The organism is Streptomyces sp. NPDC059452 (assembly GCF_042750035.1).
Classification (GTDB): Bacteria; Actinomycetota; Actinomycetes; order Streptomycetales; family Streptomycetaceae; genus Streptomyces.
In genome coordinates this window covers 173,866-229,721 of the sequence record NZ_JBHYVE010000002.1, presented here as the reverse complement: position 1 = coordinate 229,721, position 55,856 = coordinate 173,866, and the positions used below count along the sequence as shown (strand labels likewise).

The following is a 55,856-nucleotide window of genomic DNA, read 5'->3' as shown; positions in this document are numbered from 1 at the left end:
GGCAGCAGGACGCGGCGGCCGCGGCCGCCGCTGCCGCGATCCCGGCGCCGGCCGCCGCGCCGAACCCGGGCCCCGGACCGGCCGCCGTCGGCGCGGCGACCCGGCGGATCGCCCGGGGCATAGACCTGGACGAGATCGTCCTGGGGCTGTGCCGGGCCAGTGTGCCGACCTTCTCCGACGCGATCCTGGTCTACCTCCGCGATCCGCTGCCGGTCGGGGACGAGCGGCCGGTGAGCCCGTTCGTGCTGCGGCTGCGCCGCAGCGACCGGCTCCGGCTGACCGACGAGGACGGCGAGGCCGGTTCGGAGACGGAGCGGCTGCGGCCGCTCGTCGCCGACCCGACGGCCGACCTGATGCCCGCCGCCGAGCTGTGCGAGGTGCGGGCGGGCGGCGCGCTGGCCGAGGTGCTGCGCGGGGTGCGGCCGGTCTTCGGCGACTCGGCGGCGGCCCGGGCCGCGCTGCCCGAGCTGCTGGGCCCCGGGCGCCTGGTCCCCACCGGCCACCGCGCGATCCTCGCCCCGCTGCGCGGCAGGCGCCGGGTGATCGGCGCCGCCGTCTTCGTACGCTCCACGGAACGGCCCCCGTTCGAGGCCAGTGACCTGCTGGTGGCCGCCCAGTTGGCGACGCACACCGCGCTCGGCATCGACAAGGCCGTGCTGTACGGGCGCGAGGCCTATATCGCCGACGAGCTCCAGCGCACGATGCTCCCCGACTCGCTCCCCCAGCCCACCGGCGTACGCCTCGCCTCGCGCTACCTCCCGGCGGCCGAGACGGCCCGGGTCGGCGGCGACTGGTACGACGCGATCCCGCTGCCCGGCAGCCGGGTCGCGCTGGTCGTCGGCGATGTGATGGGCCACTCCATGACCTCGGCGGCGATCATGGGCCAGCTCCGGACGACGGCCCAGACCCTGGCCCAGCTCGACCTGCCGCCGCAGGAGGTGCTCCACCACCTGGACGAGCAGGCGCAGCGGCTCGGCAGCGACCGGATGGCGACCTGCCTGTACGCGGTCTACGACCCGGTCGCGCACCGGATCACCATCGCCAACGCCGGGCACCCGCCGCCCGTGCTGCTCCACCTGGGCGGCCGGGCCGAGGTGCTGCGGGTGCCGCCGGGTGCCCCGATCGGGGTGGGCGGGGTCGACTTCGAGGCCGTCGAGCTGGACGCCCCGGCCGGTGCCACGCTGCTCCTCTACACGGACGGGCTGGTCGAGTCGCGGCTGCGGGACGTGTGGACGGGCATCGAGCAGCTGCGGGAGCGCCTGGCGGCGACCGCGCAGCTCACCGGGGACGACCACTCGCCGCCCCTGGAAGCGCTCTGCGACGACGTGCTCGACATCCTGGGCCCGGGCGACCGGGACGACGACATCGCGCTGCTGGCCGCCCGCTTCGACGGGATCGCGCCGAGCGATGTGGCGTACTGGTATCTGGAGCCGGAGGACGCGGCCCCGGGCCGGGCCCGCAGGCTGGCCCGGCGGGCGCTCACCCGGTGGGGTCTGGACGAGCTGTCCGACGAGGTGGAGCTGCTGGTCAGCGAGGTCGTCACCAACGCGGTGCGCTATGCGGAGCGGCCGGTGACGCTGCGGCTGCTGCGGACCGACATCCTGCGCTGCGAGGTCGGCGACGACTCCCCGCAGCTGCCCCGGCAGCGCCGGGCGCGGGAGACGGACGAGGGCGGGCGCGGGCTGTTCCTGGTGAACCGGCTGGCCCGGCGGTGGGGAGCGACACGGCTGTCCACGGGCAAGGTGGTCTGGTTCGAGATGGCGACCCCGAGCCGGTAGCCCCGTACGCGCGAAGGGAGGGGCGGTGCCGACATCGGCACCGCCCCTCCCCTCATCCGCGCGGGGTCACTCCCCGGGTGCTCCCACGCCGGGCCGCTCGCCCGGCTGCCCGTCGCTCTCCCCGGGCGTCGGCGGCAGCTCCGGGGTCTGGGTCTTGGTGGGCGGGGTGACGGGCGGCGGGGAGCTGGTCGGCGGGAGCGAGGGCTCCGAGGGGGTCTCGGTGGGCTTCTCGCTCGGGGTGGGCTCGGACGGCGTCTCGGACGGGGTGGGCTCCTCGGTCGGGGTGGGCTCCTCCGAGGGGGTCTCCGACGGGGTGGGCGGTGCGGGGACCTCGCCGCGCTCCACGTCCTGGAGGTCGAACTTCGCGTCCGAGCCGCCGCCGAGGGCGCCGAGGGTGTAGTCCGCCCAGATCCGGGCCGGGAAGCCGCCGCCGTTGGCCCGGCCGGAGTTGGCCGTACCGGTCAGGGAGACCTGCCTGCGTCCGCCGTCGGCCTCGCCGAAGAGGGCGACGACCGTGGTCAGCTCGGGGGTGTACCCGGCGAACCAGGCCGACTTGTTCTCCTCGGATGTGCCCGTCTTGCCCGCCGCCTGGTAGGCGGGGGTACTGGCGGCGCGGCCGGAGCCGGACTGGACGACCCCGGTGAGCGCGGAGGTCACGGTGTCGGCCGACGCGCGGCTGATCACCTGCTGCTGCTTGGGCGCCTCCGGCTTCACCGTACGGGCGCGGTGCTCGGCGGACTGGAGGATGTGCGGGGTGACCTTGCGGCCGTGGTTGTCGAGGGTCGCGTAGACGCCCGCCATGTCCCAGGTCGAGGCGTTCATGGTGCCGAGGGTGACGGCGGGGCGCTCGGGGAAGTTCTTGTCCGGTACGCCGAGGGCGAGCGCGGTCTTCTTGGTGGCGGCGGGCGTCACGTCCACGATCATCTGCGCGAAGACGGAGTTGACCGAGCTGTTCATCGCCTTCTGGACGGAGATCGGGCCGTAGCTCCGGTCGTCCTCGTTCTGCGGGTTGAACGGGGTGTCGCTGCCGACGACGGGCCGCTTGCTGGTGCCGTCGTAGATCGTGTTCAGCCCGATCAGGCTGCCGTCCTGGGTCTTCGACTCGTTCTCCAGGGCGGCGGCGAGCACCAGCGGCTTGAAGGTGGAGGCCGGCTGGTAGTCCTGGCGGGTGGCGTTGCTGATGTAGTGCTTGACGTAGTCCTCGCCGCCGTACAGCGCGACGACCTTGCCGGTCTTCGGGTCGACCGAGGTCGCACCGGCCTGGACGGTGGCGTCGATCTTGTTGCCCTCGCGGTCGAGCTTGGACTCCAGCTCCTTGTCCACCGACTTCTCCAGCGCCTGCTGGCGCTTCTTGTCGATGGTGAGGGTGAACGTCCAGCCGCCCGCCTCACGGTCCTCGGCGGAGATGCCCTGCTTGTCCAGCTCCTTGTTGACCGCCTCGACCAGATAGCCGGTCTGGCCCTCCATGCCCTTGGCGGGCTTGGGCTTCTGCGGGTAGGGGAACTTCTGCTCGGCGCGCTCGGACTCCTCCAGCCACCCCATCTCGACCATGTTGCGCAGGGTGTAGGCCCAGCGCTCCTTGACCAGGGTCTTGCTGGTGGGGGTGGCGGTGGCCCAGTCGTACTGGCTGGGGGCCTGGAGGAGGGAGGCGAGGTAGGCGCCCTGGGAGACGTTCAGGTCCTTGGCGTCGATGCCGTAGTACGCCTGGGCGGCCGCCTGGATGCCGCTGGCGCCGCGACCGTAGTAGGCGGTGTTGATGTACCCGGCGAGGATCTGCTCCTTGGACTGCTTCTGGTCGACCTTGAGCGAGATCACCAGTTCCTGGACCTTGCGGCTGATGGTGGGGTCCTGGGTCAGGTAGTAGTTCTTCACGTACTGCTGGGTGATGGTCGAGCCACCCTGCTTGCCCTTGCCGCTGAGCGTGTTGAACAGAGCGCGGGTCGTGCCCTTGAGGTCGACGCCCTGGTCCTTGTAGAAGGTCTTGTTCTCCGCGGCGACGAAGGTCCGCTGCACCGGCTCGGGCACCTGGGACAGGTCCACGATCTGGCGGTTGACGCCGTTGTTGGACCGGGCGAGGACCGTGCCGTCGCTGTACTTGTAGACGTTGCTCTGCCGCTCCGCCATGACGTTGGGGGCGGGGACCGGGACGTAGAAGTAGAGCGCGAGGAAGGCGCCCATGCCCAGCAGGACGATCCCGAAGAACGTGCCCAGCATCTTCTTCCAGGTGAAGAATCTGCGTATGCCGCCCTTCTTCGCGGCCCGGCGCGATCCTCGCGCCTGAGCCCGTCGCTCATCCGCTCGACCCATTGCTGTGTTGCTCCCGCTTCTCTGCTCGACCGGCCCGCTCGGTTCACCCAGTCCACTCAGACCTGCCAGCTAACACCGTCGGCAGGGACAAAAGGCAAGCGATCCAGTCTTTTACGGACGTGACAATCAGCACCCGCTCCCCTGGGAACCGACTCATCAGGGGTGCGCAAGGTTGCGACATCCGATAATGTGGAATCACATTGCTAGCGCGGCACAGGCCGCACGGAACGGGGGATCCCATGACCGGACAGCACGACGACCACCGCCCGGACGCTCCGGCGGCGGAGCTCACCATCGACGCCCCCGACATGCCCGCCCCGCAGGTCAGGGAAGTCGCCGCGCACTCGATACCGGGCGGCATCGGGCTGCTCCTGACGGTGCTCGGGGTGCTCGCGGGGATCGGCCTGATCATCGGCGGCGCGGTGCTCAACGGGAGCGGCGCCACCGCCGTCGGCGTCACCTTCCTCATCCTCGGACCGCTCCTCACCCTCACCTCCTTCTTCTGCATGAGCGGTGTGAAGATGGTCGCTCCCGGTGAGGCCCGGGTGATCCAGCTCTTCGGGCGGTACGTCGGCACCATCCGCACCGACGGGCTGCGCTGGATCAACCCGCTGACCAGCAGCCAGAAGATCTCCACCCGGATCCGCAACCACGAGACCCCCGTCCTCAAGGTCAACGACGCCTACGGCAACCCGATCGAACTGGCCTGCATCGTCGTCTGGAAGGTCGAGGACACCGCCCAGGCCCTCTTCGAGGTCGACGACTTCCTGGAGTTCGTCGCCACCCAGACCGAGGCGGCCGTCCGGCACATCGCGATCGAGTACCCGTACGACGCCCACGAGGAGGACGGCCTCTCGCTGCGCGGCAACGCGGAGGAGATCACCGAGAAGCTGGCCGCCGAGCTGACCGCCCGGGTGCAGGCGGCGGGCGTCCTGATCATCGAGTCCCGTTTCAGCCACCTCGCGTACGCCCCCGAGATCGCCTCCGCCATGCTCCAGCGCCAGCAGGCCGGCGCGGTCGTCGCGGCCCGTCAGCTGATCGTGGAGGGCGCGGTGGGCATGGTCGAGATGGCCCTGGAGCGGATCGCCGAGCAGGACATCGTGGAGCTGGACTCCGAACGGAAGGCCGCCATGGTCAGCAATCTGATGGTGGTGCTGTGCGGTGACCGCGCGGCGCAGCCGGTCCTCAACACGGGCAGCCTCTACCAGTGACCGGCCAGACACCTCCCCGGCGGACGCCGGCGTCCGGGCCGCAGCAGCGCAAGCAGATGCTGCTGCGGCTGGACCCCGCGGTGCACGACGCGCTGGCCCGCTGGGCCTCCGACGAGCTGCGCAGCACCAACGCGCAGATCGAGTTCCTGCTGCGCCGGGCACTGAAGGAGACGGGGCGGCTGCCGGGCTCCGCGGCGCCGATCGCCCGCCGGGGGCGGCCACCGAAACGGCCGCCGGAGGGCCGCCTACCGGAGGAGCGCCCGCCGGAAGGCCGCCCACCGGAGCGTCGCCCGCCGGAGGAGCCCGAGGCTCCGCCGGGGCCCGGCGCGTAGAGAGCCCCCGGCCCCGCCACTGCCGATTCCATGGGCCGGGGGCGCCTTTCGGCCTCGTATACACACGAGGTATACACACCGTGTACAGTGTTTCTCATGTCTATCGGTCACACCCTCCTAGGGCTCCTGGAATCCGGCCCCCGCCACGGCTACGACCTCAAGCGGACCTTCGACGAGAAGTTCGGCCAGGACCGCCCGCTCCACTACGGCCAGGTCTACTCGACGATGTCCCGGCTCCTGAAGAACGGGCTCGTGGAGGTCGACGGCATAGAGAGCGAAGGGGGGCCCGAGCGCAAGCGGTACGCCATCACCGACGCCGGGATCACCGACGTCTCACGGTGGCTCATGCAGCCCGAGAAGCCGGAGCCGTACCTCCAGTCGACGCTCTACACCAAGGTCGTCCTCGCCCTCCTCACCGACCGCAGCGCGGCCGACCTGCTGGACTCCCAGCGCTCGGAGCACCTGCGGATGATGCGCATCCTCACCGACCGCAAGCGCAAGGGCGACCTCGCCGACCAGCTCATCTGCGATCACGCGCTCTTCCATCTGGAAGCCGATCTGCGCTGGCTGGAACTGACCGCCGCCCGTCTCGGCCAGCTCGCCAAGGTGGTGACCGCATGACCCCCGAAGGCTCCCTGCTCTCCGCACACGACCTGCGCAAGACCTACGGCTCGACGCCCGCCCTGGACGGCGCCTCGTTCTCCGTGCACCCCGGCGAGGTCGTCGCCGTGATGGGCCCCTCCGGCTCCGGCAAGTCGACCCTGCTGCACTGTCTGGCCGGGATCATCACCCCGGACTCCGGCACCATCACCTACGCGGGCCGCGAGCTGTCCGCGATGTCGGACGCCGAGCGCAGCGCCCTGCGCCGCAGCGAGTTCGGCTTCGTCTTCCAGTTCGGCCAGCTCGTGCCGGAGCTGACCTGCGTGGAGAACGTGGCCCTGCCGATGCGGCTGAACGGGGTGAAGCGCAAGGCCGCCGAGCGGACCGCCCGGGAGTGGATGGAGCGGCTGGAGGTCGACGACCTGGGCGCCAAGCGTCCCGGCGAGGTCTCCGGCGGGCAGGGCCAGCGCGTCGCCGTGGCGCGCGCCCTGGCGGCATCGCCCAGGGTCATCTTCGCCGACGAGCCGACCGGTGCCCTGGACTCCCTCAACGGTGAGCGGGTGATGGAGCTGCTCACCGAGGCCGCCCGCTCCTCCAACGTCGCGGTCGTCCTGGTCACCCACGAAGCCCGGGTCGCCGCCTACTCCGACCGTGACGTCACCGTGCGCGACGGCCGGGCCCGCGATCTGGAGCACTCCGTATGACGCTGCTCGACAAGAGCCGGGCCCCGGTGGCACAAGCCCCTCGCCCGGCCCCGCCCTCGCGCGGCTCGGCCACCCTCCGGGACCTCGGCCTCGGCATCCGGTTCGCCGCCGCCGGGGGCCGCGAGGGCTGGATCCGTACGCTGCTGACGGCGGTCGGCGTCGGCCTCGGGGTCGCGTTGCTGCTGCTCGCCTCCTCCGTACCGCACATGCTGGACGAACGCTCCACGCGCGACCAGGCCCGCAGCGAGGTGAAGGTCTCCGCCGAGAGCTCGACGAAGTCGGACACCTCGGTGCTGCGGCTCGACACGAGCACCGAGTACCACGACCGCAGCATCACCGGCCGCCTGCTGCGCGCCGACGGTCCGGCGCCCGTCCGCCCGCCGGGGGTCGCCCGCTTCCCCGGGCCGGACGAGATGGTGGTCTCCCCCGCGCTGAAGGAGCTGCTCGCGGCGCCCGGCAACGAACTGCTGCGCGAGCGGCTGCCGTACGAGATCACCGGCACGATCGGTGACGCCGGGCTGCGCTCGCCCAACGAGCTGTTCTACTACGCGGGCAGCGACACCCTGACGCCCGCCGTCGGCGCCGAGCGGGTCTCCGGATACGGGGCCCACCGCCCGGCCGACGAGCTCCCGCCGCTGCTGGTCGTGCTGACCGTCATGGTCTGTGTCGTGCTGCTGGTGCCGGTCGCCATCTTCATCGCCACCGCCGTGCGGTTCGGCGGCGACCGGCGCGACCGCAGGCTCGCCGCGCTGCGGCTGGTCGGCGCGGACATCCGTACCACCCGGCGCATCGCCGCCGGGGAAGCGCTGTTCGGCGCTGTGCTCGGGCTGCTGCTCGGGCTGGCCTTCTTCCTGGTGGGGCGGGGGTTCGTCGGCACGGTGGAGGTCTGGGACGTCAGCGCGTTCCCGGCCGACGTGGTGCCCGATCCGCTGCTGGCCCTGCTGATCACGGTCGCGGTGCCGCTGACCGCCGTGCTCGTCACGCTGGTCGCGATGCGCTCGGTGGTGATCGAGCCGCTCGGTGTCGTACGCCGGGGGAAGGACCGGGGCCGCCGGCTCTGGTGGCGGCTGCTCATGCCCCTCGCGGGTCTGGCGGTGCTCGGGATCACCGGCCGGATCGACGAGTACGCGTACGAGCCCGTGAAGCCGTTCCCGATCGCGGCCGGGGCCGTGCTGGTGCTGGTCGGTCTCGCCCTGCTGCTGCCCTGGCTGGTCGAGGCCTGCGTGAAGCGGCTGCGCGGCGGTCCGGTGCCCTGGCAACTGGCCGTGCGCAGGCTCCAGCTGAACAGCGGGGCCGCGTCCCGCGCGGTCAGCGGGGTCACGGTGGCGGTGGCGGGGGCGATCGCCCTTCAGATGCTGTTCGCGGCGATGAACGCCGACTTCAACCGGGTGACCGGCCAGGACCCCACCCGGGCCCAGTTCGCCGCGTATTCGGAGGACGTCACCGGCGAGGCGGCCACCTCGGCCATCGAGCAGTTCCGCGCCACCAAGGGCGTGGACGTGGTGATCGGCTCGGTGCAGGCGTACGCGTCCAAGCCCGGCGTCTACGCCGACGACGACATCCCGCCCACCACCTCGCTGATCATCGGCACCTGCGAGACCCTGCGCGAGCTGGCCCGGATCACCGCCTGCGAGGACGGCGACACCTTCGTCGTCCACCCGCCGGGCGACAAGGACATGTCCTCCTGGGTCGACCGGACGGCCCGCAAGGGCAAGGTGGTCGAGGTCGGCTCCGGGGAGGGGGAGCCGGTGCGGTGGACCCTGCCCGCCGACGCCCGCACCGTGCAGGGCCGCAAGGACCCGATGGGCAACACGCACTACGGGATCATGGCCACCACCGGCGCGGTCGACGCGAGTACGCTGCCCGGCGCGCAGATCACCGCCCAGATCCGGGTCGACCGGAGCGTGCCGGACGTCGCCGAGCACGTACGGAACACGGCGGCCCGCGTCGACCCCGGGATGCGCTTCGTCACCCTGGACTCGGTGGAGCGCGACCGGCAGTACGACAGCATCCAGACCGGGCTCAAGGTCGGGGCGAGTGTGGTGCTGCTGCTGATCGCCGCCTCGATGCTGGTCTCCCAGGTGGAGCAGTTGCGCGAGCGCAAGCGGCTGCTGTCGGTGCTGGTCGCCTTCGGCACCCGGCGTACGACGATGGGCTGGTCGGTGCTGTGGCAGACCGCCGTCCCGGTCCTCCTCGGCCTGGTGGTCGCGGTCGTGGGCGGGCTCGGGCTGGGCGCCACACTCGCCTGGATGATCGCGAAGTCCGTCTCCGACTGGTGGCTGTTCCTGCCGCTGACGGGGGTCGGCGCGGGGCTGATCCTGCTGGTGACGGCGGCGTCGATGCCCTCACTGTGGCGGCTGATGCGGCCGGACGGACTGCGGACGGAGTAGCGGGAGCAGGGACCACGCGGGGTGCGGCCGGAAGAAAGCACAAGCCCTTCCGGCCGCACCGCGCTGTCTCCACCCGGCTCCGGGCGGACGGAGTCCGGCCGCACCGGCCGCCCCCTCACCCTTCCGGCGCGTCCACCACCCGGACCGGAAGCGGCTCCATCGCCCCCCGCAGCGCGGCGGCGAACTCCTCGAACTCGCCGCCCCGCGCCGACCCGGCCCGCATCGCCAGCGCCACCCGCCGGGTGGGCGCCGGGTGGGCGAAGTACCCGGTGGCCAGGGCGTCGTTGCGCCCGGTCTCCACGGTCACCGCCGTACGCGGCAGCAGCGTCACCCCGAGCCCGCCCGCCACCAGTTGCACGAGGGTGGAGAGCCCGGCGGCGGTCGTGGTGACCGGCGCCCCCTCCGTACGCCCGGCCTCCCGGCAGATGTCCAGGGCCTGGTCGCGCAGGCAGTGGCCCTCGTCCAGCAGGAGCAGCGGCAGCTCCCGCAGCGCCTCGCGCGGGATGTCGGCCCGGCCGCCCAGCCAGTGGTCCTGCTCCATGACCAGCACGAAGTCCTCGTCGAACAGGGGCAGCTCGCTCACCCCCGGCACCCCGAGCGGCACGGCGAGGAGCAGCAGGTCCAGCCGTCCGGCGGCGAGCCCCTCCAGCAGGGAGGAGGTCTGCTCCTCGTGGACCTGGAGGTCGAGGTCCGGGTAGCGGTCATGGACCAGCCGGAGCACGGTGGGCAGCAGATACGGGGCGACAGTCGGGATCACCCCGAGCCGGAGCACCCCCGTGAACGGCGCCCGGGCCGCCTCCGCCTCCTCCATCAGCGCCGCGACGGCCTCCAGCACGACGCCGGTCCGCACCGCGAGCCGCTCCCCCGCGGGCGAGAGCAGCACCTTGCGCGTCGTACGCTCGATGAGCTGGACACCCAGTGCCTCCTCCAGGGCGGAGACGGCTCCGGAGAGTGCCGGCTGACTCATCCCGATTGCGGCCGCCGCGTCCCGGAAGTGCAGATGTTCCGCCACGGCCGCGAAGGCTCGCAACTGCGACAGGCTGGGCTGCTTGGCGGCCGACTTACCGGACTGCTTCGGGCGTATGCCCTGTTTTCCCTGCGCCACTGATAGGCACCTCCGATCATCACGACCGAGTGTAGCTATTTCCCTGATCAATGCACTCTGTGCCAAGGTGGATCTCGTCCAACCCTCAGGAACTCCCTCAAAAGGGGAGTTCCAGACGTTGCAAGGAGAGCGCGTGCTCACTGTCGGTGACAAGTTCCCCGAGTTCGACCTGACTGCTTGTGTTTCGCTGGAGAGCGGCAAGGAGTTCGAGCAGATCAACCACAAGACCTACGAGGGCAAGTGGAAGATCGTCTTCGCGTGGCCGAAGGACTTCACCTTCGTGTGCCCCACCGAGATCGCCGCCTTCGGCAAGCTGAACGAGGAGTTCGCCGACCGTGACGCCCAGATCCTCGGCTTCTCCGGTGACTCCGAGTTCGTGCACCACGCCTGGCGCAAGGACCACCCGGACCTGACCGACCTGCCCTTCCCGATGCTGGCCGACTCGAAGCACGAGCTCATGCGTGACCTCGGCATCGAGGGCGAGGACGGCTTCGCCCAGCGCGCCGTCTTCATCGTCGACCAGAACAACGAGATCCAGTTCACGATGGTGACCGCCGGTTCCGTGGGCCGTAACCCCAAGGAGGTCCTGCGGGTCCTGGACGCCCTGCAGACCGACGAGCTGTGCCCGTGCAACTGGACCAAGGGCGAGAACACCCTCGACCCGGTCGCGCTCCTCTCGGGCGAGTGATCCGATAACCATGGCTCTCGACGAACTCAAGTCCGCCGTACCGGACTTCGCCAAGGACCTGAAGCTGAACCTCGGCTCGGTCATCGGCAACAGCGACCTCCCCAAGCAGCAGCTGTGGGGCACCGTGCTGGCCTGCGCGATCGCCTCGCGCTCGCCGAAGGTGCTGCGCGAGCTGGAGCCCGAGGCGAAGGCCAACCTGTCGCCCGAGGCGTACACCGCGGCGAAGTCGGCGGCCGCCGTCATGGCGATGAACAACGTCTTCTACCGGACCCGGCACCTGCTGTCGGACCCGGAGTACGGCACGCTCCGCGCGGGCCTGCGGATGAACGTCATCGGCAACCCGGGCGTGGAGAAGGTCGACTTCGAGCTGTGGTCGCTCGCCGTCTCCGCGATCAACGGCTGCGGCCAGTGCCTGGACTCCCACGAGCAGGTGCTCCGCAAGGCCGGTGTGGACCGGGAGACGATCCAGGAAGCCGTCAAGGTCGCTTCGGTGATCCAGGCGGTCGGTGTGACCCTCGACGCCGAGGCCGTACTCGCCGAGCAGTGACACCGCACCACCCCTGATACTGAGGAAGAGCCCCGCGGACGACCGACCGTCCGCGGGGCTCTTCTTTTCCGTTCTCCCGTTCCGTACGCCTACTTCTCCGGCGGTTCCGGTGGTGCGGCCGGCGGTGGTGCGGGCTCGGCGCCCGGTTCGTCCGGGCCGCCCGGTCGTGCCGTGGCCGGTGCCGGTGATGACGTCGGGGCGCCCAGCGCGGTGGCCCCGTGCTGTCCGCCGACCGGGACGGAGGCACCGTACGACCGGAGATAGCCGACCACCGTATTGATCACGGCGACCAGCGGTACGGCGACCACCGCGCCGCCGATGCCCGCGACCAGGCCGCCCGTCGCCACCGCGAGGACCACGGCCAGCGGGTGGACCCGCACCGCCCGGCCGAGGATGAACGGCTGGAGGATATGGCCCTCGATCTGCTGCACCGCCAGGACCACCACCAGCGCCCACAGCGCGGTCCACACCCCTTCGGTGACGAGCGCGACGACCACCGCCAGCGCTCCGGAGACCACCGCACCGACCAGCGGGATGAAGGCGAACAGGAAGATGAAGACGGCCAGCGGCACCGCGAGCGGCACATTGAGGAAGTAGAGCCCGAGGCCGATGAAGATGGCGTCGATCAGGGCGACGAGCACCGTGCCCCGCACATAGGCGGTCAGGGTGCGCCAGGCGCGCGGACCGGCACCGGCGACTCCGGGGCGGGCGGCGGCGGGCACCAGCCTGAGCGACCACTCCCAGATCCGCCGGCCGTCGTAGAGCAGGAAGATCGTGGAGAACATCGCCAGCAGCAGGCCGGTGAGGAACTCCACCATGAAGGTGACGCCCTGGAGCCCGGCGGAGGTGATCTCCTCCGTGTTGGTGCCGATGGTGTCGTTGAGGTTCTTGGCGATGTCGTTGATCTGCGACTCGGTGACATGGAAGGGGCTGTCCAGCAGCCAGCGCTTCAACTCGTCGATGCCGTCGCGGACCCGGTCGGAGAGCGTGTCGAGGTTCTCCATCACCTGCCACACGACGAACCAGCCGACCAGGCCGATGATGACGAACCCGAGCACCCCGGTCACGGCGGTGGCGAGCCCGTGCGGCAGTCCGATCCGCTTGAGCCGCACCACGGTCGGCTGGAGCATCGCGGTGATGAGCAGCGCGGCGGAGAAGGCGAGCACCACGAGCTGGACGGCGGTGATCACCTGCATCAGCACCCAGAGGGTCCCCGCGAGGACGAGCAGCCGCCAGCCTGCCTCGGCCGCGACCCGCATCCCCCACGGAATCGCCGCGACCGGATCGGGCTTGGCGGCGACGGAGGGGGCGTACGAGGGCGGCGCGGGCACCTGCGCCTCCGGAACCACGGGGGGCACGACGTCCCCGAGGGGGTCGCTTTCCTCGACGGCGCGCGCCCGGCGCTCTTCCAGGCGTGCGCCCAGCTCCGTCAGTTCGGACCCGAAGCGGCCCAGCCAGCCCGGTAGTTTCGACATGTCTCTTTCCCTTCCCCCGTCTTCGCTCCCCAGCGCCGACATGGGTCGCCGGATGCGACCGTACACGCGTGAAGCCCCCCACCGCGTGCGCGGTGGGGGGCTTCACGGAGCCGGGGCGGGGTCCGTTTCCCGGACCCCGTCGGCCTTTAGTACCACTTATTGGCCTGCCAGAAGGACCAGGCGCCGCACGGGGAGCCGTAGCGGCTGTCCATGTAGCTGAGGCCCCACTTGATCTGGGTGGCCGGGTTGGTCTGCCAGTCGGCACCGGCGGAGGACATCTTGTGGCCCGGAAGGGCCTGCATCAGTCCGTACGCACCGGAGGACGGGTTGACCGCGCGGTAGTTCCAGGTCGACTCGTGGTTCACGATGTTGCTGAAGCACTGGAACTGGTCGGCGGGGACCATCTGACGGGCCATCGCCTGGACCTGGGCCACGGTGTACGAGCCCTGCGCGGCGAACGAGGAGGCGTCGCGGACGGAGGACCGGCTGGCGCGCTCGGCCTCTTCCTTCTCCTTCTTCTCCTTCGCCGCCTTCTCGGCGGCCAGGCGCTCGGCCTCGACCCGCTCCTCGGCCGCCTGCTTCTTGGACTTGGCGTCCTTGGCGGCCTGGATACGGGCGGACTCCTCGGCCGACTTCTTCGCGGCGGCGTCGGCGGCGGATGCCTGGGCATCGGCCTGCTGCGTCAGCGAAGCGATCTGCACCTGGGCCTGCTGGCCCGTGGGGATGTCTGCGAGCAGCGTGGTGTCGGCTGCGGCCGCCTCGAAGTTGTTGTCGTCGGCGGCAGGTGCGCCGCCCGCAGCAACGCCTACGACGGCGCCTACGGTGGTGACCGCGGTGGCAGATGCCACGGCGAACCCCCGGACCGAGATCCGGCTCACATGGTGTCCTTCCAGCATCGCCCGCTTAGGTGACCTCGCGGGCGCAATCGTGCCCCTGGCACTGGCCTCCCTACTGCATGGGTCACGGGAGGCACGGGCCCGTTGGGCAACCCCGCTGAGGAGGCTGCCGCGTGGTGCTCGCGGGCGGCATACGGGCGGTCTTGTGTGGAGTTGTGTGGTGCGTGGCGCCTCTGGAGGTGCCCAAGTGCCGTATGCGGGGCCTGACGGAAGCAAGACTCTGCCGGACGCGGCCGCCACAGGGCAATTCTGTGCCGAGTGGGAAAGGTCACACACCGTTTGGACCATTGGATCCGCGGAAATGACGGCGCAACACGATGCCGCCCGGCTAAGCTCCTTGGCTCGCCGGACGGCATCAACAGGACATGCGGGTCAGATGTGGCCTTCCTCCAGCATTTCGGTCACCAGTGCGGCGATCTGCGAACGCTCCGAACGCGTGAGCGTCACATGGGCGAAGAGCGGATGGCCCTTCAGCTTCTCGACCACGGCGACGACTCCGTCGTACCGGCCGACCCGGAGGTTGTCCCGCTGGGCCACGTCATGGGTGAGCACCACGCGTGAATTCGCCCCGATCCGGGACAACACGGTCAGCAGGACGTTCCGTTCGAGCGACTGCGCCTCGTCCACGATCACGAAGGCGTCGTGGAGCGAGCGGCCCCGGATGTGGGTGAGCGGCAGGACCTCCAGCATCCCGCGCCCGAGCACCTCCTCGATGACCTCGCGCCCGGCGACCGCCGAGAGCGTGTCGAAGACCGCCTGCGCCCAGGGGCTCATCTTCTCGGCCTCGCTGCCGGGGAGATAGCCGAGCTCCTGGCCGCCGACCGCGTACAGCGGCCGGAAGACCATCACCTTCTTGTGCTGCTGGCGCTCCAGCACCGCCTCCAGACCGGCGCAGAGGGCCAGCGCCGACTTTCCGGTGCCCGCCCGGCCGCCCAGCGAGACGATGCCGACGTCCGGGTCGAGGAGCAGATCGAGGGCGATCCGCTGCTCGGCGCTGCGGCCGTGGATGCCGAAGGCCTCCCGGTCGCCCCGCACGAGCCGCACATTGCCCTCGGCCGTGACCCGGCCGAGCGCCTTGCCGCGCTCGGACTGGAGGACCAGGCCGGTGTGGACGGGCAGCTCGGCGGCCTCGGGGACGTACAGCGTCTCCTCGGTGAAGAGGAGGTCGACCTGCTCCCCGGAGAGGGGCAGTTCGGTCATTCCGGTCCAGCCGGAATCGGTGATGGCCAGTTCGGCCCGGTACTCCTCGGCGAGGAGGCCGACCGAGGAGGCCTTGATCCGCAGGGGCAGGTCCTTGGAGACGACCGTGACGTCGTACCCCTCCGCCTGGAGGTTGCGGGCGACCGCGAGGATGCGCGAGTCGTTGTCCCCCAGCCGGTATCCGGCGGGCAGGACACCCGGGTCGGAGTGGTTGAGTTCGACCCGGAGCGTCCCGCCCAGATCCCCGAGCGGGATCGGGGCGTCCAGCCGGCCGTACCGGATGCGGAAGTCGTCCAGCAGGCGCAGGGCCTGCCGGGCGAAGTATCCGAGCTCCGGATGGTGCCGCTTGGCCTCCAGCTCCGTGACCACCACGATCGGCAGCACGACTTCGTGCTCGTCGAAGCGGGACATGGCACCGGGATCGGCCAGCAGGACGCTGGTGTCGAGAACGTATGTGCGCCTGTCGGGCATGCGGCGCTTGCTACTGGTCACCACGGAAGGACGTACCCCCTCGGACGAGGTCGGGGAGTGCGACAAAAACGGTCGCGGAGCTTCCCGAAGGGAGAGGACGGACCGGGATCGGGCCCTGTGCGCGGGCCGGACCACGGCCTCCGCGTCGGCCGCAGGCTGACTGCGTCTACGGTCCTTCGTGTGCAAAGGGCCTCCCGGGCGAGCGGACTGGGTGCCGCTCACTTGGATGCGACATCCGCCTGGTTGGTGACCGGATGTCGACCTGTCAGGGGTATTCCCTGTTCGGCCCGAAGCCATGCCGCTGCATATGACACGGTGTGGAGAAGTCCCGGTGGACGCGCGATGACTCCCCTGTGAGGAGGGGAGTCATCGGGGAACGCGGGTGAAGAAGGTGAAGAACCCGAGGAGACCGTGTCCGGCCGGGATCAGCCGGATCGAGGTGTCCGGCCGGAATCAGGCGGATCGAGCGGTGTCCGGTCCGGGTCAGCCGGATCGAGCGGTGTCCGGTCCGAGTCAGGCGCCGTAGCGTCGGTGGCGGGCGGCGTAGTCGCGCAGTGCCCGCAGGAAGTCGACCTTGCGGAAGGCCGGCCAGAAGACCTCGCAGAAGTAGTACTCCGAGTGGGCGCTCTGCCAGAGCATGAAGCCCGACAGGCGCTGCTCCCCGCTGGTACGGATCACGAGGTCGGGGTCGGGCTGCCCCCGGGTGTAGAGGTGCTCGGAGATCAGGTCGGTGGAGACGATCTCGGCCAGCTCCTCGAAGCTGGTGCCCTTCTCCGAGTGCTCCAGGAGGAGCGAGCGCACCGCGTCCGCGATCTCCTGGCGGCCGCCGTAGCCGACGGCGACATTGACGATTATCCCGTCGACGTGGGAGGTCGACTGCTCGGCCTCCTTGAGCACCGTCTGTGTCTCGGCGGGCAGCAGGTCGAGCGTGCCCACGTGGTGGACGCGCCACCGGCCGTCGGCGGCAAGGTTGCGGACGGTGTTCTCGATGATGCCGAGGAGCGGTTTCAGCTCGTGCTCGGGCCGGTCGAAGTTGTCCGTGGACAGCATCCAGAGGGTGACGACCTCGACATCCGTCTCGCTGCACCAGCCGAGCATCTCGGAGATCTTGTCCGCGCCCGCCTGGTGGCCCTGCACGGCCGAGCCGCCGGACGCCTTCGCCCACCGGCGGTTGCCGTCGAGGATGACCCCGATGTGCTTCGGCACCTGGTCGTGGTCCAGGCGGCCTTCCACCCGGCGCGCGTAGAGCCTGTACACCAGGTCGCGGAAGTTCACTGAGTTCACCCTCTCGGTTCCGTACGGGCCCGGGGCCCGTCCTCCCCGTCGCCGGGGGTCCGGGGTCCACCCCCGCGAGGGGAGCGCCGCACAGTGCGCACGGCCCGGTCCGGTCCATCCGCACAGGTCCGCGCGAGTCCGCGCAGGTCCAGGCGGGCATGAGCCGCGCCGCACATCGGCATTCCCCGAAGCCGCCACATTACTGCGATCGGGTCACGGGCACCCAACCCGGTCTGTCACAACTCCGTGATAAGGAGGGAAAGTGACTGATTACCTCTCCCCCGACCTCTCCTACCGTGCCGCCGACACGCGCTACGACTCCATGGAGTACCGCCGCACCGGACGCAGCGGCCTCAAGCTGCCCGCCCTCTCCCTGGGCCTGTGGCACAACTTCGGGGACGACCGGACGCTCGACTCCCAGCGGGCGATCCTGCGCCGCGCCTTCGATCTCGGGGTGACGCATTTCGACCTGGCCAACAACTACGGACCGCCGCCCGGATCGGCCGAGCTCAACTTCGGCAAACTCTTCGCGCAGGACTTCGCCCCATACCGGGACGAGCTGGTCATTTCCACCAAGGCCGGATATCTGATGCACTCCGGGCCCTACGGGGAGTGGGGCTCCCGTAAATACCTGCTGTCCTCGCTCGACGCATCCCTCAAGCGGATGGGCGTGGAGTACGTCGACATCTTCTACTCACACCGCTTCGACCCGCACACCCCGCTGGAGGAGACGATGGGCGCGCTGGCGTCCGCCGTGCGGCAGGGCAAGGCGCTGTACGCGGGCGTCTCCTCGTACAACGCGGAGCAGACCGCCGAGGCGGCCGGGCTGCTGCGGGAGATGGGCGTCCCCGCCCTGATCCACCAGCCGTCCTACTCCATGATCAACCGCTGGATCGAGGACGACGGCCTGCTCGACACCCTGGAGGCGGCCGGAATGGGCTGCATCTCCTTCGTACCGCTGGCCCAGGGCCTGCTCACCGGCAAGTACCTCCAGGGCATCCCGGAGGGCTCGCGCGCCACCCAGGGCAAGTCGCTGGACCCGGGGCTGCTCTCGGAGGAGGTCCTGCGTCGGCTGCGCGGCCTGGACGACATCGCGCGGGGCCGGGGCCAGTCGCTCGCCCAGCTGGCCATCGCGTGGGTGCTGCGGGACAGCCGTATGACGTCGGCGCTGATCGGCGCGTCGAGCGTGCGGCAGCTGGAGGAGAACGTGGCGGCACTGGCGGGGCCGCCGCTGACCGCCGGGGAGCTGGAGGAGATCGACACCTTCGCGGTGGACACCGAGGGGACGAACATCTGGGCCGGTCGCGGCTGACGGCCGCTCAGGAGGGCTTGCACAAAAAACGGGCCGGTCCGTGGGGGGGGGGATACGGACCGGCCCGAGGGGGGGTTTCCACCATAACCCTTCGTAAGTGATGTCGCGTGCCACGCCACTCCACCATCACTCTCCGAGTTCACCGGACTTCACGGAGAGCGGGTCCGACCATGGCCGACGCCCTGCGCACCGCGCTTCCGCGACCGGATTCGGCCCCGGGATCGAGGGGGTGGGGCACGGCGCCGCCTTGACGCCGCCGGGCGCGGCCGGGCACCGCCGCGCGGCGTAGAGGACAGTCCCTGTCCTCTACGGCTTCTAGATTCAAGACATGACGACCCGAGCCCGATCCCGATCCCGTGCGACTGCGACTGCGACTGCGACTGCGACCGTAACCGTGACCTGGCCCGAGGCGAACGCCCGGCGACTGGCCCGACAGCACCTGCACGGCCTTGCCTCCTCCGCCCCCTCCCCCGCCGAAGCGGTCGGCGCGATGCTCGGTGCGCATGCCCAGGTGCTGTCGGCGGCCGAGCTCTCGGTGGGGCTGCGCGGCGAGGGGCTGACGCGCACGGACGTGCGTACGGCGCTGTGGACCGACCGGACCCTGGTGAAGACGTTCGGGCCGCGCGGCACGGTCCATCTGCTGCCGGCGGCGGACCTGCCGCTGTGGACCGGCGCGCTCCGCACCGTACCGACGGGCCCGAATCCGTTCCCCAAGGACGCCCGGATGACCCCCGAGCAGGTGGAGGAGGTCGTGGCGGCGATCGGGGAGGCGCTGACGGGGGCGGAGCTCACGATCGACGAGCTCTCCGACGCGATCGTCGCCCGGACCGGGCCGTGGGCCGGGGACCTGGTGATGCCCGGGTTCCAGACGATGTGGCCGCGCTGGCGGCAGGTCCTGCACCTGGCGGGGCACCGGGGCGTCCTGGCCTACGCCCCGAACCGGGGCCGGAAGGCGGCGTACACCAACCCCGGGTACACCCCCCTGCCCGGCCCGGAGGCGACGGCGGCCCTGCTGGAGCGGTACCTGTACGCGTACGGCCCCGCCACCCCGGCCCATTTCGCCCAGTGGCTGGCGGCCCCGAAGCGGTGGGCGGCCGAGCTGTTCGCCTCGCTGGCGGACTCCGGCGCGATCGAGGAGGTGGCTTTCGAGGATGCCGGGCCCGCCTGGGTGGTGGCGGGCGACACGGACTTCCCGGCCGATCCCGTACGGGGAGTGCGCCTGCTCCCCTACTTCGACGCGTTCGCCATCGCCTCGCACCCCCGCGAGCGGCTCTTCCCCGGCCGGGCGTTCGAGCGGGCGCTCGGGGGCGGGCAGGCGGGGAACTACCCGATGCTGCTGGTGGACGGCACGGTGGCGGGCGTATGGCACCAGCGCCGCTCGGGGAAGCGGATCGCGGTGACGGTGGAGCCGCTGGAACCGCTGTCGGCGGCGCGGCTGCGGGCGCTGGAGGCGGAGGTGGAGCGGGTGGCGGCGATCATGGAGGGGTCGGCGGAGCTGACGGTGGGGCCGGTGTCGGTGGGACCGCACGCGTAGGGGTGGGGTTTGCGGTGGAGGGTCTCAGTGGTGGGGGCTCCGTGGGGGCTCCCGACGCGGCTCTGGTGCGGGCTCTCAGCGGGGGCTCCAGGTGCGGGCTCTCGACGCGGGCTGCCGTCGGAGACTCCCGGTTGCGGGGTCTCAGTGGGGATGGAAGCGGACCGCCATCGTGTCCCCCGCCGCCACCACGAAGTCCCCCTCCGCGCACCGGATCACGGCCTCGTGGACCTCGCCGTTGCCGTCCCGGCGCTCCAGCGTGCCGACGACCGTCCAGGCTCCCCCGTACGGCACCGGCGGCAGCTGGGTCAGCGGGGCGTGCTGCCACTGGTTCGCCGGTACGCACCAGTCGGGCAGCAGCGGCCAGGTGCCGGGGGTCACCCGCAGCGTCCAGTCGGAGGTACAGGTCAGCAGGACGGACTGGCCGTCGGCGAGCACGAACTCGACGGCCTCCGGTTCGCCCGCGCGCCCCTCGGGCCGGTAGAAGACCCCGCGGACGGCGGTGATCCGGGAACCCGTGAGCCAGTCGGAGTTGCCGTGCCGCGCGCGGCCGGCCGGCGCGTCGTACTCTTCCCGCTCCACCGTCATGACCGCTCCCCGTCTCCCTCGCCGTTTCCCTCGCTGTGTGTGCCCCTGCCGAGTAGGACGGTGGCTCCCGCGATCGCGTTGCCTGTGGGGCAAGGCTGAACTGGCGTCCGGGATAAGCGGGTTGACGCGAATCCCGGATACGTCACCGGGGCTTGCGGGCCTCGATCAGGAATCGCGTGGTGTGGGCGAGGAAGGGACCCTCCTCCTCGATCTGCCGGTGGAGAGAGGCCAGTTGGGGCCGGTACCGCTCCACGGTGAAGCCGGGCACCATCCAGATCACCTTGCGGAGGAAGTAGACGACCGCGCCGATGTCGAAGAACTCCGTACGCAGCCGCTCCAGACGCAGGTCGACGACCTCCAGCCCGGCGGCCCCGGCATCGGCGCGCGCGTCCTCGGGGTCCCGGCCACGCCGCACCTCGGGCGGCTGCGGGCCGAGGAAGTACTCGACGAGTTCGAAGACGCTGGCCGGTCCGACCTGCTGCGAGAAGTACGTACCGCCGGGGGCGAGGACCCGGGCGATCTCCTCCCACCAGGTGGTCACCGGATGCCTGCTGACCACCAGGTCGAAGGCCGCGTCCCCGAAGGGCAGCGGCGGCTCGTCCTCGTCCGCGACGACGACCGCCCCGAGGGGATGCAGGAGCGCGGTGGCGCGGGCGATGTTCGGCGGCCAGGACTCGGTGGCCACGGTCACCGGCGGGAGGACCGGCGCGGCGGCCAGCACCTCGCCGCCCCCGGTCTGGATGTCGAGCGCGGCACGGGCACCGCCGAGCCGGTCGGCCATGGCCCGGGCGTACCCCCAGGAGGGGCGCTGCTCGGTGGCCCGCCCGTCCAGCCAGGAGAAGTCCCAGCCGTCCACGGAGACGGCGTCCGCCTCGGCGACGAGCGCCTCGAACCGGTCGCGGGAGGCGGGGGACGCGAAGGGAGGAAGGGACTGTTCGGACATACGGGAATCGTGTCAGGCCGAGGGCGGGTCGCGCGACCGGATTCCGGGGCGGTCGGGTTCCGAAGGCGTACAGGCTGGTTCCGGAGGCGTACGGGCCGGGTTACGGGGGCATACGGGCTGGGTTACGGATCAGGCTGCCAGGGCCCCGAGGAGCACCCCGGTCAGCGCCCCCGCGATCATGAACGGGCCGAACGGGATGCCCGTCTTGCGCCCCGCCCGGCGGAGGACGACGAGCCCGAGCCCGTACACCGCGCCGAACAGGAACCCCGCGAACCCGCCCAGGAGCAGCACCGCCCAGCCGTACCAGCCGAGGGCGACGCCCAGGGTGAGGGCCAGCTTCACATCGCCGAAGCCCATGCCGTTCGGGTTGATGAGGAAGAGCAGGAGGTAGAAGCCGCCGAGCGCCGCCCCGCCGAGCAGCCCGGAGGTCCAGGATCCGGCGTGGCCGGGGAGCAGGGCCGCCCCGCCCAGCAGAAGGACGGCCCCGGCGGCCAGGGGCAGGGTGAGCGGGTCGGGCAGCCGGTGGACGCGGCGGTCGACGGTGGCGAGGAGGACGGCGACAGGCGCCAGCAGCAGCCACCCGGCCAGCTCGGGCCGGGCCCCCGTGGCGGCGGCGAGCGCGAGGCAGGCGAGGGCGGTGACCAGGGGCGCGAGGGCCCGGGGCGCGTACGGGACACCGCCACCGCCGGGGGGCGTGGCGGGGGTGCCGTCTTCGCCGCCGTACGGTACGGGGGCCGGCACCCGGGGCCCGCAGGCGGCGCAGCGGGCGGGGCCGAACCAGCCGCCGAACGGGCCGGTGAGCACGTGCCCGGCCGGGCAGGCGGTACGCCAGGGTTCCTCCGGCTCGACCGCGAACCGGTACGCGGCACGTGGGACCAGCAGTCCGGTGGCCCCACCCCAGACAGCGGCGACGGCGAGCAGCGCGATGTCCACGGGACGACCCTAATCGGCCTCACGCACAAGGGGCTTGGGCCCTGGGACCCACTCCGGACCGTTCAGGCCCTGCGGGCGGCCACCGGGGGCTACGGTCGGGGGCCATGAAGAGACCCGCGAGAAGGCCCGTACGGAAACCCGTGAGGAAGTGGCGTGACGGCGAGGGGACGCTCACGGTCGGAGCGAAGACCGAGAGCGGGGGCTCGGGTGGCCGGGGTCCAGGCGCCCCGGATCCAGGCGCCCCGGGCTCGTCGGGTGGCCAGGAGGTGCCGCTGCGGATCGCGGCCTCGTACCGGGCGCGTACCCGGGGGCTGCTCGGGCAGGACGGGATCGACGGGGCGCTGCTGCTCACACCGGCCGCGAGTGTGCACACCTTCCGCATGCGGTTCGCCATCGATGTGGCCTACCTGGACCGGCAGTTCACCGTACTGGCAGTCCGCACGATGAAGCCCGGCCGCCTGGGCCTGCCCCGGCCGCGGGCCCGTCATGTGGTGGAGGCGGAGGCGGGGGCGATGGAGCGGTGGGGGGTGCGGCCGGGCGTCCGGGTGGAGCTGCGGGCGCTGGGTACGTCCTGGGGAAAGCCCGCGCCCGGCACCCCGTAGGGCCTGCGGAGAGCCTACGGCGGGCCCGCGCCGAGCAGGGTCCAGGCTCCGTAGGCCGCCGACGCACAGGCGAGCACGGCGAGGACCGCCGCCGCGCCCGCCGTCCGCAACCGCACCAGCGCGAGGGCGGGCGGCAGGAGCAGCGGGAACGCGGGCATCATCAGGCGCGGCCGGGAGCCGAAGTACCCGGCGCCGATCAGCGAGATGACGACGATGGCGATGCCGTAGACGAGGAGGGGCAGCGGCTGCCGCTGCCGTACGCAGAGCACCACCAGCCACCCCAGCAGCCCGAGCGCCGCGCAGAGCCCGAGGGCGGCGGGCAGCGGGAGCCCGGCGATGAAGGCGGCGAGCGCGCGGCCGCCGTCGATGTTGTTGCCCCACTGCGCCTGGACGTCGAAGTACGCGACCGGGCTGCCTTCGCGCACGGCGACGAACACCACGTACGCCAGCCAGCCCAGCGGGGCGAGCGCCACTCCCGCGAGCATCCGGGCGTTGCGGCCGAGGACCGGCCCGATCCCGTGTCCGGCTCGGCACTCCCGTACGAGGGTGACGGCGGCGGTGATCGCCAGGGCCGCGATGAGGGCGGCGGCGGAGGGCCGGGTGAGCCCTGCCAGGACGCAGAGGGCGCCCGCCACGAGCCAGCGGGCCTTGAGGACGGCGTACAGCGCCCAGGCGGCCAGTGCGGTGAACAGCGTCTCCGTGTACGCCATCGACTGGACGAACGCCGTCGGGTACACGCCCCAGAGCGCGGCCAGCACCACCCCCGTACGCCGTCCGTGCAGATGCGCCCCCACGGCGAAGATGCCCCACGCGGCGAGCAGCCCGGCCGTCCAGGCGACGAGGAGGCCGGCGCCGCCGAGGGTGAGCGGGGTCACCTCGGAGAGGCCGCGCTCCAGGGCGGGGAGGAGGGGGAAGAAGGCCAGGTCGGAGTGGAGGGCGCCGTCGGGGAGGGTGACGGTGTAGCCGTACCCGTTCTCGGCGATGCGCTGGTACCAGACGGAGTCCCAGCGCCCGTTGAGCCGGGTCAGGGGGTCCTTGCCCGAGCTGTGGGCGACGAGCCGGAGAACCAGGAGCCCCAGGGCCCGGACGGCGGCGTAGACCGCGAGCGCGGGCGCGGCGGCCCGGAGTGCGGCGGCCGCGCGGGGCCCGGGGCCACGGGGGTGCGGGGCCGGGGCGCCGGGTCTCCGGGCGCGGAGCTGTGGGTCGGACATACGGCCGATTATGTCCTCCGGCCCGGCGGGCCCAAGCACACACAGACGACTCACATGCTGAGCACAGCGCTCCCGAACACCCTCCACGGCGAGATCGCGACCGAGTCCGTCACCGCCAGCTGTGGATGCCGGGCCGCGGTCTCCTCCCGGACGGCGACGGCGTCCGGCCAGGCGTCGAGGTGCGCGCCGCCGTCGATGACGACACCGTCCCAGTCGGTGGCGGCCGTCGCCCCGCTCCGGTCGACGACGAAACCGATACAGAGCACGGACGCCCTCCCGACGGTCCGCCGGATCGCACCCACCGCCCGCTCCCGCTCCTCCCCCGACAGCTCGCCCACGGAGAACTCGACGGCGACGACGCCGCTACGGGCTCTCCGTATGCGCACCAGGAAGTCGGAACATTGGCCCACCCATAACCGGAAGCCGACCTCCTGAAGCCTTTGCAGACCGGCAAGGGAGAGAAGCTGCTCGCGCGTGACGGGCGAACGAGCCCCGGAGGAGGGGAAGTCGAGGCTGACGAGCACGGTATGCCCGGTCACGGGGTGCGTTGGGCGAAGCCCTTCCGCCTCCAGGTCCCCCAGCAGGGTGGCGGCATCCAGCCCGGTCCAGCCCAGGTGGTACGAGTAGAAGAATCCGGCACTCATCGACGCCCCACCCCATCACAGCATGAACCCAGCAATTCGCGTGCGCAAACAAGAGAGTAGGGGCCACAACCTTCCCGAACAAGCGCTCACCGAGATCGATTTGCACACGGACACATGATGGACAGAGAGAAGACAGCCGAGACGGAGGCGGAGTCAGAGGGGGGAGCTCGAACGGCACGGTGTCGTGGTCGGCGACCACCGGCACATCCGAGCCTACCGAGCGACCCCGGGCACGGCGTGGGCCCACGGACCCACGGACGGCCCAAAGAGCGGAGCCGACACCCCCTCCCCGTCAAAGCGGCGCGCCGGGATGCCCGGCCGAATCCACACCAACAGGACTACATCTCAACGGACTTGGGCCCACATTTAGGGCCGGGGACCCGGGCCGGACAGGACACCCCCTCCGTACGCTCACGATCAACAGGCGAGACACGCCCGGTTCGGGGAGAGGGGGCACCGTGAGCGGTGACGGAGGAGGCCAAGGCCGGAGCGCGAACCACCACATACCGCCGCCGGACCACCGAGGCACGGAGGACTACGGCACCGGAAACCCCAACACCAGGGGCTCCAACACCGGGAACCCCGGCACCGGGAGCTCCGACACCAGGGACTTCGACACCGGGAGCTCCAACATCTGGGGCTCCGTCGAACCGCACGGCAGAAAGCCGGGCGGCGGTGGCGCTGAACGGGACGGCCACCTCTCCGCGTTGACCCGCAGTTGGGTGACGGGCGCGCTGGTCTATCTGGCCGCCGGATTCCTGATGAGCCGGTTACTGCTCGAACTCCTCGGCAGCCAGGCCCGGTTGGAGACGTTCGGCGGCCGGCTCTCGCTCCTGCACATCCCCGCGCTCGCGGTCACGCTGCTCACCGTCCTGGCCGCCGCCCGCACGCTCCCCGACGAGTACCGGAAGTCCCGCACCCTCTACCTGCTCGCCGTGCTGACCGTACCGCTGGCCGGTCTGGCGTACGGCTTCGCGGTCCCGTCGGAGGCGGTGGGGATCGAGGCCGTCCTCATGCCGGTGGTGTCGCTGGCCACGGGCGCGACGTCCGGGGTGGCCGTCGACCGGCTCCTGGAGGAGCGCGCCACACGGCCCCCGCCGCCACCGACGTACTCGTACAACTGGCGTGACAGGGGCGCCACCTCGACGGTCTACCCAGGCCTCGTGGTCCTCGTACTCCTCGTGGTCCTCATCGCCCTGACGCTGATCGGCGCGCTGGCGATGGCAGGGCGAGCTGTATCGTGACGCTGTCCCTGCGCCCACGTCCCTGCGCCCGCCCCGACCGGAGGTCATCGCGGTGTTCCCCGCACGGGTACTCGTCGGTATCTCGTCCACTCTGGCGATCCTCGCCCTCTCCGGCTGTTCCATCCTCTGGCACTGCTCCGACACGACGGCGGAGCGCGGTGAGGCCGGAGTCAGGGTGCAGGTCGAGGACACGTCCGGGCAGTCTCTCGGTGTCACCGCCGAGGTCGTCGGCTGGCGTCTGGAGCCCCACCCGCAGGTACCCTCCGAAGGTGACAAGGTCCGCTTCCACTACCGCTTCGACGGCGCCACCGGTAGATCCGGCCCCGCGCTGGAGGCCTGCGCGGTCGACAAGGAGCGCGTGGCGTTGGTCCGAGGCGTGGGCCACGCCGGACGGTGCCGTCACGGGCGACACCTGGATGACCGTCGAGCACCCCGAGCAGGTGGCCGAAGTGCTGTTGATCCCGAACGACCAGTCGTACGACCGACGAACCTGCGAGCAGGACATGAAGGACGGCGGTGGGACGCATCCTCCGGAACCAGTCGGCCTGGGCGACCAGTTGTAAGAGGGTCAAAGCGGTTGAACGCGGGACACGCCCCTGACCAGGCGTATCGCTCCACCCGAACTGCTTGGACCGGCGGGCTCGTTGGCCCGGTAGGGTCCGGGGCATGAGTGCCGCGACGGATGAGCAGCACGGGGCGGGGCGCGAACCAGCGCGTGGCCGGCACGGCGACCAAGGCAACCACGGCAGCCACCCCGGCCACCCCGCCCGCCCGGCCTCGTCGGCGTTCGGTACGACGGCGGCACGTTCACGTTGAGCGAGGGGAAAGCCCATGGATAGCACGGAGATAGACGCCAGCAGCCCGCACTCGGCGCGGGTGTGGAACTTCTGGCTCGGCGGGAAGGACCACTACCCGGTCGATGAGGCGCTGGGCCGCCAGGTGGCCGAGACGTATCCGGCCGCCCAGGAACTGGCTCTGGCTTCACGGGCGTTCCAGAAGCGGGCGGTGGCCCACCTCGCCCGTACGGGGATCGACCAGTTCCTCGACCTGGGGACCGGGCTGCCGGTCCACGACTCGACCCACGAGGTCGCGCAGTCGGTGAACCCCGAGGCCCGGATCGTGTACGTCGACAACGACCCCCTGGTCCTCGCCCACGCGCGGGCGCTGCTGCGGGGTGTGCGGGAGAGCCAGACCGCGTACGTGGACGAGGACCTGCGCAACGCCCGCGAGGTTCTCACCAAGGCGGTGTCGACGGGGGCACTGGACCCGGGACGCCCGGTCGCGGTGATGATCCTCTCCACCCTGGGCCACCTGGAGGCGAAGGCCGGGGCCGAGCTGATGGCGGAGTACCTGAAGCCGCTGGTGGCGGGCAGCGCGCTGGTGGTCTGCGACACGGTGAAGACCCCGGAGACGCTGGCCGCGCAGGAGGCGTACGCCTCGGGCGACACACCCCCGTACTGGGTCCGCGAACCGGAGGAGATCCTGGCCGTGGCGGAGGGCCTCGAAGTCCTGGAGCCGGGACTGGTCCCGGTATCCCACTGGCGCCCGGAGGGCCCGACACCCCGCCCGGTGGACCAGTGGGGACTGGTGGCCCTCAAGCGATAGAGGGCGCGGGCGACTGCCCGGTCGTCCCGTACGGAGGTGCCAACGAGGGCCCGGCACCCGCCGCGATGCGATCGCGGGTGCCGGGCCCTCTGCCGTGCGCGGAGGGGCAGCGGGAACGGTCAGGAACCCTCGCCGCGGGAAGGAGACCTCCACGCGGCGGTTCTTCTTCCGGCCCTCTTCGCTGTTCCCCGCCCTCGTCACCTTCACGACCACCGACAGAGAGACAAGCTGAGGCATGCTGCAGAATCACTTCGCATCATTGAAGGTAGATTTCGCCTGTCTCAGCAGCTCCTGCACCCGCTCCCCGTCCTGCCGCACCCTCAACTGTGCCGTACGGGCTCGCAGCATTCCTTCCAGCCGCGGCCACCCATACCTCTTCGCATCAACATCAAGACCATCGCTCACTGACACCGGAGCACGGGTCCCATACAGAGACCCCATCACATATCCGGCCTCCTGGGCTGTTCCAAGTGCTCTGTCAGGCGCAGCAGCCGGCGTCCGTGTAAGGTCTTCGCGAGTGAGTGAATTAATGAAATCCGCAACCTGAGCCGCCTGCGAGTCGTAGACGATGTCGAACGCCTCACGATCCTTCGCTACAGACTCAATGAATCCCAGCATCTGCCTGTATGACACGTTGACATCGTTAGGCTCAGTCGAGAACTCCGCAACCGAGTAGTCGACATTTTTGCCAAGAATATCGTTGAGGTCTCTGGGGTAATGCGTCAGCGCACGCCCCAGATTGCGGCGAATCTCGCCAGGCATGGCAACCCCATCGGCCCCCGCGTACGCAGAGACAACCCTCTCCAGTGCTCTCACCTGTTCAGGACGATGACGTACGCCAGGCGATACGGGTTGCCCCGGGGCCCGGCCTGTAATCTCCCGCTCCAAGGCGGCACCGCACTCGTCCAGCGACCGGGAAGCGCCCTGTTCGGGTGACTGCACAAGGCTCCAGCAGTGGTCACTCCCTTGAGATGAGCCGTCCCCTCTCAGCGCGATCACAACGCCACCCGCAATGAGAGCAACGGCCGTAGCTGTCGCCACAACGATAAGCGGGAAGCGTCGACGCACCTCGGCAGGGTGCCTTCCAGGCCGAACCATCAACCTCGCTCTCCCGTCGCCCCGTCAACTCCGTTGAGGCCATCACCATAGGAACTCCGGGCCTCCTTATGCACTTGGGACATACGGCTCCCCTTTTCCAAAATCTCGCCCGATGTCACCCCGACAGATTTCGCTTGCTCATTCAGCATATTTTGCAAGCGCGGATAGCCATCTTTCTGGTACTTATCGATCAGATCCTCTCTCGTGCTGTTTTCAACAACGCCATTCAGCGCCTCCGCCTCTTTTCCGGTTCCAAGATCGATCATGCGCTGCAGCGTGTCACCGAAGAACGGCAGACCTGTCACCGGCGCACCGTACACATGATACTTGTATGCCTTCGCCCAGTTATTATCCGAAATCTGGGCATCTCGCTGATCAATCAGAACATCAGCACGTACCTGATCAAGAGCTCCGATGACATATCCAGCCTCTTGCACGGTCCCTTTTGCCTTATCTGGCGAACCACCTTCGGGGTTTCGCGAAAGATCACCATGGCTGAGTTCTTCAATCTCCCGGGCCGCAAAAGCCATTTGCGAGCCATGAACGGTCTTAAACGCCCCTCCATCTTCGGACACCTCTCGAATAAATCGCACCATGGCACCGCTGTCTACGTCCACGCCATTGGGGTGTGTCGAGAATCCAGGTCCACTGAAGTCCACATTTTTACTAAGAATCTGATACACGTCACCAGGGTAGTAGGCAATTACGTTTCCAAAATTTTCACGCATATTCTCTGGAACAGCGGAACCCTGGCCGGACTTTCCTGCCTCCGAATAATGATTCACCATCCCTTCGAAAATCCTAATCTGCGCATCGGAGTGATTTATATAGTCTCTTGTCACATCTGTTGTGCCCGGTACATAACCTGTTGCCGCTGCTTCAAGCGCCTTGCCGAAGCCGACACGGCTGTCCGTGTCCTCAGAAACGGGGACTTGGAACGAAACGTCATCCTTAAAGCTCCGCGTCTGATCGCCGATGATTTCCCAGTCCCGCCCGGTCTGCAGGTACGCCAGGCGATCCTTGCCAGGTTGCGTGACGGCTCCGGCACCGGACTCTGCTTCATTGTCGAACTGGTATGCCTTGGAGTCAAAGTAGGCAGTGGCAGTGTCGGGATCATTACTCATAATGCCGAGCAGACCGTCAAGTGGGTCGTTTGCAAACCAGCCACCACCTTTGCCCTGGTGCCCACTGTCGTATTTGACACCTAGGTCCCAGATATTGGAGTCCCCCTTCTGGCCAGGATCTTCAGCGCGACGGATATCGTCTGCCAGATCGTGCAGAAAATACCCGCTATAATCTCCGCCTGTCTGCATCAAGGTAACTAGGCTCTGGTATCCACGGGCCTTGTCGTCGGACCGCGCAAGCGGCGTCAATTCGTCGACTACCTTGGTGTCGTACTCCCTGGCACCAACCTTCCGCAGGCCATCAAGCCAGTTGTTGTAGAAATCCGCATCCTTGGTCGACCTCCAATTCTGGACAGCCTCAGCATAGCCTTTCGTCCCCAGCGCAAGCGGCTTCTCTTTCGAACCAGCAGGGAGCGGATTCCCACCCTTTCCGAAGTCAGGCACCCTGGTCGCCGTAGCCAGAACATCGGACAAACCACCTTGAATTCTCAGATATGCAGCCTTGTCTTTCTTGTCATCGAAGTACGCCAGGTCATTAAGTTTGTTGGTGAACTGGATCGTTTGGTCAGCCCCCCAACTGTTGAGCAGCGTTTGACTGTAGAACTTGTTGCCAGAGTTGTCGCGCAGTGACCTCTCCGCATCCTTGAGATCCTGAGCAGTCGCCGTTCCTGAGTTGATCCGGCTAGCAATCTCCATCATCTGATCGAGTTCGTATTTTTCGATGTCACCCTCGGCGTTCGCGTTAAATCCGTTCGTGGTCCCGTCGAGCAAGTCGGTGTCGACAACAACGGCGTTAAGTGCGATCCTCACACCGTCGTCAGCGTCTGCGACTGCTTTGACCGCTCGATCAATTACCTGCGCCCATTTGTTCGCCTCGACCCGGCCGGACTCCTGGTAGCTCGGATCGTGATGGTAAGCAATTCGGTTACTCGGGCTCAGCCTCTCGGTATCGAAAAAAACCGCGCCTTGGTCCGAGACCTTCATGCCCGCCTCGATGGCGTCAGCCCGGGCAGCCTGGACTTTACCTCGAAGATTCACGAACTGGGTATACGCATCGCGCAACAGTGAGCCGATAGCCTTCGCTTCCTTCTGGGCTGCTTGGATTTCCCTGAGTGTCACGTCGAAGCGTTCCTTGGCTGCTCTCGCACTGAGGCCCGCCCATGAGCCGACCACGGTGACTCCGTGGATATCCCGCTTGTACTGATCTTCAAGCTTCTTGAACTCACCTGCCATTGCCTCCCACTTACCGGCAGCGGCAGTAAGCTTCGACAAGTCAGTTTGCATCACTTCATAATAAGTCGGCACAGCTTCCCCCAAAGAAACAGTCAAAGAGCGTCAATATTGGACTTCGGTCGCAAACTTGCGCCGATACCAAAATCTGTCCTCCGCAGATCAATTGCTGTGTTCAATAGCCCGTTCTGCTCAAACACCAGACGATCGATCAGGGCCTTGACCTGCTTCTCCCACGTCGCATGTGCCTTTTTCAGGGCAGCAGCGGTGTCCCAGCCGTCGCCGTCCCTGGCACCAAACTCCTTCACCGCTGTTGCTGTGCTGTCTTCAGCGTCATTACCATGATCCTTCACTCCAGGCACCAAATAATCCCGGAGTTCGTGGCCCGCTGCTCTCTTGCGAGCAGGGCTTGACTCCAGGTCCGGTGTAGCGCCCGCTCCACCAACAGGGGCAAGCTGGTTCAGCTGCACAGACGCGGTCTCGCGCTCACGCGCTCCGGCCTTGATCTCCTGCCACTCTTGGTCCCAAGTCATCCTCATGCCTTCCCGTTGTAGTTGCGGTCTGTGCTGTGTGGCCTCCTGGCTTCGAAGCTCAGAAGGCGCGGCGACTTTCCGCCTTGCGATACCGGTCGCAGCAACGTGGCGGAGGCGGGTACTCGGTGGCGGCAGTTGCGGACTGCTCCCGTGGGGACGCCCCCGAGTCAGCCTCGGAGCACTCCGGGGACGGAGGCTTCGCGGTCTCGTAAGTGAAACCGAAGATCCGGTACTTTCCCTGAATAACCAGGCCTTTTGGCTCTTCGGGAGAAAGCGGGCACAACTCCATCCTCCAAAACACGTCATCTCGCCTGCCTCCGTCGGGTTGCAGTCGGCGAAACCCGTCTGCATACGCATAAGCCGACCATCTCCCATCCTATGAGACGCCTCCTCAGAGCTATCGAGCTCGAACAGCGGTCGCAACCAATCTTCTTGAAGGTCTTCATCCTGTCGACCTTGATGACCAAGGCCATCTACGGTTTCACCCTGTACAACCCGCCGGACATCGTCCTTGTGCCCTGCAGCCTTGCCTCACCTGCTGCAACAGATCGGAGGACTTGGCCGCGGAGAAGGGCGGGGGGATGCTCCGCGACCGAGTCGACCGCGTGTGCGGCGGACGCCCCGCTCGCCGGGCAGATGGCCCTGGGGGCCGCCGCGTCGTTCCCTGCCATCCATCAGCCGACAAATGTTCGATCATCGCAAGCGCAGGAGGCCAGGCGTACCGGGGGAGCCCGTGAGTACGCAGCGCTGTTGCAGGCAAGCTTCGCCCGACCACCGTGCTGTGCGGGTTGCCGAGCAGGGGCACGCTCAGCACGAGCCCGCGCGCGGAGGCTATGAACGGTGGGATGTAGTGGGACGCCCCCTCGGCGATGACGGGGCAGAGTACGGCGCGTGAAAACAGAGGTATGACGACTGCCCTTGGTGAGACTGCATGCTGGAGGGAAGGGCCCTATTTTGCGTCGAAGCGTACAGAGGCTTCACGAAGATGCACGTCACGGCCGGCCTCTCCTCCGGAACGGATGAGGTCGGCGCACTCCGCGCAGATTCCGGGGCCCTCCGGACCAGCAACCACGCCCTGGGCATCTGCCGCGCCATGGTCCGCCCCCGCCCGAGCACGAGGTGTCCTTCGCCTCGCCCACCACATCGAGCGTCAGCAGGTACTACAGGGCATGACATCTCAGGAGTACGTCGGAGACATCTATGAGACAGCCAGGCATATTCAGTTCGGCGGCCGTCAAATAGCTCACAGATAGCTACAAAACCTGCTCGCTATGCCTGAGCACCGCCACATCACGTTGCGGGTCATTCTCATTCGAAGCACGCGCATGTCCCGGAGCAGGTCAGGCGGTCAACTACGCCATTGCACGCGACCTCTGAGGGAAGACTCCATGCCGGACGCCACAGGGGAAGAGCCATTCTGCGGCGAAGGCGCCAGCTGCTCACCGCATGGGCACGGACGACCGGGACAAAGCAGGGCCAAGGACAGTTGTTCCTCACGGACGCTTGGGAAACACTGCAGCATATGATCTGCGGTACCACGTCCGGCAAGGCGGACCAGCTGCTGTGATGACGAGGGTCCGGCACCGCGATGCGATCGCGGGTGCCGGACTCTCTCTGCTGTGCGCGGAGGGGCAGCGGGAACGGTCAGGAACCCTCGCCGCGCGGGAAGGAGACCTCCACGCGGCGGTTCTTCTTCCGGCCCTCTTCGTTGCTGTTGCTGGCGATCGGGTACTGCTCGCCGTAGCCCCGGATCTCGTACGTGATCGTGGGGCCGAGCTGCTTCGACAGGACCCCGTGCACGGCGTCGGCGCGCTTCTTGGAAAGCACGTCGCCGTGGGCGGAGGAGCCGAGGTTGTCGGTGAAGCCGAAGATACGGACCGTGGTCGTGTTCTGCTTCTTGATCTCCTCGGCGATGGCGGCGATACGGGCGTTGGCCGCCGAGCCCAGCTTCGCGCTGTCCTTGCCGAAGAGGACTTCCGCCTGGAGGGCGAACTTGATGTCGGCGTTGCTGTCCTCGCGGCGCTCTTCACCGCCCAGGTCTTCGACTACCTGGACGATGTCGAGGACCTTGGCAGGCCCCAGCGTGCCGCCCTCGGACATCTTGAGATCCGGGTCGTTGGGGTCGACCTCCACAGGAGGCACCGACTGGGCCTCGGTGCCGGGTGGAACGCTGGGGCCGTCGTCGGCCAGCGCGGGCTCTGCCCCGAACAGCGTGAGACTCGCAACGACCAGGAGTGACAGGGCCGACAGGCTCGTTGGCCTGATTCGGGTGCGCGTCTGCGTCATGTCGGCCGTCACCCGGAGATCTTGAGGGAGGTCGTCCCGAAAGTCGGGAGGTTGAAGTCGACCTCCGTTGTCGTACGGGGCGGCGACGGGAACTGCATGAACACCGGCGTGGACCTACCCCCGACGAGGGGGGGAATGTCGGTGGTGCACAGGCAGCGGCTCTCGGTGTCCCGCAGAATGTAGTAGCGCTTCTTCCCCTCCTTGTCGACCAGTGTGGCACCCGCGACCGAGTTCGGATTCTGTGCTGCCAGCAAACTTTCGGACCCCACCCAGCCACTGGAGTTACGCGTCTCTTCGCTGTCGTTGGTGATGGTGCCCTGGACGGTGACGAACCCTCCGGAATCCCGCTTGGCCTGATGGATGACGAGCGTCAGGCCTTCACCACGGGCCTCGGCCAGCTTCACGTTCGGGTCCACGCTCTCACCCGCCGCAGTGCCCTCCTGTTGCGGTTCGCCCTTGTCCTCCGCTGCCGAAGGGGTGGTGGCGGGGCCGGACGGTGCGACGGATCCCTCACTGCGGGGCTGCTCGCCTCCGTCATCGCCACAACTGGCAAGAGCGAGAGTCAGGGCAGCCGTCACCGTGACAGCCGCCATTGCCCTTCTGGTCGACGTGGTCCGCCGAATGCTCATGGTCCGATTCCTCTACTCGTCGTTCGCTGTCACTGGTCGACCAACCGCACATCGAAGAGAATCTTGCTCACCCGGGGCCAGTCGGCCAGGTCACCCGGAACGACTTCTGCCACCCCTGCCTTGCCACACGCGAACGTGTACAGGCCCTCGGCGCCGTCGCTGTCGCCGTCGCCGTCGCTGTCGCTGTCGCTGTCGCCGTCGCTGTCGAGGCCCTCGGCGACCCACGTGCAACGGAATTCGATGAGCGCCGTTGCCTCAGCCTTGGCGAAGGTGCTCTCCGTACCGGGGATCACCGGTGAGTCCACGGACTGACGCCCCTCGACTTCTACCGTGATCTTGTCGCGGTCCCAGCTGGTCCCGGACGTGCCACAGGAACGGATATCGGCCCCATTGGCGGACGCCAGCCTCTGGGCCTCCGCACACGGCGTGAGAGTCGGGAAGGCGGCATTGAGGAACTGGTCCAGTTGGTCGCCGGGAAGCGACTCATGGAATCCTGCGGCGAACTGCTCGCGGGCACTCTGAGCGGCAGCCAGGGCCGCCGCGTCCGCAGCTCCCTGGGACCCGTTCCGCAGGGCAGACGCCTTACCGACAGCGAAGAAGGCGAACGCAAGGAAGAGCAGGCCCGCCACCATCACTACGTAGATGGGGAAGGCCTGCCCTGCATCGCCGCGGCGGCGACGGCTCATCACTGCGTCGTGATGGACGTCACCAGGCGGTTGATGCGCGTCGAGATCGCGGTGCCGATGCCCGTCGCCACGATCGCGCCGATGATCGCCACGACCACCAGAATGATGCCCAGGTACTCGAACGCCGTCTGCCCCCGGTCCTTCGCCGCGTAACGCTTCTGGATCGCGCTGACGGCGGTGCCGGCCCAGCCGTGGACGCGGACGCTGGCCTTCAGGGTGAAGTTCGACATGGGGTTCCCCTCCTGGTTCGGCCGACCGGGGGCCGGCCGACTCGGGCGTTTCTGCGGTGCCGTCCTCGGTACCGGCTTCCTCCTGGCCGGTGCCGGAGATGACGCGAGAAACATAGGAGGGGACAGGCGCGCCGTCAGAGGGCCCGTGGGCCCATTTCCGGGCCCAAAAGGTATTCCGGGCACCATGGTTCGGGCTTCGGTCGGTCATGGCTGCCGCCCGGGGGGCCGGGGCGCCGTGCCCAGCCAGCGGGCTATGGCCTCGCTGCGGCTGACGCTGTGGAGCTTGGTGAAGATGCGGTTGATGTGGTTCTTGACGGTCTTCTCACTGATGAAGCAGGTGGCGGCGATCTGCTGATTACTCATTCCGGACGCAATCAGCTCCATGACCTCCGCCTCTCGCGAACTCAGCTTGTACTGCTGCCTGTTGGGGGAAAAAGTCGGCCCCCCGGTCACAGAAGACTGTCCCACAAGAGGTTGCAGTTGCGAAAGGCCTTCCGAAGGTTCGGGCTGTCGTGGGGACGCCTGGGCGGGGAGTTCCGTGAGTGCCGCGCCCAGCCCGTCCGGTAACGGCCCCCGGGGCGAGGACGTGTCCTGGCGCATGTGGGCCAGCAGGGCGTCGGCGGCCGTGACCGTGAAGTTGGCGCGGCCGTTCCTCGTGTCCCGTACCGCTTGCACCAGTTGGTCCGCCGTGAACTCACCGTGCACCAGGTAACCGCCCGCGCCCAGGCGCAGGGCCTCGTGCACGATCTCGCTCTCGCGGCTGTACGTCAGCATCAGCACCGGGGCGATCCCGACCAGGTGCGGCAGCGCCGAGATGCCGTCCACGCCCGGCATGCGTACGTCCAGGAGCACCACGTCCGGTCGGTGCTGGAGCGTCTTCTCGTACGCCTCCCGGCCGTCCGCCGCCTCCGCGACCACCCGGATGTCCGCCCGGCCCGAGAGCAGGACGCCCAGGCCTGCCCGTACGACGGGATTGTCGTCGGCCACCACCACCCGGAGCCGGGCCGCGGGGGGTGGTGGTGAGGGCAGGGCTGGGGGGTCGATCGCAGAGCGCGGGGGGCCCGGGTCTCCGGCGGGGGCAGGGACCGGGCCGGGCTGGATGTGCGACGCGGTGTGCTCGGGGGTGGTGTGGCGGTGGGCCGCCGTCGCTCCGTGGCGGCGGCCCGGCGCGGGGGAGACATCGTCCGGCATGCTGCGACCTCCTCTCTGGGTGGGGACGTGGGGAATTCGTTACGGGTGGGGGCTGGGGGCGAAAGTGAAGGGGAGGGGCAGGGGGACGGGGAGGGGGAAGGCTGGGGTGGCGGGGCCGATAGCGGTGACGGTGGCGGGGGCCGGGGCAGGGGCGGTGGCCGGGGCAGGGGCGGGGGCGAACTGGGGTAGCGACCGGGGGGATGCCCCGGGCCGGGACAGGGGCTGTGGCTGTGGCTGGGAGGGAGACCGGGACTGGGACGGAGACGAGGACTGAGGCTGCGGCTGGAGCTGGGGCTGTGGCTGTGGCTCCGGTGAAGGGTCTGCCTCCGCCTTGCGCCCCAGGGCCGCCAGTGGGAGTTCCAGGCGCACCTCCGTCCCCCGTTCCGCCTCCCCCCTCCCGATCCGGATCCGGGCTCCGATCGAGGCCGCCCGTTCCACCATGCCGACCAGGCCGAAGTGGCCCGACCGGCGCAGGGCCTCCAAGGTCGTGCCGGCGGGGAGGCCGCGGCCGTCGTCGTACACGCTCAGGCGGAGCACGTCGGCCTGTACGCCTGCGAGGACGACCAGGTACGTGGGGGCCGCGTGGCGGTTCGCGTTCTCCAGGGCCTCCGAGGCGACCGTGAGGAGTTGGCGGGCCACCGCGTGCGGGACCGGGGGGACCGGGGTCTCCTCGGCCAGGCGGCGGAACGTGGCCCTGATGGGGTGTCGGGTCGTGAAGTCCGCTGCCAGAGCGGTCAGTTCGGGGATGATGTCCACGCCGCCCTCCAGGCCCTGTTCCCGGCGCAGGTCCGTGAGCAGTTCCCTCGACTCCGCCGCGGCCCGGCGGGCGGCCCGGGCCACCAGCTCCGCCTGGAGCCTCACCGCCGACGGGTCCATACGGTCGGCCGAGGACGCCAGGCCGTCGGCGGCCAGGGCCAGGCCGTGCAGGGTCTTGGCCACCGAGTCGTGCATCTCCCGTGCCAGGCGGGTGCGTTCGCCCTCCACCGCCTCGTTCACCGCCAGCCGCGCCCGGGTCTCGGTGAGCGCCTGGGTGGCTGTCCCGAACCGCAGGAGCAGGTTGCGCAGGGTCACCCCCACCGCCCCGGCGATCACGCAGAAGCCGGGCAGGAGGAGTGCCGTGGCCCCGCCCGCCTCCAGCTTCGGGACGCTCGCGTACACGCCGAAGACGATCACCAGCTGGAGCGAGGCGAACACCGCCGCACCGCGCCAGCCGTGGACCAGGCCCGCCAGCAGCGGGGTGCAGACCGTGACGTACGCGAGGGTCGACTCGGGGGTCGCCGTGATCAGCAGCAGCGCGCCGAAGAGCATGTCGACGGCGAGCAGCCAGGGGTGGCGCAGGAGGACCGGGCCGAAGCGCTCCCAGTCGCGGAACAGGACGTACGAGCCCATGAAGGTGACCAGGACCGCCGCGCCGACGAACCAGGTGGGCAGGCCAGGGGCGGTATGGCTGATCGCGTACGGGGTCGCTATCGCGATCATCGCAAGGCGGAAGCCGAAGACCTGCCGGCACATCGCCTGGAGCGCGTTGACCTGGATGGCCAGGGCCGGGCGCGCCGGGGTGCCGCTGTGGGCCCGGGTCAGGTCCGTGGTCAGGCCGGGCCGGGAGCCGCTCAGTTGGTAGGCCATGTGCCGGTCACCTCCCTCTCGTTCCCCGTAAGTCCGTGCGGTCCTTGTCCTTCTCCTTGTCCTTCTCCTCGTCCTTCCTCTCGCCCTTCCCCCCGTCCTTTCTCGCTTCCTTCCCCTCGTCCCTCTCGTTCCCCTCGTCCCCATCCCCTCCGCCGTTCATGTCAGCCGCCCGTCAGGAACGAGAAGTCGACGTCGGCTCCGTACACGAATCCGACCGTGAGGAGAACGAGCGTGCCCGGCAGGAGGAACGACGTCACCGCGAACGTCGCCTTCGGGACCGCCTTGGCGGCCTTGCGGCGGGCGTTCTGGGCGTCGGTGCGGCGCATGTCGTTGGCGATCTGGATGAGCGTCTCGACGATGGGCGCGCCCAGTTCCTCGCCCTGCTGGAGTGTGGTGACGAACATCGCGACCTGCTCCGAGTCGTTGCGTCTGCGCAGCTCCTCGAAGGCCTGGCGGCGGCTGACGCCCATGTCCATCTGGCGCAGGGTGATGCGCAGTTCGTCGGACCAGGGGCCCTCGTACTTCTCCGCCACCCGGTCCAGCGCCTGCCGGAAGCCGAGTCCGGCGGAGACGACGACGGCGAGGACGTCGAGGAAGTCGGGGAGGGTGCGTTCGATGTGCTCACGGCGGACGCGGATGGCCGACCAGATCCCCACCTCCACCCAGAACAGGCCGAACGCGATCATGAGGAGGGCGAGGAAGATCTGCCCCTGGAGGAGCATGGAGAAGGCGCCCAGGGTGCCGAGGGCCCCGTAGACCGCGCGGCGCGCCGCGTAGCGGTCGATGGTCAGGCCGCCCGGGTTTCCGGCCAGGTCGATCTGGCGGCGCTTCCTGTTGACCGCCTTGGGGCCCATCATCCGCAGCACCATCGGGGCCCAGCGGATGCCGAGCCGGTCGATGCCGGAGCCCACCGCACTGGTGCGCGAGGAGCCGGATTCGAGGGCGATGGCCAGGTCGCCGGGGAGTTTCGCGTCGGCCCGGTACATCCGGATGCCGTGGATGGCCCCGTAGACGGCGAGTCCGACGAGCAGGGCGAGCAGCAGGTCCATGGGTGCGTCCCCTTCCTTCCGGGCGTCAGACGTCGATACGGGAGAGGCGGCGGATGACCACGAAGCCGACCGCGTACAGGGCGATGGCCACCACCACCGCCACCTGGCCGATGAAGGCACCCGTCATCCGGTCCAGCGCGCCCGGCATGACCGCGTTCATCAGGAGCATCGCGCCGATGCCGAAGGCCGGTACGGCGTAGGCGGTGACGGTGACCTGGGAGAGCTGGGTCTTGACCTCGCGGCGGGTCTCCTTGCGCTCCTCCAGCGTCTCGGTGAGGTTGCGCAGGGAGCTCACGACCGTACCGCCGGCCCGGTTGGAGAGGACCAACGTCGTGACGAGGACGACCAGTTCGCGGGAGGGGAGTCTGTCGGTCAGTTCGCTCAGGGCGTCGTCCAGGGATTCGCCGACGGCCAACCTCCGTGCCACCCTGGCCAGTTCCTCGCCCGCCGGGTCCTCCATCTCCTCCGCCGCCATGGAGAGCGCGGTGCGCAGGGCCAGGCCCGCCTGGGTGGCGTTGGCCAGGATCCGGGAGAGTTCGGGGAGTTGGTTGATGAAGCGTTCGGTGCGCTTGGTCCGCTGCCAGTTCAGGAAGGCGTTGGTGCTCCAGAGGCCGATGAGGGCGGCGACGGGGCCGAAGAAGGCTGCCAGCAGGGAGGAGGCGATCATCCACAGTCCGGCCATCACGACGAGGGCGTAGACGACGAACTCGCCGGGCGTGAGCTCCATGCCGGTCGCCGCGAGCTTCAGCTCAAGTTTCCGGCCGAGTGCGGTGGAGCGCAGTCGGCGGTCCAGGCCCTTGAACCGGCGTCGGCGGCCCGTCTCGGGGAGTTGGCCGACGTGGGAGAGCCGCTCGACCAGCGCGTCGCGGTCGGCCTTGCCGCCGGAGTAGGCGTACAGGCCCATCACGCCGAGCACACAGGCGACCAGCGTCACGCCTACGGTGACCAGGGGCAGATTGACGTTGTCCATGGCGCGGTACCTAGTTGGCCTCTCGGGTGGCGAGCTGTCCGGCGCTCTCGGCGATGCCGAACGCCTGCGGGATGGGCTGGCTCGCCATGTAGAGGCGGTCGGCGATCCTGCGGGGCAGCGGCAGATACTGGAAGCGGCCGTGGATCCGGCCGTCGGGGGCCATCGGCTGGGCGTTGAACCGGGCCACGGTCACGATCCGGTACGGGTCGCGGCCGTGCGAGTCGAGCACCGCGATCTCGGTGATCTTCCTGGTGCCGTCGGCGTGCCGGGTGAGCTGGACGATCACGTCGACGGCGCTGTTGATCTGGTCGTGCAGGGCCTCGAAGGGGATCTCGACCTCCGACATGGAGGCGAGGGTCTGGAGGCGCATCAGCGCGTCCTCGGCGCTGTTCGCGTGGACGGTGGCGAGCGAGCCGTCGTGGCCGGTGGACATCGCCTGGAGCATGTCGAGGGACTCGCCGCCGCGGACCTCACCGACGATGATGCGGTCGGGGCGCATCCGCAGGGAGTTGCGGACCAGGTCGCGGATGGTGATCCGGCCCTTGCCCTCGACGTTGGCCGGGCGGGCCTCCAGCCGGATCACATGGCCCTGCTGGAGCTGGAGTTCGGCGGAGTCCTCGATGGTGACGATGCGCTCGTTGTTCGGGATCAGCCCCGAGAGCGCGTTGAGGAGCGTCGTCTTGCCGGTGCCGGTGGCGCCCGAGACGATGATGTTGAGCCTGGCCTGGACGAGACCGGCGAGCAGGACCAGCATCTGCTCGTCCAGCGAGCCGAAGCCGATCATCTCCTGGAGGGTGAAGGAGCGCGGGAAGCGGCGGATGGTGAGGGTCGCGCCGGTCAGGGAGAGCGGCGGGATGATCACGTTGACGCGTTCGCCGCTGGGCAGCCGTGCGTCAACCATCGGGTTCGACTCGTCGACGCGGCGGTTGACGGTCGCCACGATGCGTTCGATGGTCTGCATCAGCTGCTCGTGGGAGCCGAAGCGCAGGGGCAGTTGTTCGACCTTGCCGCCGCGCTCGACGAAGATCTGGTCGGGGCCGTTCACCATGATCTCGGTGATGGACGCGTCCTCCAGGAGCGGTTCCAGGATGCCGAGGCCGAGGGCTTCGTCCACGACACGCCGGATCAGCTGCGAGCGCTCCACGGTGGAGAGGACCGGGCCCTCGCGGCTGATGATGTGGCCGAGTACGCGCTCCAGCCGGGCCCGCCGGTCGGCGGCGGCCAGCGAGGACATCTCCGCGAGGTCGATCTCCTCCAGCAGCTTGGCCCGGTAGGAGGCCACCATGTGGCCGTCCTCCCCTGCGCCGCCGTGCTCGTCGGGGGCGCTCATGCGTGCCCGCAGGCTCATCTGCCCAACTCTCCTCGGTGTCACGGGTGTAGCGGGTGTAGCGGTTCCAGCGGGTGCGGCGGGTGCAGCGCGTGCCACGGTGTCCCGTACGCGGTCACTCGCGCGGCATCGTGGCGCTCCGGGTCGCCGTCCAGGGGCCGATACCGGGGACGAGCGAGGGGACCCTGACCGCGACGGTGGCGGTGATGTCCTGGAAGCCGCTCTGGCTGTACGAGAACCCGTCGCCCCGCACCCAGCCGCTGACCGCGCCCCGGGCCGCCGTCTCCGGGTCCCCGTGGGCGTCGTCGCTGGCCGCCGTACGGGCTCCGGCGCGGGCGGCCGTGCCCGCCTGGGCGGCGGCGTACGCGGCGATGCCGAGCTGGATGGCGAGCAGGGCGACGAGGAGGAGCAGGGGGAGGAAGCCGAGGTACTCCAGGGCCACCTGGCCGCGGTCCCTGCGCCTCCCCGTGCGGAGGTTCCCGGGGCGTTCTCCGTACGGAACAGTCGTCATCGCCAGTCCTCCAGCGCCGATCCGGCTTCGCCCGTGATGTGGGTGTCGAGGTCGAACAGGCCCGGCACCAGCACCGGGACCTTGAGCCGCACCTTCGCCTCGTACAGCCCTCCGTTCGGACCGCACCGCACATCGGCCCCGCTCGACCAGGCGGCGGGCAGGTCCTTCAGCGCGCCCGCCCGGCAGGCCGCCCCGGCCCCGTACTCCGCTCCGCTCCCCTTGCGCGCGCCCACGTCCGCCGCGTTGCCCGCGAGACTGAACGTGTAGCCGATCAGGGCGCACTCCCAGAGCACCAGCATGATCAGGATGATGAAGGGGGTCATGCCCAGGAACTCGATCGCGGTCTGCCCCCGGTCCCTGCGCTCACGCAGAGCACTGATCCGCCCCCGGTCATCCTTACGGAGCGCGCGGAGCCCCCGTATGCCGCTGCGAGCCGTCCTCGTGGTGGTCGTCATCGCTCAACGTGTCCCCTCGGAGTCGGCGGGCCCGCCACGTCGGCGGCGGGGGCGTCCGATCGAGCCGCGGTCGTTCTTGAAGGTGCCGCTGTTCCTCCGGGCCAGGGCGCCGCCCTTCTTGGCGGTGGCGCTCGGCTTGACGATGCCCAGCTCTCCGGCCAGGCTCCAAAGTGCCTGCTTGACCGTGCTCTTGGCGTCCAGTTCGTGCAGGCGGCCGGAGTCGACGGCCGCCTGGAGCTCCTTGAAGTTGGCGGGAACCGCCGCGGAGGCGACCCGGGTGCCGGTGATCTTCTGGATCAGGGGCGGCTGGATCTCGGTGTTGCGGGTGAAGCGGTTGACGAGGGTGACCGTCTCCTCCGCCTTGCGGATCTGGAGCCGTTCCCACATCCGTACGATCCGTTTCGCGCCGCGCACCGCGACCACGTCCGGGGTCGTCACCAGCAGGGCGACGTCGGCCATCTCGATGGCGGCCGCGTTGGCGCCGTTCATCTGGCCGCCGCAGTCGATGACGACGACCTCGTACCGGGAGCGCAGGGCGCTGACGATCTGGCGGGCGGAGCGGTCGCTGACCTCCTCGCCGCGCTCGCCCTCGCCGGGGGCCAGCAGCAGGGCGAGGCCGGTGGAGTGGGAGAAGACGGCGTCGGAGAGGACCCGGGGCGAGATGTCGGTGATCAGGGCGAGGTCGACGAGGGAGCGCCGGAACTGTACGTCGAGGAAGGAGGCGATGTCGCCGGTCTGGAGGTCCATGTCGACCAGGGCGACGGTGTGGCCCGACGCCTGGGAGGCCAGGGCGAGTTGGATGGCGGTGACCGTGGCGCCGACGCCGCCCTTGGCTCCGGTGACCGTGACGACCGTGCCGCCGGGGCCGGTGAAGACGTCACCCGCCGAGGAGAGGTGGCGGCGTACGCCGGCCGACCACTGGGCCGCCGCCTGGACCCGGTTGGCCAGCTCCTCGTACCCCACCGGGAGGGTGACCAGACCGCGGGCGCCGGAGTCCATCGCGGCGGCGAAGAGGTGGGGACTGGCGTCCGTGGTGATCAGGACGACCCCGACGGAGGGGAACCGCAGGGAGACCTCCCGGATCAGCTCCAGCGCCGGGACCGGGCCGATCCGCTCGTGCACCAGCACCACTTCGGGCAGCTCGTCGATGGCCTCGCCGGCGAGACGGGCCAGGGTGTCGATCAGCTGGGTCGAGTCGATGACCGGGGCCGCCGGTTCGGCGTCGGGGAGCTGGCTGAGCAGGGTGGTGACGGAGCGGGCCGCGTCGGGGTCGCCCACGGCCGGGAGGATTCTGGTGGTCATCCGATCCTCACTTGTCCTTGTCGAGCGTGTAGGTGCGGTCCCCCGGGCGGATGGTGCCGTCGCTGCCCGGGGCGACGAGTGCGAGGCGTACGTGCTCCGCGAAGGACTCGGCGTAGGCGATGCGCTGGGTGTCCAGGGTGTTGAGGGCGAAGGTGATCGGCACGGCTTCGGTCAGCTGGCCGCGCCGGTCGTCGCCGGTCGGGTTCAGCGGGGTGAGCCTGCCGACCTCCAGCACCTTGGCGTTGGAGACGATGACCTTGGACTGGGCGGGGTTGCCGTCCTCCCGCTGCTCACCTGCGAAGGTGGCGTAGATGTTGACCGTGGCGCCCGGTGTGATCTTGCCCGCGACCCCGGTGGCGGCGTCGATCATGATGGCGATCTCCTGCTCACCGGCGCGGAGTTCGGGTTTGCGCACCATCATGTCCGACTGGAGCAGCGAGCCCTTGCGGAGGTGGGTGACGGCGATCTTCGACTCGACCTCCCGCAGGTCGGTCACCGCGTTCTCCGAGAGCCAGCGCTTGGGCATCGTGATCTTCTCGAACTGGCCGCTGCGCAGGGCCGTGTACGGTGCCACATCGGATTTCAGCTGGTACGCGGTGACTTCGGGTCCGACCTTCGCGTTCACATCGCTGATCACCGAGAGCACTCCGGCGAAGGCACCGAAGGCACAGAGGACCGACAGGAGCAGGAGTATCACGCCGCGGCGCTGGCGGGAGTTCATGGCCGGACAACCTCGTTCGGATCGAATGCGTATCAGATGCGTATCGGATGCGTGGGGCGGCGGACGGAGAGGAATGCGCGGTGGGGCGGTACGGGCCGGGGGCCGGGCTCGCCCGGGCCGGTGGTCGCGGGCGTCTAGGGACCGGAGAGCTCCCCGGCGCCCAGTTGGAGGGGACCGGCGGAGGGCGTTCGGTTCTCGATGGCGGCGAGGGGGGCGCGCGGTGCGGCGAGGGGCGAGGCGAGCGGGGTGGCGGGGGGAGCGGCAAGCGGCGCGGTGAGCGGGGCGGAGCAGAAGGCGCAGCGGTCACCGATGAGCTCCATCGCGCACCAGTGACACCTCTCCCGCCGTACGGAGGCGACCAGTTGGTACAGCATGGAGATGTCCGGGAGGTGGGCGGCGAACTCCACCAGCTTTCCCGTGCCCCACCAGCGCGGGGAGTCGGCGGGAAGGGCCGTCTCGTGCACGGCCTGGACCTGCCAGGCGGGTGCGAGGGTCTCCTGCACCCACTCCGACGGCAACGGGCCCTTGGCCAGCAGGAGATGCGTACGGAACTTCGGCCCGGCCAGCGGTTCGGCGGCCGGGCCCACCTTGACGAGCTGCGGTTCGGGACCGGCGAGTACGGCGAACTGGGAGCCGGGCACCCAGGACTTGGCGTGGCTCTTGAGGCCGACCGGGACCCGGTCGAGCTTGGCCACCGAGTTGAGCACGGCACCCGCGTAGATGTAGTGCGACAGCAGCCGGGCGGCGGAGGCGATCACCCCGGGGCTGAAGTCGCAGATGGACAACTGCCGTAACTGGCGCACCAGTACGGCGACGCCGAGCGGCGGCAGATCCACCTTGACCAGGGCGATCCGGTCGCTCTCCAGGACCGAGCGGATGGCGTGGAGGCGGCGCTCGTGCTCGGGGCGGATGCCGGACGGGTAGAGGGCGATCACGTATCCGTGCTGTTCGAGCAGCAGGTGCATATCGCCGATCGCCTGTTCCAGGGCCTGGGCTTCGGGGGCCTGGAGCAGGGCCGCGGTCGGTGTCTGCTGATCGGTGGGCGGCAGCACCAGATCTGCACTCGTCACTGCTATCGCGGTCGGCACGCTCTTCCCCGTTCGGCTCCGGCCGCCGTCGAGACGTCGGCCGCAATCGCTCCTGCTCCGTGCTCCTGCATCAGCACTTTAGCCACGTCTCACCAGGCAGAGAACAGTTATCGAGGACCAGTGCGTCATCATGCGAGCACCGTTCGTACGGGGGTCGGGTGGCAAACAGGACCAAATCGATTCCACCCCCCGTACGTACCACTGCGGAGCGTCACCGAACCCGCCATCCGGAATTCGGTCACGCCGCCATTCCCGCACCTCAAGGCGGATACGGGCGCGTACCGGATCATTTCGGCGGACGGTTCTCGTCACGGTACGAAGACCTTCCGCAAGATCACCCGTGGGGGTGGCGGAGGGCGGGCGGCGGGTCATCTCCCGGTAAACAAACTCGGTACCAGGGCCCCACCGACGCCTCGCGGGCAGCCCCGTGACCTCCCGCGAGCACGGATACGTGCCCCGACGGAAGAACTTTCCGAACTCCCTTTCGCTGCCAGAGGTCTTGACAACTTGATTGGTCTGGACCAGTTTATCCGCCAGCGGTGGCCACCGCTTCGGCTCCACCCGCTCCACACGTTCCGCCGCCCCGTCCGTCCCGGCTCCTCCACGCGGCCCTTCCCCATCCCCGCCGCCGCGCACCCGATCCGTCCGGCACGCCCGCACCACACCCGCCACCCCCGCCACGCACCACCAACTCCCCCACGGAGGCTCACGTGCAACGCTCCGCAGGCAGCAGAAGACGCAGAAGGCACCACGCCCGGCCGTTCCTCGGCGGCGCGGTGGCCGTCATCTCGGCCGCTGCCCTGACCGTCACCGGACTCGTCTCCACCGCCCAGGCCGCCGACGTCAACAACGCCAAGAACGCCGGCTTCGAGTCGGGGCTCGCCAACTGGTCCTGTTCCGGGGGCAGCGGGACCACCGTCTCCTCCCCCGTGCGCAGCGGCACGTCCGCGCTGAAGGCCACCCCGGCCGGCCACGACAACGCCAAGTGCTCGCAGACCGTGGCCGTGAAGCCCAACTCGACGTACGCGCTGAGCTCCTGGGTGCAGGGCGGTTACGCCTACCTCGGCGTGACCGGCAGCGGAACGACCGACGTCTCCACCTGGACGCCGGGCTCCACCACCTGGACCAAGCTCTCCACCAGCTTCCGGACCGGCGCCAACACCACGTCGGTGACCGTCTACACCCACGGCTGGTACGGGCAGGCCGCCTACTTCGCCGACGACATCGAGGTGACGGGCCCCGACGGCGGGGGCGGCGACGGCCCCGGCCCCGACCCGGTCGTCCCGGCAGCCCCCGCCGGTCTCACCGCGGGCGCCACAACGACCTCCTCCATCGCCCTCTCCTGGAACGCGGTGTCGGGCGCCACGGGCTACAAGGTGTACCGGGACGGTGTGCAGGCCACCACCTCCACCGGGACCTCGGCGACCGTCACGGGGCTGGCCGCCGACACGGCGTACCAGTTCACGGTGAGCGCCACCAACGCGGCCGGTGAGTCGGTCAAGTCCGCCGCCGTCACCGCCCGTACGGCCAAGCCCGGTACGGGTCCCGGCCCCGGCCCCGCCGTGCCCAAGCACGCGGTGACCGGCTACTGGCAGAACTTCAACAACGGCGCGGCCGTCCAGAAGCTCACCGATGTGCCGGCCGACTACGACATCATCGCGGTCTCCTTCGCGGACGCCACGCCGACGCGGGGCGCGGTGACCTTCAACCTCGACACGGCCGGGCTGAACGGCTACACGGACGCCCAGTTCCGGGCGGACATCAAGACCAAGCAGGCCCAGGGCAAGAACATCATCATCTCCATCGGCGGCGAACTGGGCACGGTCCGGGTCGACAACGACGCCGCCGCCACCGCGTTCGCCGACTCGGTGTACGCGCTGATGCAGGACTACGGCTTCAACGGCGTCGACATCGACCTGGAGAACGGCCTCAACGCCACGTACATGACGAAGGCACTGCGCCAGCTGTCAGCGAAGGCGGGCCCCGGGCTGGTCCTCACGATGGCCCCGCAGACCATCGACATGCAGACGACGTCGGCCGACTACTTCAGGACGGCGCTCAACGTCAAGGACATCCTGACCGTCGTCAACATGCAGTACTACAACAGCGGTTCGATGCTCGGCTGCGACGGCAAGGTCTACCACCAGGGCTCGGTGGACTTCCTCACCGCGCTCGCCTGCATCCAGCTGGAGAACGGCCTCGACCCGTCCCAGGTCGGCATCGGCGTCCCGGCCTCCACCCGGGGTGCGGGCAGCGGTTACGTGGCCCCGTCGGTCGTGAACGCCGCCCTGGACTGCCTCACCAGGGGCACCAACTGCGGCTCCTTCAAGCCGTCCAAGACCTACCCGTCGCTCCGCGGTGCGATGACCTGGTCGACCAACTGGGACGCGACGGCCGGCAACGCCTGGTCGAAGGCGGTCGGCCCGCACGTCCGCAACCTGCCGTAACCCTCCCGCTCCCACCCCAGCCACCCCCCGAACCCGCAGCGCCGCCGCTCCCCCGGCGGCGCTGCCGCGTTCTCCGGGCCGACGTCCGTAACGGTCCCGGCATCACCAGGGCAGTTCGCGCACCTGCTGGACGCACAGCACGACGAACAACAGCCCTGCCAGGGCCAGCATCCCATTGCTGACCCATCCGTTGCGCCATTCCCCGGGCGTACGGGAGGAGTTGAGCAGCCAGAGCAGGGTCAGGGCGAGGAACGGCATGAAGAACGCGCCGAGCACCCCGTACGCGATGACCAGGCCGAAGGGTTCGTCCAGCCAGAGCAGCGTCATCGGCGGGAAGGTCAGCCAGAGGAGGTACGCGCGGAAGGGCCGGGAACGCTGCTGACGGTCGACGGTCTCCGGGCCCGCGTGCTCCTTCTGCCGGTCCTCCGGAATGCGGAACCGCTCCACGAAGTCGGCGAACATCAGGCTCACCCCGTGCCAGACGCCGATCAGCGACGAGAACGAGGTGGCGAAGAAGCCGACCAGGAAGAGCGTGGCGGTCGACGGACCGAAGCGGTCCTCCAGCACCTTGCCCAGGTCGATCAGCCCGCGGTCGCCGGAGGTGAGGGCGATCTGCGAGGCGTGCAACAACTCGGCACCGACGATCAGCATCGCGACGACGAAGACGCCCGTAGTGAGATAGGCGACCCGGTTGTCGAGCCGCATCACCTTCATCCAGGAGGAGTTGCTCCAGCCTTTCGCGTTGACCCAGTACCCGTACGCCGCGACGGTGATCGTGCCGCCGACGCCACCGATCAGCCCGAGGGTGTAGAGCAGCGAACCGTCCGGCAGTACGGGGACGAGCCCGGCGAACGAGGCCCCCATGTCCGGCACCACCCGGGCGGCCACGTACACAACCACCACGAACATGATCCCGACCAGCACCGTCATGACCTTCTCGAAGACGGCGTACCGGTTGAACCAGACGAAGGCCAGCCCGGTCAGCCCGGTCAGGATCGCCCAGAACTTCAGCCCCGGTCCGTCCGGGAAGAGCGCCACGATGGGCAGGGCGCTGGAGGACATGGCGGTCGCGCCGTAGAGGAAACCCCAGATGACGACGTAGATCGCGAAGTAGACGGTCGTCCACGCGCCGAGGCTGCGCCAGCCGTCGAAGAGTGTGCGCCCGGTCGCCAGATGCCAGCGCCCGGCCGCCTCCGCGAGCGAGATCTTGACGAGGCAGCCGATCACCGCCGCCCACATGAGCGTGTACCCGAACTTGCTGCCCGCGACGAGCGTCGCGACCAGGTCACCGGCCCCGACCCCGGTCGCCGCGACGACGATGCCGGGGCCGATGTACTTCCAGCTGGACTTACGTGGTCGGGAGGCCGGCTCCCCTGTCTCCGTGGTTGCGCTTGTCTCCGCCATGCCGATCAAGGAAGCGCAAACGGCGGGGCGGCACAAGGGGGCGTGCGCGGGATCGGGGGGCGGGCGCGCCAGATGTTGGCCATAGTTGGCGTGAGGTAGCCTTAGTTAGCCTTAGTCCAGTACTTAGTCCATCCCTTCTCGCCCTTGGTGAGGCAGCCGTGGAAGCAGCCCGTCAATACAACACGCAATACAACGTGCACGAAGCCAAAACGCACTTCTCCCGGATCCTGGAGCAGGTAGCCACCGGCGAGGAGGTCGTCATCAGCAAGGCCGGCGAGCCGGTCGCCAAGGTGGTGCCGCTACGTCCGAAGGTCCGGCGGACCGGGCGGGGGTCGCTGGCGGGGCGCATCCACATCGCGGACGACTTCGACGAGCTGCCCGACGACATCGCCGACGCCTTCGGGATGCGCTGATGCGTCTCCTGCTCGACACACACGTGATCCTCTGGTGGCTCGGGGACTCCGACGAGCTCACCGACCAGGTCAAGGACCTCCTGGACACGGAACCCTCGGTACACCTCAGTGCGGTCTCCGCGTGGGAGATCGCCATCAAACAGTCCTTGGGAAAACTGGACGGGCCGGCCGATCTGGCCGAGCGTGTGCGCGACAGCCAGTTCACCGCCCTGCCGATCACCGCAGGACACGGAGTGCGGGCGGGCAGACTGCCCGCTCTGCACCGCGACCCCTTCGACCGGATACTGGTCGCCCAGGCGCAGACCGAGGGAATGACCATCGTCACCCGCGACAAGTGGATCCCCCGGTACGACGTCCCGGTCATGACGGTCTGAACGGCCCGGCTGTCGTTGGGGCACGCCGCACAGGGCGGCGTAGTGTTTGAAGAGGGGCATATCGGCCGGCAGTGCGCGCGGCGGATATGGAGGGGCGCTGTTCCGGTGGCGCGCTGTTCCAGTGGCGCGCTGTGGGCTTCCGAAGGAGGCGCCATGACTCAGCAGACGGTGGACCCGGTCCGGCAGGAGGAGTTCGCGGGCCGGATGGTGCAGGTGCTCGACGATGCCTGCCTGGGGTATCTGTGCAGCATCGGGCACCGGACGCGGCTGTTCGACGTGATGGCGCGGTTGCCTGCGTCGACCAGTGGGCAGATCGCCGGGGCCGCGGGGCTGGACGAGCGGTATGTGCGTGAGTGGCTGGGCGGGGTGACCGTGGGCGGGATCGTCGTGTACGAGCCGGAGGACCGTACGTACCGGCTGCCGGCCGAGCACGCCGCCTCCCTGTGCCGGGCCGCGGGGCCCGACAACCTGGCCTCCTTCCTGCAGAACCTCGCGCTGATCGGGCTCGTCGAGGACGAGGTGGCCGCCGCGTTCCGGGACGGGGGCGGGGTGCCGTACTCCTCGTATCCGAAGTTCCAGGAGCTCCAGGCGGAGGAGACGGCACGGGTGTACGACGCCGCTCTCGTCAACACGATCGTTCCGCTGGTGGCCGGGCTGCCGGAGCGGCTGGGCACGGGCGGCGGGCTGGATGTGCTCGACATCGGTACGGGGCAGGGGCACGCCGTCAATCTGCTCGCGCGGGCGTTCCCGGCCAGCCGGTTCCTCGGGGTGGACCTGTCGGAGGGCGGTATCGCGGCGGCCCGGGCCGAGGCGGCGGCGCTGGGCCTGCGCAACGTGCGGTTCGACCGGGCGGACGCGGCCTCGGTGACCGGACCGTACGACCTGGTCACCGCCTTCGACGTGATCCACGACCTGGCCCGCCCGGCGGAGGCCCTGGCGGCCGTGGCCGGGGCGCTGCGGGACGACGGGGTGTTCCTGATGGGGGACATCGCGGCCTCCAGCCTGCTGGAGGAAAACCTCGACCACCCGCTGGGGCCCGCGCTCTACACCTTCTCGGTCTTCTACTGCATGACCGTCTCGCTGGGCGAGGGTGGCGCGGGGCTGGGGACCGTATGGGGGCGGCAGACCGCGCTACGGATGCTGGAGGAGGCGGGGTTCGGGGAGGTCGCCGTGCGCGAGGTGGAGGGCGACATCCTGAACGTCTACTACGTGGCCCGGAAGGGGAGTTGATGGCCCGACCGGTCCTCCCCGGGCCGTTCCGCCGGGGAGGACCGTCAGCTCAGCTCAGCACCGCGAGCGCGTCGATCTCGATCAGCAGGCCCTTGGGCAGGCCGACGTAGACCGTCGTCCGCGCCGAGGGGGCCTCCTTGAGGTTCTGCTCGGCGAAGTACGCGTTGTAGATCTCGTTCATCTCCGCGAAGTGGTCCACGTCCGTGAGGTAGACGCGCATCATCATCACGTCGTCCCAGCTCGCGCCGCCCTCCTCCAGGATCGCCTTGACGTTGGCGAAGGTCTGGAGGGTCTGCTCGCGCAGGGTGGGGCCGGCCGTGGTCGGGGCCTGGCCCTCCACCGCCGGGAGGAAGCCGACCTGGCCGGCGACCTGGAGGATGTTCCCCTTCTTCACGCCGTGCGAGAACTTCGCGGGCGGCGCGGTGTGGGTGGAGGGGGTGAGCGCGATCTTCTCGGTCATGGCTGAATCAGACTTTCTTGGGTCGGTTGGTGCCGGATCCGGAGTACTCCCGGCTGATCGTCTCGGCGGTGCGCCGGACCAGCGGGAGCAGGGTGAGGAGTTCCTCGGCCGTCACGACCACGTTCGGTGCGGAGACCGACATGGCCGCGACGACCCGCCCGTCCGCGCCCCGGATGGGGGCGCCGATGCAGTTGATGGACTCCTCGTGGCCACCGAGGTCGGTGGCCCAGCCCTGTTCGCGGACGACGGCCAGCTCCTTGAGGAAGGCGGCCGCGTTCGGCGTCGAACGGGACGTGTACATGGGGTAGTCGAGCTTCTCGGCGATGGTGCGCCGCTCGGGCTCGGTGAGGTCGGCGAGCAGCAGCTTGGCCACGGCCGCGACGGTGATCGCGACGGGTTTGCCGATCCGTGAGTACATCCGGACCGGGTAGCGGCTCTCGACCTTGTCGATGTAGAGGACCTCCTGCTCCTCGTAGACCGCGAGGTGCACGGTGTGCCCGCACCGGTCGTTCAGCTCGACCAGGTGGGGGTGGGCGATCTCGCGTACGTCGAGGTTCTCGACGGCCTCCTGCGCGAGCGCGAAGAGCCGGGCGCCGAGGCGGTAGCGCTGGTCCTGCTGGCGGTAGACGAGCCCGTGCTCGTGGAGCGTACGCAGCAGGCGCAGCGCCGTGGACTTGTGGACGCCGAGCCGCTCGGCGACCTGGCCGAGGTCGGCGGGGCCCTGGGCGAGCAGCGGCAGGATGCTGAGCGCCCGGTCGACGGTCTGGCTCATGGCGTACGTACCTCCTCGGGGGCCCGGTCGGCTGCCGTCCAGCCGGGGCCGAGACGAAGTCTCCCCCAGGCGCCATCGTCGAGGGCGACGAGGTGGTCGGCGTGGTCGCGGGCGGGCGGCGGGTCGGCGAGGTCGCCGGGCACGGTGAGGGCGGCGGCGGCCATCAGGTGCCCGTGCCGGACCCGGTCCCGTACGGGCAGACCGCGCAGGGTGGCGGAGAGGAACCCGGCGGCGAACGCGTCCCCGGCCCCGACGGCGGCGACGACGTCGACGCGGAGGGCGGGGACGGTGGTGACGGTGTCGGCGCGGAGGGCGGGGACGGTGGTGACGGTGTCGGCGTCTCCCGCCCCGACGGCGCTCTCGGCCCCGCCGCCTTCCGTGGAGCGCATGGCCGGGGCATCTTCGCCCCCTCCGCCCTCCGTGGAGCGCGCGCCCGGGGCGTTCTCAGCCTCAGCCCCTCCGGCGTTCGAGGAGTGGGGTCCGGGGCGGCGCCCCGAGAACACCGTCGCCCCCGCGCTCCCCCGCTTCACCACCACCACGGACGGCTCCGGCAGCGCCGCCCGGACCGCCTCCGCGCCCACGATCCCCCACGCCGCCTCCGCCTCGTCCTCCCCCACGAACACCAGGTCGGCGCGGCGGGCCAGCTCCAGCAGCACCGACGCGTCCCCGTCCCGCCACAGACGCGGGCGGTGGTTCACGTCGAACGAGACCAGCGGACGGCCGGGCCGGGGCGCGGTGAGGTCCCGCAGCAGCGCCCGGCAGTCGGCCGACAGCGCCGCCGTGATCCCGGACAGGTGCAGCACACGCCCCGCGAGGACCTTCTCGTACGGCACGTTCTCCGGCGACATCGCGGACGCCGCCGACCCCGCCCGGTAGTACGCCACCTCGTGCGCGTCGGCCCCCCGGTCCGCCGCCGTACGGAAGTAGATGCCGGTGGGGCGGACCGGGTCCCGGCGGACGGCCGATGTGTCGACCCCGTACCCGGCGATCGCCGCGACCAGGTGGTCGCCGAAGCCGTCCGACCCGACCCGCCCCACCCAGGCCGCCCGGTGCCCGGCGGCGGCGAGCGCGCAGGCCACGTTGGACTCGGCGCCCCCGATCCCGCGTCCGAAGGAGGGCACATCGGCGAGGCGGCCGGGCTGCGAGGGCAGGAACGTCACCATGGACTCACCGAGACAGACGACGTCGGTGGTCGTGGCGGCGCGGGCCGTCCCTGCTGCGGGTCCGGGCACTGAAGGCTCCTCGCTGATCGGCGTGCGGGCCGGTGGTCGGTCACCATGGATGCCGCCGGTCACCCATTGACCGGGCATCGGCTCGGATGTTAGACAGCGTCGAGCGATATGCGCAATGGCTGTTGCGCATGATGCAACAGACTTCGAGGAGCTTCCCTTGGCAGCTGACAGCCCCACCGGCCCTTCCGCATCCGGCCCCACGCGCGAGGCCGCCGCCGCCCGCGCCGGAAAGCCCGCCGACGCCCGCGCCGGAACAGCGTCCGCAGCCCGCGCCGGGAACCCTGCCGCCACCGCCCGCGCCGCGAAACTGGCCGCCGCTCTCGCCGAGGAGCGCGTCGACCACCGCTTCAAGGCGCTGCCGCCCGACGCCGAGGGCCTGACCGTCTCCACCCTGGCCGCCGAGCGCCGCAACCTCTTCACCGGCGGGTTCACCACCCCCGTCCTCGCCCTCTCCGCCGAGTCGGTCGAGCACAACCTCGCCGTCCTGGAGGCGTACGCGGAGCGCCACGGCCTCGCCTTCGCCCCGCACGGCAAGACCTCGATGTCCCCGCAGCTCTTCGCGGACCAGCTCAGGCGCGGCGCGTGGGGCATCACGGCCGCCGTGCCGCACCAGGCCCGCGTCTACCGCGCGTACGGGATCGAGCGGATCTTCCTCGCCAACGAACTGGTCGACCCGGTCGCGCTGCGCTGGCTGGCCGGTGAGCTGAGCGCCGACCCGGAGTTCCGCTTCGTCTGTTACGTCGACTCCGTGCGTGGGGTCGAGCTGATGGAGGAGGCCCTGAGCGCGGCGGGCGCCACCCGCCCCGTCGACGTGGTCGTGGAGCTCGGCGCGGGCGAGGGCGCGCGCACCGGGGCCCGGACCGAGGCCGACTGCGCGGCGGTGGCCGACGCGGTGGCGGCGGCCGGTTCGCTGCGCCTGGTGGGCGTGGCCGGGTACGAGGGCGAGGTGCCGGACGCCGATCCGGAGCGCGTAGGTGCGTGGCTGCGGCGGCTCGTCGCGCTCGCGGCCTCCTTCGACGGCGAGAAGCGGTTCGCCGGGGCCGAGGAGATCGTGATCAGCGCGGGCGGCAGCGCCTGGTTCGACACGGTCGCGGACGTCTTCGCGGAGATCCCCGAACTCACGCTCCCGGTCCTCAAGTTGCTCCGCTCCGGCGCGTACGTGTCCCACGACGACGGGCACTACAAGCACCTCACCCCCTTCAACCGGGTCCCGGAAGAAGGTGCGTTGGAGCCCGCCTTCCGCCTCTGGGCCCAGGTGGTCTCCCGCCCGACCGGCGAGCAGGCGTTCCTGAACGCGGGCAAGCGGGACGCCGCGTACGACCTCCATCTCCCCGAGGCGCAGGTGGTCCGCTCCGCCCGGGACGGATCGGTCCGCCCGGCCACCGGGATCACGGTCACCGGCCTCTCCGACCAGCACACCTGGGTGCGTACGGAGGCGGGGGCCGAGCTGGAGGTGGGCGACTGGGTCGGCATGGGCCTCTCGCACCCCTGCACCAGCTTCGACAAGTGGCAGCTGATCCCGCTGGTGGAGGCGGACGGCACGGTCGGCGACTACATCCGCACCTTCTTCTGAGCCGTTCCGCTTCCCCCTCCGAAAGGCCACCCATGGACATGGACCTGGTCCTGCGCGACGCGCTCGTCGTCGACGGCACCGGCGGGCCCTCCTGCCGCGCCGATGTGGCGGTCACCGGCGGCCGGATCGCCGGGATCCACCGCGAGGGCTCCCCCGGCCCCCGCCCCACCGCCCCCCGCACCGTGGACGCGGACGGCCTCGCGCTGGCCCCCGGCTTCATCGACATGCACGCCCACAGCGATCTGGCGCTGCTGCGCGACCCGGACCACAGCGCGAAGGCGGCGCAGGGCGTCACGCTCGAAG

53 protein-coding genes (2 of these 53 only partly in view) are annotated in these 55,856 nt (G+C 69.8%); 21 read left to right on the top strand and 32 right to left on the bottom strand.

What is annotated here, in order from left to right; genetic code table 11:
* Nucleotides 1-1,778: the 3' portion of a SpoIIE family protein phosphatase gene (locus ACFW9Z_RS04015; protein ID WP_384633970.1), read on the top strand. The gene continues 73 nt to the left of window position 1, outside the view; 1,778 of the gene's 1,851 nt are visible here — the last part of the coding sequence; the start codon falls outside the window, past its left edge; its stop codon occupies nt 1,776-1,778.
* A 66-nt stretch (nt 1,779-1,844) separates the two neighbouring features.
* Here ACFW9Z_RS04015 and ACFW9Z_RS04010 read toward each other — a convergent pair whose 3' ends face one another.
* The gene (locus ACFW9Z_RS04010; protein WP_384633967.1) at nt 1,845-4,085 is read right to left on the bottom strand and encodes a transglycosylase domain-containing protein; all 2,241 of its coding nucleotides are present in this window, start codon (nt 4,083-4,085) and stop codon (nt 1,845-1,847) included.
* A 239-nt stretch (nt 4,086-4,324) separates the two neighbouring features.
* Here ACFW9Z_RS04010 and ACFW9Z_RS04005 point away from each other — a divergent pair, with 239 nt between their 5' ends.
* The 5 genes from ACFW9Z_RS04005 (at nt 4,325) to ACFW9Z_RS03985 (ending at nt 9,322) form a co-directional block, all read left to right on the top strand.
* Nucleotides 4,325-5,296 (top strand): SPFH domain-containing protein, encoded by a 972-nt coding sequence (locus tag ACFW9Z_RS04005; protein ID WP_384633965.1) that lies wholly within the window; start codon nt 4,325-4,327, stop codon nt 5,294-5,296.
* Nucleotides 5,293-5,628 (top strand): hypothetical protein, encoded by a 336-nt coding sequence (locus ACFW9Z_RS04000; RefSeq protein WP_384633962.1) that lies wholly within the window; start codon nt 5,293-5,295, stop codon nt 5,626-5,628. The genes ACFW9Z_RS04005 and ACFW9Z_RS04000 overlap by 4 nt, the downstream gene beginning before the upstream one ends.
* Before the next feature lie 96 nt (nt 5,629-5,724).
* On the top strand, nt 5,725-6,249 hold the full coding sequence (locus ACFW9Z_RS03995; protein ID WP_384633959.1) for a PadR family transcriptional regulator: 525 nt from the start codon (nt 5,725-5,727) through the stop codon (nt 6,247-6,249).
* Nucleotides 6,246-6,932 (top strand): ABC transporter ATP-binding protein, encoded by a 687-nt coding sequence (locus ACFW9Z_RS03990; protein WP_384633957.1) that lies wholly within the window; start codon nt 6,246-6,248, stop codon nt 6,930-6,932. The genes ACFW9Z_RS03995 and ACFW9Z_RS03990 overlap by 4 nt, the downstream gene beginning before the upstream one ends.
* Nucleotides 6,929-9,322, top strand: a complete 2,394-nt coding sequence (locus ACFW9Z_RS03985; RefSeq protein WP_384633953.1) for an FtsX-like permease family protein — start codon at nt 6,929-6,931, stop codon at nt 9,320-9,322. Before ACFW9Z_RS03990 ends, ACFW9Z_RS03985 begins: the two co-directional genes overlap by 4 nt.
* Before the next feature lie 115 nt (nt 9,323-9,437).
* On the opposite strand, the gene ACFW9Z_RS03980 is transcribed toward ACFW9Z_RS03985, so the two are convergent.
* Nucleotides 9,438-10,427: a hydrogen peroxide-inducible genes activator gene (locus ACFW9Z_RS03980; RefSeq protein WP_384633951.1), complete on the bottom strand. Its 990-nt coding sequence runs from the start codon at nt 10,425-10,427 to the stop codon at nt 9,438-9,440.
* A gap of 133 nt (nt 10,428-10,560) precedes the next feature.
* On the opposite strand from ACFW9Z_RS03980, the gene ACFW9Z_RS03975 reads away from it, so the two are divergent.
* Nucleotides 10,561-11,115, top strand: a complete 555-nt coding sequence (locus tag ACFW9Z_RS03975) for a peroxiredoxin (protein ID WP_003966619.1) — start codon at nt 10,561-10,563, stop codon at nt 11,113-11,115.
* A 10-nt stretch (nt 11,116-11,125) separates the two neighbouring features.
* Nucleotides 11,126-11,662 carry an alkyl hydroperoxide reductase gene (locus tag ACFW9Z_RS03970; RefSeq protein ID WP_384633948.1) on the top strand — a complete coding sequence of 179 codons (537 nt, stop codon included), beginning with the start codon at nt 11,126-11,128 and terminating at the stop codon, nt 11,660-11,662.
* A gap of 89 nt (nt 11,663-11,751) precedes the next feature.
* Here the strand turns inward: ACFW9Z_RS03970 and ACFW9Z_RS03965 are convergent, their stop codons facing one another.
* The 4 genes from ACFW9Z_RS03965 to ACFW9Z_RS03950 all read right to left on the bottom strand — a co-directional run bounded on the left by ACFW9Z_RS03965 (nt 11,752) and on the right by ACFW9Z_RS03950 (nt 16,979).
* A complete protein-coding gene (locus ACFW9Z_RS03965; protein WP_384633945.1) occupies nt 11,752-13,137 on the bottom strand; it encodes an AI-2E family transporter in 1,386 nt (461 codons plus the stop codon).
* 146 nt (nt 13,138-13,283) lie between these two features.
* The gene (locus tag ACFW9Z_RS03960; RefSeq protein WP_384633942.1) at nt 13,284-14,015 is read right to left on the bottom strand and encodes a transglycosylase SLT domain-containing protein; all 732 of its coding nucleotides are present in this window, start codon (nt 14,013-14,015) and stop codon (nt 13,284-13,286) included.
* A 390-nt stretch (nt 14,016-14,405) separates the two neighbouring features.
* Complete coding sequence (locus ACFW9Z_RS03955) at nt 14,406-15,728, bottom strand: PhoH family protein (RefSeq protein WP_384633939.1); 1,323 nt, start codon at nt 15,726-15,728, stop codon at nt 14,406-14,408.
* 489 nt (nt 15,729-16,217) lie between these two features.
* Entirely contained in the window at nt 16,218-16,979 is a 762-nt protein-coding gene (locus ACFW9Z_RS03950) for an isoprenyl transferase (protein WP_384634603.1), read from the bottom strand.
* Nucleotides 16,980-17,241: 262 nt separating this feature from the next.
* On the opposite strand from ACFW9Z_RS03950, the gene mgrA reads away from it, so the two are divergent.
* Both mgrA and ACFW9Z_RS03940 read left to right on the top strand, forming a co-directional pair.
* Nucleotides 17,242-18,291, top strand: a complete 1,050-nt coding sequence (mgrA, locus tag ACFW9Z_RS03945) for an L-glyceraldehyde 3-phosphate reductase (RefSeq protein WP_384633936.1) — start codon at nt 17,242-17,244, stop codon at nt 18,289-18,291.
* 328 nt (nt 18,292-18,619) lie between these two features.
* Nucleotides 18,620-19,825 carry a winged helix DNA-binding domain-containing protein gene (locus tag ACFW9Z_RS03940; RefSeq protein WP_384633934.1) on the top strand — a complete coding sequence of 402 codons (1,206 nt, stop codon included), beginning with the start codon at nt 18,620-18,622 and terminating at the stop codon, nt 19,823-19,825.
* A gap of 141 nt (nt 19,826-19,966) precedes the next feature.
* On the opposite strand, the gene ACFW9Z_RS03935 is transcribed toward ACFW9Z_RS03940, so the two are convergent.
* From ACFW9Z_RS03935 to ACFW9Z_RS03925, 3 genes are all read right to left on the bottom strand, one after another.
* Nucleotides 19,967-20,410, bottom strand: coding sequence for a hypothetical protein (locus tag ACFW9Z_RS03935; protein ID WP_384633931.1), 444 nt, complete (start codon nt 20,408-20,410; stop codon nt 19,967-19,969).
* 142 nt (nt 20,411-20,552) lie between these two features.
* Nucleotides 20,553-21,353: a class I SAM-dependent methyltransferase gene (locus ACFW9Z_RS03930; RefSeq protein ID WP_384633928.1), complete on the bottom strand. Its 801-nt coding sequence runs from the start codon at nt 21,351-21,353 to the stop codon at nt 20,553-20,555.
* Nucleotides 21,354-21,482: 129 nt separating this feature from the next.
* A complete protein-coding gene (locus tag ACFW9Z_RS03925) occupies nt 21,483-22,286 on the bottom strand; it encodes a prepilin peptidase (protein ID WP_384633925.1) in 804 nt (267 codons plus the stop codon).
* A 140-nt stretch (nt 22,287-22,426) separates the two neighbouring features.
* Here ACFW9Z_RS03925 and ACFW9Z_RS03920 point away from each other — a divergent pair, with 140 nt between their 5' ends.
* Nucleotides 22,427-22,888, top strand: a complete 462-nt coding sequence (locus tag ACFW9Z_RS03920; RefSeq protein WP_384633922.1) for a DUF192 domain-containing protein — start codon at nt 22,427-22,429, stop codon at nt 22,886-22,888.
* A gap of 14 nt (nt 22,889-22,902) precedes the next feature.
* Here ACFW9Z_RS03920 and ACFW9Z_RS03915 read toward each other — a convergent pair whose 3' ends face one another.
* The gene (locus ACFW9Z_RS03915) at nt 22,903-24,099 is read right to left on the bottom strand and encodes a hypothetical protein (RefSeq protein WP_384633919.1); all 1,197 of its coding nucleotides are present in this window, start codon (nt 24,097-24,099) and stop codon (nt 22,903-22,905) included.
* Between the two features lie 50 nt (nt 24,100-24,149).
* Nucleotides 24,150-24,743: a hypothetical protein gene (locus tag ACFW9Z_RS03910; protein WP_384633916.1), complete on the bottom strand. Its 594-nt coding sequence runs from the start codon at nt 24,741-24,743 to the stop codon at nt 24,150-24,152.
* A 458-nt stretch (nt 24,744-25,201) separates the two neighbouring features.
* Between ACFW9Z_RS03910 and ACFW9Z_RS03905 the strand changes: the two genes are divergently transcribed.
* From ACFW9Z_RS03905 to ACFW9Z_RS03890, 4 genes are all read left to right on the top strand, one after another.
* Complete coding sequence (locus ACFW9Z_RS03905; RefSeq protein WP_384633914.1) at nt 25,202-25,987, top strand: hypothetical protein; 786 nt, start codon at nt 25,202-25,204, stop codon at nt 25,985-25,987.
* A gap of 416 nt (nt 25,988-26,403) precedes the next feature.
* Nucleotides 26,404-26,550, top strand: coding sequence for a hypothetical protein (locus tag ACFW9Z_RS03900; RefSeq protein ID WP_384633911.1), 147 nt, complete (start codon nt 26,404-26,406; stop codon nt 26,548-26,550).
* A 103-nt stretch (nt 26,551-26,653) separates the two neighbouring features.
* Nucleotides 26,654-26,803, top strand: coding sequence for a hypothetical protein (locus ACFW9Z_RS03895; RefSeq protein WP_384633909.1), 150 nt, complete (start codon nt 26,654-26,656; stop codon nt 26,801-26,803).
* A 15-nt stretch (nt 26,804-26,818) separates the two neighbouring features.
* Entirely contained in the window at nt 26,819-27,592 is a 774-nt protein-coding gene (locus ACFW9Z_RS03890) for an SAM-dependent methyltransferase (RefSeq protein ID WP_384633906.1), read from the top strand.
* A 246-nt stretch (nt 27,593-27,838) separates the two neighbouring features.
* On the opposite strand, the gene ACFW9Z_RS03885 is transcribed toward ACFW9Z_RS03890, so the two are convergent.
* The 17 genes from ACFW9Z_RS03885 to ACFW9Z_RS03805 all read right to left on the bottom strand — a co-directional run bounded on the left by ACFW9Z_RS03885 (nt 27,839) and on the right by ACFW9Z_RS03805 (nt 45,630).
* The gene (locus tag ACFW9Z_RS03885; protein ID WP_384633903.1) at nt 27,839-28,408 is read right to left on the bottom strand and encodes a hypothetical protein; all 570 of its coding nucleotides are present in this window, start codon (nt 28,406-28,408) and stop codon (nt 27,839-27,841) included.
* Nucleotides 28,409-28,689: 281 nt separating this feature from the next.
* The gene (locus ACFW9Z_RS03880; protein WP_384633901.1) at nt 28,690-31,119 is read right to left on the bottom strand and encodes a hypothetical protein; all 2,430 of its coding nucleotides are present in this window, start codon (nt 31,117-31,119) and stop codon (nt 28,690-28,692) included.
* Between the two features lie 20 nt (nt 31,120-31,139).
* Complete coding sequence (locus ACFW9Z_RS03875; protein WP_384633898.1) at nt 31,140-31,577, bottom strand: hypothetical protein; 438 nt, start codon at nt 31,575-31,577, stop codon at nt 31,140-31,142.
* 1,644 nt (nt 31,578-33,221) lie between these two features.
* The gene (locus ACFW9Z_RS03870) at nt 33,222-33,863 is read right to left on the bottom strand and encodes an OmpA family protein (RefSeq protein ID WP_384633895.1); all 642 of its coding nucleotides are present in this window, start codon (nt 33,861-33,863) and stop codon (nt 33,222-33,224) included.
* An 8-nt stretch (nt 33,864-33,871) separates the two neighbouring features.
* Nucleotides 33,872-34,492, bottom strand: a complete 621-nt coding sequence (locus ACFW9Z_RS03865) for a hypothetical protein (RefSeq protein WP_384633892.1) — start codon at nt 34,490-34,492, stop codon at nt 33,872-33,874.
* 29 nt (nt 34,493-34,521) lie between these two features.
* Nucleotides 34,522-35,178, bottom strand: a complete 657-nt coding sequence (locus tag ACFW9Z_RS03860; protein ID WP_384633890.1) for a pilus assembly protein TadG-related protein — start codon at nt 35,176-35,178, stop codon at nt 34,522-34,524.
* Complete coding sequence (locus ACFW9Z_RS03855; RefSeq protein ID WP_384633888.1) at nt 35,178-35,408, bottom strand: Flp family type IVb pilin; 231 nt, start codon at nt 35,406-35,408, stop codon at nt 35,178-35,180. The genes ACFW9Z_RS03860 and ACFW9Z_RS03855 overlap by 1 nt, the downstream gene beginning before the upstream one ends.
* 204 nt (nt 35,409-35,612) lie before the next feature.
* A complete protein-coding gene (locus tag ACFW9Z_RS03850) occupies nt 35,613-36,599 on the bottom strand; it encodes a response regulator (protein ID WP_384633885.1) in 987 nt (328 codons plus the stop codon).
* 39 nt (nt 36,600-36,638) lie between these two features.
* Entirely contained in the window at nt 36,639-38,225 is a 1,587-nt protein-coding gene (locus tag ACFW9Z_RS03845) for a sensor histidine kinase (protein WP_384633882.1), read from the bottom strand.
* 161 nt (nt 38,226-38,386) lie between these two features.
* On the bottom strand, nt 38,387-39,274 hold the full coding sequence (locus tag ACFW9Z_RS03840; protein WP_384633879.1) for a DUF5936 domain-containing protein: 888 nt from the start codon (nt 39,272-39,274) through the stop codon (nt 38,387-38,389).
* A 25-nt stretch (nt 39,275-39,299) separates the two neighbouring features.
* Entirely contained in the window at nt 39,300-40,244 is a 945-nt protein-coding gene (locus ACFW9Z_RS03835; RefSeq protein ID WP_384633877.1) for a type II secretion system F family protein, read from the bottom strand.
* Nucleotides 40,245-40,254: 10 nt separating this feature from the next.
* Nucleotides 40,255-41,592 carry a CpaF family protein gene (locus ACFW9Z_RS03830; protein WP_384633874.1) on the bottom strand — a complete coding sequence of 446 codons (1,338 nt, stop codon included), beginning with the start codon at nt 41,590-41,592 and terminating at the stop codon, nt 40,255-40,257.
* Between the two features lie 94 nt (nt 41,593-41,686).
* Nucleotides 41,687-42,082, bottom strand: a complete 396-nt coding sequence (locus ACFW9Z_RS03825; RefSeq protein ID WP_384633871.1) for a TadE/TadG family type IV pilus assembly protein — start codon at nt 42,080-42,082, stop codon at nt 41,687-41,689.
* Entirely contained in the window at nt 42,079-42,537 is a 459-nt protein-coding gene (locus ACFW9Z_RS03820; protein ID WP_384633868.1) for a TadE family protein, read from the bottom strand. Before ACFW9Z_RS03820 ends, ACFW9Z_RS03825 begins: the two co-directional genes overlap by 4 nt.
* Nucleotides 42,538-42,540: 3 nt before the next feature.
* Nucleotides 42,541-43,839: a CpaE family protein gene (locus ACFW9Z_RS03815; RefSeq protein ID WP_384633865.1), complete on the bottom strand. Its 1,299-nt coding sequence runs from the start codon at nt 43,837-43,839 to the stop codon at nt 42,541-42,543.
* A 7-nt stretch (nt 43,840-43,846) separates the two neighbouring features.
* Nucleotides 43,847-44,560: a Flp pilus assembly protein CpaB gene (cpaB, locus tag ACFW9Z_RS03810; RefSeq protein WP_384633862.1), complete on the bottom strand. Its 714-nt coding sequence runs from the start codon at nt 44,558-44,560 to the stop codon at nt 43,847-43,849.
* A 134-nt stretch (nt 44,561-44,694) separates the two neighbouring features.
* Nucleotides 44,695-45,630 carry a hypothetical protein gene (locus ACFW9Z_RS03805; protein ID WP_384633860.1) on the bottom strand — a complete coding sequence of 312 codons (936 nt, stop codon included), beginning with the start codon at nt 45,628-45,630 and terminating at the stop codon, nt 44,695-44,697.
* 728 nt (nt 45,631-46,358) lie between these two features.
* Between ACFW9Z_RS03805 and ACFW9Z_RS03800 the strand changes: the two genes are divergently transcribed.
* Nucleotides 46,359-48,095, top strand: coding sequence for a chitinase (locus ACFW9Z_RS03800; RefSeq protein ID WP_384633857.1), 1,737 nt, complete (start codon nt 46,359-46,361; stop codon nt 48,093-48,095).
* A 102-nt stretch (nt 48,096-48,197) separates the two neighbouring features.
* Here the strand turns inward: ACFW9Z_RS03800 and ACFW9Z_RS03795 are convergent, their stop codons facing one another.
* Complete coding sequence (locus tag ACFW9Z_RS03795) at nt 48,198-49,499, bottom strand: Nramp family divalent metal transporter (RefSeq protein WP_384633854.1); 1,302 nt, start codon at nt 49,497-49,499, stop codon at nt 48,198-48,200.
* Between the two features lie 158 nt (nt 49,500-49,657).
* Here ACFW9Z_RS03795 and ACFW9Z_RS03790 point away from each other — a divergent pair, with 158 nt between their 5' ends.
* The 3 genes from ACFW9Z_RS03790 to ACFW9Z_RS03780 all read left to right on the top strand — a co-directional run bounded on the left by ACFW9Z_RS03790 (nt 49,658) and on the right by ACFW9Z_RS03780 (nt 51,516).
* Nucleotides 49,658-49,912 carry a type II toxin-antitoxin system Phd/YefM family antitoxin gene (locus ACFW9Z_RS03790; protein ID WP_384633851.1) on the top strand — a complete coding sequence of 85 codons (255 nt, stop codon included), beginning with the start codon at nt 49,658-49,660 and terminating at the stop codon, nt 49,910-49,912.
* On the top strand, nt 49,912-50,286 hold the full coding sequence (locus tag ACFW9Z_RS03785) for a type II toxin-antitoxin system VapC family toxin (RefSeq protein WP_384633848.1): 375 nt from the start codon (nt 49,912-49,914) through the stop codon (nt 50,284-50,286). The genes ACFW9Z_RS03790 and ACFW9Z_RS03785 overlap by 1 nt, the downstream gene beginning before the upstream one ends.
* 153 nt (nt 50,287-50,439) lie before the next feature.
* Complete coding sequence (locus ACFW9Z_RS03780; protein WP_384633846.1) at nt 50,440-51,516, top strand: class I SAM-dependent methyltransferase; 1,077 nt, start codon at nt 50,440-50,442, stop codon at nt 51,514-51,516.
* Between the two features lie 49 nt (nt 51,517-51,565).
* Here the strand turns inward: ACFW9Z_RS03780 and ACFW9Z_RS03775 are convergent, their stop codons facing one another.
* The 3 genes from ACFW9Z_RS03775 to ACFW9Z_RS03765 are packed head-to-tail and all read right to left on the bottom strand — an operon-like array spanning nt 51,566 to nt 53,980.
* A complete protein-coding gene (locus ACFW9Z_RS03775) occupies nt 51,566-51,976 on the bottom strand; it encodes a RidA family protein (RefSeq protein WP_384633843.1) in 411 nt (136 codons plus the stop codon).
* 7 nt (nt 51,977-51,983) lie between these two features.
* Nucleotides 51,984-52,748 carry an IclR family transcriptional regulator gene (locus ACFW9Z_RS03770; protein ID WP_384633840.1) on the bottom strand — a complete coding sequence of 255 codons (765 nt, stop codon included), beginning with the start codon at nt 52,746-52,748 and terminating at the stop codon, nt 51,984-51,986.
* On the bottom strand, nt 52,745-53,980 hold the full coding sequence (locus tag ACFW9Z_RS03765; protein WP_384633837.1) for a sugar kinase: 1,236 nt from the start codon (nt 53,978-53,980) through the stop codon (nt 52,745-52,747). Before ACFW9Z_RS03765 ends, ACFW9Z_RS03770 begins: the two co-directional genes overlap by 4 nt.
* A gap of 115 nt (nt 53,981-54,095) precedes the next feature.
* Between ACFW9Z_RS03765 and ACFW9Z_RS03760 the strand changes: the two genes are divergently transcribed.
* The gene (locus tag ACFW9Z_RS03760; protein ID WP_384633834.1) at nt 54,096-55,553 is read left to right on the top strand and encodes an alanine racemase; all 1,458 of its coding nucleotides are present in this window, start codon (nt 54,096-54,098) and stop codon (nt 55,551-55,553) included.
* Nucleotides 55,554-55,591: 38 nt separating this feature from the next.
* On the top strand, nt 55,592-55,856 hold the start of the coding sequence (locus ACFW9Z_RS03755; protein WP_384634600.1) for an amidohydrolase family protein. 1,361 nt of this gene lie beyond the right edge of the window; the window shows 265 of its 1,626 coding nt (coding positions 1-265); the start codon lies at nt 55,592-55,594; its stop codon lies off the right edge, out of view.

Bases quoted from the DNA above. Each gene is read 5' to 3' on its own strand.
- cpaB (WP_384633862.1), bottom strand. From the start codon at position 44,560: ATGAACTCCCGCCAGCGCCGCGGCGTGATACTCCTGCTCCTGTCGGTC.
- ACFW9Z_RS03815 (WP_384633865.1), bottom strand. From the start codon at position 43,839: ATGACCACCAGAATCCTCCCGGCCGTGGGCGACCCCGACGCGGCCCGC.
- ACFW9Z_RS03825 (WP_384633871.1), bottom strand. From the start codon at position 42,082: ATGACGACTGTTCCGTACGGAGAACGCCCCGGGAACCTCCGCACGGGG.
- ACFW9Z_RS03795 (WP_384633854.1), bottom strand. From the start codon at position 49,499: ATGGCGGAGACAAGCGCAACCACGGAGACAGGGGAGCCGGCCTCCCGA.
- ACFW9Z_RS03760 (WP_384633834.1), top strand. From the start codon at position 54,096: ATGGCTGTTGCGCATGATGCAACAGACTTCGAGGAGCTTCCCTTGGCA.
- ACFW9Z_RS03985 (WP_384633953.1), top strand. From the start codon at position 6,929: ATGACGCTGCTCGACAAGAGCCGGGCCCCGGTGGCACAAGCCCCTCGC.
- ACFW9Z_RS03995 (WP_384633959.1), top strand. From the start codon at position 5,725: ATGTCTATCGGTCACACCCTCCTAGGGCTCCTGGAATCCGGCCCCCGC.
- ACFW9Z_RS03915 (WP_384633919.1), bottom strand. From the start codon at position 24,099: ATGTCCGACCCACAGCTCCGCGCCCGGAGACCCGGCGCCCCGGCCCCG.
- ACFW9Z_RS03890 (WP_384633906.1), top strand. From the start codon at position 26,819: ATGGATAGCACGGAGATAGACGCCAGCAGCCCGCACTCGGCGCGGGTG.
- ACFW9Z_RS03970 (WP_384633948.1), top strand. From the start codon at position 11,126: ATGGCTCTCGACGAACTCAAGTCCGCCGTACCGGACTTCGCCAAGGAC.
- ACFW9Z_RS03900 (WP_384633911.1), top strand. From the start codon at position 26,404: ATGACCGTCGAGCACCCCGAGCAGGTGGCCGAAGTGCTGTTGATCCCG.
- ACFW9Z_RS03935 (WP_384633931.1), bottom strand. From the start codon at position 20,410: ATGACGGTGGAGCGGGAAGAGTACGACGCGCCGGCCGGCCGCGCGCGG.
- ACFW9Z_RS03835 (WP_384633877.1), bottom strand. From the start codon at position 40,244: ATGGACAACGTCAATCTGCCCCTGGTCACCGTAGGCGTGACGCTGGTC.
- ACFW9Z_RS03860 (WP_384633890.1), bottom strand. From the start codon at position 35,178: ATGAGCCGTCGCCGCCGCGGCGATGCAGGGCAGGCCTTCCCCATCTAC.
- ACFW9Z_RS03840 (WP_384633879.1), bottom strand. From the start codon at position 39,274: ATGGACCTGCTGCTCGCCCTGCTCGTCGGACTCGCCGTCTACGGGGCC.
- ACFW9Z_RS03865 (WP_384633892.1), bottom strand. From the start codon at position 34,492: ATGAGCATTCGGCGGACCACGTCGACCAGAAGGGCAATGGCGGCTGTC.
- ACFW9Z_RS03780 (WP_384633846.1), top strand. From the start codon at position 50,440: ATGACTCAGCAGACGGTGGACCCGGTCCGGCAGGAGGAGTTCGCGGGC.
- ACFW9Z_RS03870 (WP_384633895.1), bottom strand. From the start codon at position 33,863: ATGACGCAGACGCGCACCCGAATCAGGCCAACGAGCCTGTCGGCCCTG.
- ACFW9Z_RS03875 (WP_384633898.1), bottom strand. From the start codon at position 31,577: ATGACTTGGGACCAAGAGTGGCAGGAGATCAAGGCCGGAGCGCGTGAG.
- ACFW9Z_RS03940 (WP_384633934.1), top strand. From the start codon at position 18,620: ATGACGACCCGAGCCCGATCCCGATCCCGTGCGACTGCGACTGCGACT.
- ACFW9Z_RS03785 (WP_384633848.1), top strand. From the start codon at position 49,912: ATGCGTCTCCTGCTCGACACACACGTGATCCTCTGGTGGCTCGGGGAC.
- ACFW9Z_RS04005 (WP_384633965.1), top strand. From the start codon at position 4,325: ATGACCGGACAGCACGACGACCACCGCCCGGACGCTCCGGCGGCGGAG.
- ACFW9Z_RS03820 (WP_384633868.1), bottom strand. From the start codon at position 42,537: ATGACGACCACCACGAGGACGGCTCGCAGCGGCATACGGGGGCTCCGC.
- ACFW9Z_RS03990 (WP_384633957.1), top strand. From the start codon at position 6,246: ATGACCCCCGAAGGCTCCCTGCTCTCCGCACACGACCTGCGCAAGACC.
- ACFW9Z_RS03965 (WP_384633945.1), bottom strand. From the start codon at position 13,137: ATGTCGAAACTACCGGGCTGGCTGGGCCGCTTCGGGTCCGAACTGACG.
- ACFW9Z_RS03845 (WP_384633882.1), bottom strand. From the start codon at position 38,225: ATGGCCTACCAACTGAGCGGCTCCCGGCCCGGCCTGACCACGGACCTG.
- ACFW9Z_RS03930 (WP_384633928.1), bottom strand. From the start codon at position 21,353: ATGTCCGAACAGTCCCTTCCTCCCTTCGCGTCCCCCGCCTCCCGCGAC.
- ACFW9Z_RS04010 (WP_384633967.1), bottom strand. From the start codon at position 4,085: ATGGGTCGAGCGGATGAGCGACGGGCTCAGGCGCGAGGATCGCGCCGG.
- ACFW9Z_RS03770 (WP_384633840.1), bottom strand. From the start codon at position 52,748: ATGAGCCAGACCGTCGACCGGGCGCTCAGCATCCTGCCGCTGCTCGCC.
- ACFW9Z_RS03775 (WP_384633843.1), bottom strand. From the start codon at position 51,976: ATGACCGAGAAGATCGCGCTCACCCCCTCCACCCACACCGCGCCGCCC.
- ACFW9Z_RS03830 (WP_384633874.1), bottom strand. From the start codon at position 41,592: ATGAGCCTGCGGGCACGCATGAGCGCCCCCGACGAGCACGGCGGCGCA.
- ACFW9Z_RS03850 (WP_384633885.1), bottom strand. From the start codon at position 36,599: ATGCCGGACGATGTCTCCCCCGCGCCGGGCCGCCGCCACGGAGCGACG.
- ACFW9Z_RS03855 (WP_384633888.1), bottom strand. From the start codon at position 35,408: ATGTCGAACTTCACCCTGAAGGCCAGCGTCCGCGTCCACGGCTGGGCC.
- ACFW9Z_RS03910 (WP_384633916.1), bottom strand. From the start codon at position 24,743: ATGAGTGCCGGATTCTTCTACTCGTACCACCTGGGCTGGACCGGGCTG.
- ACFW9Z_RS03895 (WP_384633909.1), top strand. From the start codon at position 26,654: ATGAGTGCCGCGACGGATGAGCAGCACGGGGCGGGGCGCGAACCAGCG.